Here is a 57,671-nt window from a genome sequence, read left to right as displayed (position 1 = left end):
GTTGGGCCCGGTCGGCGCCACGCGCGCGTAGCCGAGGCTTCCGAAGTTGACGGAGGGTGCGCCGGAGAGGCACCCGATCGAGCGAGCAGGACAGTCGTCAGCACGCCCCCTCCCGGGTTCCACCCGCACTCAGCCGATCATCCACACAAACCGGCAATTCGGACTACTCGTAGAAATTGCCCATATCGAGAACCGTTCCACGCGCCCCACAGAGGCAATCCGCACGAATGTGCGCGAGGCGACTCCCCCCCGAACCAGGAAAAAGGCGGATTCCACGCATCCCTCATGTCTGATTTGCCGTTATTGCGATTTCGTGAAGTAGGTCACGTGGGCCCGGGTGACGCAAGGGCTGTAAGGCAACCCTTCCTTTCCTTTCCCTGTGGGCCAGTTGAAGGTTGGCAGCCGCAAAGGATCAAGCGCCCCATACGACGCAGATCAAGTTCAATCGGCATGTTGTGTGAATCAGCCTCTTGTTCCGGACATGTGCTCTCGCATACGTTCCGGCTCGCCGGGCGGACGCCGAATCCTGCCGCCGCCCGTACTGACCCATCGACGAGTTCATTCGCACGGCAGGAGCGGGGGACCCAGGTAAGTCGCCGGACCGGGCGGCCGACGTCACAGAACAGACGTCGTTCCGGAACGGCTAGGGGTGAAGTCGCATCGCCTTCGGACGGTGCGGCCGGGCACTCCCCGGGCCCGAACCCGACAGCTCACCTCGCAGGCGACGGAGAGGAACTTCGCCATGCCTGCTGCCGCTCAGCACCGCCGTCCCCGCCGTAACAGCATCATCCGTACGCTCGTCGTCGCCGGCACCGGCGCCGCCGTCCTCGCCCTGCCGCTCATCGGGGCCGCGTCCGCCTCCGCCGCCACCTCCTCCAGCACGACGGCCTCGACGACTCTCGCCGGGTACCCGAACAACCTCGACGGCTGGATCCGGGAGTCGCTCGCCATCATGGCGGAGAAGCACATACCAGGCACCTACAACGGCATCTACCGCAACCTGATGCGGGAGTCCTCCGGCAACCCGCGGGCCATCAACCTCTGGGACTCCAACGCGGCCAAGGGCATCCCGTCCAAGGGCCTGCTCCAGGTGATCGACCCGACGTTCAAGGCCTACCACGTGGACGGCACGTCGTTCGACATCTACGACCCGGTCGCGAACATCACCGCCGCCTGCAACTACGCCGCCGCGCGGTACGGCTCGATCGACAACGTCCACGGGGCGTACTGACCGACGTCCCGGATCAGACGTCCCAGGTCAGACGTCCTGGATCAGTCGAAGAGTCTTTCGAGGACGACGGCGATGCCGTCGTCCTCGTTCGACGCGGTGATCTCGTCGGCCATCGCCTTGAGTTCAGGGTGGGCGTTGGCCATCGCCACCCCGTAGGCCGCCCACTCGAACATCGGGATGTCGTTGGGCATGTCGCCGAAGGCGATGGCCTGTCCGGGGCTGAGCCCCAGACGGTCGGCGGCCAGCGCGAGCCCGGTCGCCTTGGTCACCCCGCACGGCTGCAGTTCGACAGTCCCCGGCCCCGACATCGTGACCGTCGCCAGCGATCCGACCACCGAGCGGGCGGTCGTCGCCAGTTCGTCGTCGGACAGGGTGTGGTGGCGCAGCAGCACCTTGCTGATGGGCGCGCACCACAGGTCGTCGCGCCGGGCGACGCGCAGCGCGGGCAGCGTGGGATGGGGCATCAGATAGCCGGGCTCGATGAGCGTGAGCCCGTCCACGCCGTCCTGGTCGACCGCCGCGTACACCTGGCCGACCTCGGCCTCGATCTTGCCGAGTGCGGTCTCCGCCAGTTCCCGGTCCAGGGTGACCGACCACAGCAGCCGGTCCGCGCCGGCGTCGTACACCTGCGCGCCCTGACCGCAGACCGCGAGTCCCGTGCAGCCGAGGTCGTCGAGGAGTGGGCGCACTCTCGGAGCCGGACGGCCGGTCACCACGAGGTGCCGGGCACCGGCCCGGCCGGCCCGCGTGAGCGCGGCGAGCGACCGTTCCGAGAGCGTGTCGTCGCCGCGCAGCAGCGTGCCGTCCAGGTCGGTGGCGATCAGTGAGTACGGGGAGGGTGCGACCATGATCAGAGAATACGGACAGCACGGCCCTGGGACTCACTGTGCGTTTCGGCCTCAAGTGGCTTTCGCCGCCTCCGTGATGGGGCCGTTGTCAGTGGCGGGCGTTACGTTTTACGAGATGCTCGGCACCTGCCCCGAGAGCCCGGCCGGCGATGCGCTGTACGTCGAGGAGGGCCGGCGGCTCGGACTCTGGTTCGACGGGGACGGCGATGCGGCCGAACTGGACGCCGCGCACCGGTGGTTGGGGCTGGACTTCGCCGACCCGGGCATCCGGCAGGCCCGGGATCCGCACGACGGCGGCCAGATCGAGAAGATCCTCGGGCGGCCGCTGCCGGTGGTGGTCTTCGGCATGTACTACCCCTACCCGGGCCGGGAGGCCCAGGGCGAGGCTGCGGGGGGGAGCGGCCAGGCCGCCCGGGTCGGTCGAGGAGTTCCTGGCCCGGCTGCGGGCAGCCGAGGAGGAGGTGTGGCCCTCGGGGGCCGGGTGACGGTCGGGCCCCGGGGTGTCAGGCGTGGGCCGCTGCCAGGTGGCCGGCGAGGCGCGGTGAGGCGAACGCCGTACCGCACACGAACCGCATCACCGGGCCGTACGACGCCGCCGCCGGGAGGCCCGTGAAGTACAGGCCGGGTACGGAGGAGACGTATCCGGCGCCGAGTCTCGGGGCGCCGCGCGTGACGGCGACCCGGGTGCGCAGCTCGGCGCCCAGGAAGTCCATCGCGGCGGTGTCCACGCGGTAGCCGGTGGCGGCTATGACGTGGTCGGCGGTGAGGCGGTCGATGCCGCCGTCGTGGGTGCGGACGGTGAGGACCGGAGCACCGCCGGAGGTGTCGGCGCCGGTCACAGCGGCGACCTCGCGGACCTGGACCTTGCCTTCGAAACGGTCGCGCAGCCACCAGGCGCCGAGCGGGCCGAGCACCCGGCGGACCAGGTAGTGGCGGGTCTGCGCCGGGAGGTAGCGGTAGGGGTGCGGGTAGTAGCTGAGTGCCCACAGGGACCAGGCCCGGCCGAACGGCGACTCAGGGCGCAGCTTCGGCTGGTCCCAGGGCGGGGCGCCGAAGGCGACCTTGCCACGCCCTCGCGAGACCACCCGCACCTGGGCGCCGGCCTCGGCGGCGAGGGCCGCCGTCTCCAGCGCGGACTGCCCGGCGCCGACGACGATCAGCTCCTTGCCGGAGAAACGGGTCAGGTCGTGGTGCTGGGAGCTGTGCGAGACCGGTCCCGCGGGTCCGTCGGCGCCCGCCCGGGCGAGCTCGGCGGGGAGGCGGGCGAGCCCGGACAGGCCGGTGGCGACGACGACCGCACGAGCCGTGAACGACTCCCCCGAGTCCAGCTTCAGTTCAAAACCCGCCGAGCCTCGCGCCTTGTACCGGTCCGCCTTACGCCGGTCTGCTTTGTACCGGTCCGCCTCGTGCGGGTCCGCCTCGTGCGGGTCGCCCATGCGCCGGTCCACGGAGACCACTCGCGCCCGCTCCAGTTCGGGCACCAGTTTCTGCTGGAACCACTCGCCGTAGCCGATGAAGGTCTCCACCGGGATGATGTCCTCGTCGGTCACCAGCCGGCGGGTGCCCACGGCGTCGCAGTAGTCGGCGAGGGTGTGCCCGCGCTGAGGGCAGTCCAGGTCGGAGGCGGCGGGGGTGGACTTCAGGATCATCCCGGCCGGCATGTGGTCGCGCCAGCTGACCATGGGGTCGCCGAAGACCCGGACGGGCACACCGCGCGCCCGCAGGTGGGCGGCGGTGGACAGGCCGAAGGGCCCGGCACCGATGACTGCTACCGGTTCGATCACGAAGTCCCTCCCCCAGGAACGTGGTGCCTACTTCGTGGCGGCACTGGAGCCGCGGCGGTTGGTGCGCCACAGCTGGTAGAGGTGCTTCGCGCCCGGACGCACGAAGCGGGCGAGCATGGTGACGAACGGCAGCGGGTCGTCGCCCGCCAGCCAGGCCAGCTCGGTCCCGCTCGGCCGCCTCGGTGCGTGCGGCGTCGTGTAGCCGCTGCGGCGGTAGGCGAGGAGCGCGGGCAGGTCGATGTTCTCCACCACGTAACGGTGGCCGGCGCGCTGTTCCCCCTCCGGAACGCGGCGCCCGGTCAGGTCCAGATGCATGGCACGGACGACGTCCACCCCCGACTCGCTCTCGAAGAGCCGGAACTGGGCGCCCATGCGCGGATTGAAGTCGAGCAGCTTGTACTGCCCGTCCCGCCGGTCGAAGCGCAGGTCGAGATCGATGATGCCGGTGAAGCCGATCTGCTTGATGAAACGCGCGGCGAGGTCGGCGAGTTCCGGGTTGTCGACGACGTACGCGTTCGCGGTCATGCCGGCGTGCGGCGGCCAGGAGCGGACCTTGACTCCTGTGAACAGGGCGCGCGGATCGGAGTCGGCATCGAAGTAGGCGTGCACGATCCAGTCCTCGGCCTCCTCCCTCGGGAGGTACTCCTGGAGGATGACACCCGGATGGGTGCCCCAGTCACGGGCGAGGGTGAGCAGTCCCTCCCGGGTGGCGATCCGTGTCGTTCCGTTGACGGCGGGCTGCTTGCGCCGGACGAACGCCTCTCGGTTCTTGGCGACGATCGGGAAGCGGGCCTTCTCCGCGAAGTCGGCGATCTCGTCGTACGAGTCGGGGAAGACGGCCGCCGGGCTCGGGATGCCGTGCTCCACGCACAGTTCGTGCAGGCCCTGCTTGCTCGCCAGACGGCGGGGCAGTTCCGGGTCCACGCGCGGGAAGAGGAAGCGGTCGCCGAGCGCGTCCTGGTGCTCGGCGATCAGGACGGCGGCCTCCTCGTCGGTGGGGATCAGCACCGTCGGACGGCCGATGCGGCGGCCGATGCGCAGCAGTCCCTCGACGAGACGGTCCGGTTCCTCGGCGCCCGTTGTCGGCCATACGAACGCCCGTTTGAGATAACGGGACGAAGCCGCCGGCGTGTACGCGTCCTCTGTTATCGCGTACATGGGAACGCCCAGGCGGCCCAAGCTGCGAATCGCGCCGACCCCGCCGTGGTGCAGCGGATAGTCGCCGAACTTGACGATCAGGCCCGGCACGTCACGGTCCGCCTCGAACGGCACGCTGACGGCATTCCTGGCCACGGGTCCCCCCACGTGTCCCCCTCTACGGACCGGACCCACCCCGTCCGTGTCCCCCAAAGGACGCTAAGCCGGAATTGCCCCCTCCGACAAGGGCTATTAGGACATTGCGAACTCTTTAGACACTGTCACGACAGCCAACTCACCCGTAACGTGTGGCGCGACCACATGGAATGCCGCGCAACGCCATAGCGACGTCGCCACATGGCCGGCCACTGCGCGGCACGGATGAGAGCGAGGCAGTCACCCCATGCCCCCCTTGCCCCCCTTCGAGGTCCCCGAGGGTGACCCCTTCGGCCCGAACAACCTTCCGTATGGCGTGTTCTCGACCTCCGAGAGCACGGAACGGAGGGTCGGCGTCCGCCTCGGCGACCACGTCCTCGACGCCGGCGCCGCGGCCCTCGCCCTCGGCTCCCCGTACGCCTCCCTGCTCGCCCGACCGACCCTCAACCCGCTGCTGGCCGCCGGCCGCACCGCCTGGTCGGACGTACGGCGCGCCCTGACCGCCTGGGTGACCGTGCCCGCGCACCGCGAGACGCTCGCCCCCCTCCTGCACCCGCTGCCCGAGGTGACCCTGCATCTCCCCTTCGAGGTCGCCGACTACGTCGACTTCTACGCCTCCGAGAACCACGCCCGGAACGCCGGCCGCATCTTCCGCCCCGACGCCGCCGATCCGCTCACCCCCAACTGGAAGCACCTGCCGATCGGTTACCACGGCCGCGCGGGCACGGTCGTGGTGTCCGGGACGGACGTCGTACGGCCCTCGGGACAGCGGAAGGCGCCCGCGGACCCGGCACCGGTGTTCGGCCCGTCGGTACGGCTGGACATCGAGGCCGAGGTCGGCTTCGTCGTCGGCACGCCGTCGCGGCAGGGCAGGCCGGTGGCGCTGGGCGACTTCAGGGAGCACGTGTTCGGTCTCTGCCTGCTGAACGACTGGTCGGCGCGGGACATCCAGGCCTGGGAGTACGTCCCGCTCGGCCCGTTCCTCGGCAAGTCGTTCGCCACCTCGGTCTCGGCGTGGATCACCCCGCTGGACGCACTGGAGGAGGCACGGATCACTCCGCCGAGGCGGACGCATCCGCTGCTGCCGTACCTCGACGACGCCACGGAGGAGCCCGCCGGCTACGACCTGCGGATCTCGATCGCCATCAACGGGGAAGTGGTGTCCGAGCCGCCGTTCTCCACCATGTACTGGACCGCCGCGCAGCAGCTCGCCCACATGACCGTCAACGGCGCCTCACTGCGCACCGGCGACCTGTACGGCTCCGGCACGGTGAGCGGCGCGGAACCCGGGCAACGCGGGTCACTGCTGGAGCTGACCTGGAACGGACGCGATCCGCTCGAACTCCCGGACGGGAAGCGGACGTACCTGGAGGACGGCGACGTGGTGACGATGTCGGGGTGGGCTCCGGGGCCGGGCGGCAGCCGGCTGGGGCTCGGGGAGGTCAGCGGGCGGGTCGTCGCAGGGTGAGGGGACGCCGGGGCGACCCGGCTCGCCGAGGGGTCACCGGGGACTTCGTGGCGCTGGCGCGGCCGGCGGATCCACCGGCGAGGAGGTGCCGGGGGCGGCACGGGAGCAAGGACCACGCGCGAGCCGGCGGACCGGGGAACGGGGCGCCCGGATCGTCGTCGACACCTGACTCGGGGCACCCGGCACCGTCATACTGACGGGACACGCACCATGCGATGCGCCCGCACGCGCACCGTGCGACGCGTCGGCGCACGCAGCACGTGACGCGCCGGCGCGCGCACCATGTCACGCAACGGCGTATCACCCCGCACCACCGATCACCCGCGCACATCTCCGATCAGGAAACGGAGCCCCGGCATGACCGTCTGCCTGCTCCTGCTGACCGTCGTCGCCCTGACGGCCGCGGTACCTGCGCCGCGTGCCCTGGTGCGGTCCCTGTGGCCGGAGCGGGAACCGGTGGTCGCGCTGTGGGTGTGGCAGTGCCTGGTCGCCACCGTGCTGATGTGCTGCCTGGCCGCGCTGACCCTGGGTGCGGCGGCCGTCTTCCACACCGTGCGCGACCGGGTGTTCGCGCCGGCGCCACCGGCGGTCACCGCCGCGTACGACCTCTCCGTCGCGCCCCTCTGGGCGGTCGCCCTCACGGTGCTGCTGGCGTCCGGGGCCGCGTGGACGACGGCGATGCTCGCCCGCGAACTGGTCGAGGCCCGGCGCCGCCGCGACCGGACCCGCGCGCACCTGCGCGAGCGGGCACCCGAACTGCCGGCGGGACTGCCCGCGGCACGCGGACCGATGCTGGTGCTGGAGGACGAGTACCCGGACGCCTGGTGGATGCCGGGCCACCCACCACAGCTGGTCGTCACGACGGGGGCCCTGCACCGCCTCACCGACCACCAGCTCGACGCCGTACTCACCCACGAACGGGGCCACGCCCGCGCCCATCACGACTGGCTGCTCCACCTGTCCAGCGCCCTGGCCACGGGTTTCCCGCGCGTGCCGCTCTTCTCCCACTTCTGCGACCAGACCCACCGGCTCGTCGAACTCGCCGCGGACGACACGGCGTCCCGCCGCTGCGGCCACCTCACCACCGCACTGGCCCTGATCGAACTGAACCAGCACCGCGGTGTCCTGTCCTGCGCGTCGAGCCACCGGTTGCTGGGCGAGCGGGTCGACCGCCTGCTGGAACCGCCACCACGGCTGCTGCGCCGCCAGCGGGCCCTGACGACGACGGTGGCCGCCCTGGTCCCCCTGCTGCCGCTCCTGATCGCGTTCGCACCGGGGCTGACGGCACTCGGCTAGAGCAACCGCCGCCGGCCCGCGGACGGTAGGGCTGGAGAGCCGCCCTCACAATTGTTCGACTCCTTGCAGGGGCGCGGAGATAGCCTCGGCACTGTCGTCGTCCGACGGGGAAGAGCAGGGGGCTGCGGATGCAAGGGCAGGACTGGGTCGTGCAGGCGGGAGAGCTTTACGAAGCGGCCATGTTCGGCGGGGACACGTCCGCGCTGGACCGGTCCGACGACGTACTGGACGCGGTCGAGGCGCGGCTTTCCATGGCACGGGGCAAGGTACTGCACGTGCGCTTCCTCAACGGCCGCGAAGAGAACAGCCAGGAAGTGGCGTTCTTCGAGTGCGCGGCAGAGTTGTACCGGCGGCTGGAGGACGCGTCGGGTGAGGCGGACGCGTTGTTCTGGATCGGCTGCTGGCACCAGGTGGTGAAGCGCGACGGCACCACCGGCAGACCGTACTTCGAACAGTCTTATGCGCTGGCGAAGTCCGTCGACGACCGGATGACGATGTCCTACGCGATACGCCATCTCGGCTTCGCCGACAAGGACGCCGGTCGCCTGGACCTGGCCCGTGAGCGGCTGACCGAGTCGGTGTCGCTGCGCCGGGAGATCGGCTTCAGGCCCGGCGAGGCGGCCGGCCTGGTGGCCCTGGCCTACCTCGCGGCCGAAACCGGCAACCGACCGGTGGCACTCCAGTACCTCGACGAGGCGCAGGCGGTCGCCCAGAGCTGCGGCGCCAAGGCGGTTTCGGGGTGGGTCGAACAAGCCCGCACGTCCATGCGCGCGTAGCCGTCCGCGGGCAGGACGCCGGTTGCAGCCGTCGGTTGGCACACCGCAGGTGCGTGGGTGAACCGGCCGGCGCCCTGGTGGCAGATCTTCCCCACGCCGCCACAAAGACCCAGATCAGCGCCGCGCCGGTCAGAGCCTCAAGTGGCGCAACATTTCCGCAACACCCCCTTCCCTACCTCATCGGTATGGTTCCAGCCATGCCACCCACCGACCGCATCCGAGACCACTCCGGTCAGGGCGCCGCGACCACGGTCGCCGCTCACCGGACGCGTCGCCGGCTGCGTGCGGACCAGGCCCGGCAGCTCGCCGACCTCCTGCGCCACCAGATCCTCACCGGCGCCTTCCCGGACGGCACCCTCCCGCACGAGTCCACCGTCGCCGACCACTACCGCGCCACCCGCAACACCGTCCGCCAGGCCCTGGACCTGCTTCGGGCGGAGGGGTTGGTCGACCGGCTGCCCGGCGTGGGCACCGTCGTCGTGGCCCGCAAGTACCCACACGGGCTGGACCGCCTGATGGGCCTCGCGGAAACCCTCCACGAACACGGCCAGGTCACCAACGAGGTCCGCACCGTGGGACCCTCCGCGGCACCCACGCCCGTCGCCGAACGCCTCCGCGTCCCGCCCGGCGCCGACGTCCTCTACATCGAACGCCTGCGCCGCCTGAACGGGCTCCCCCTCTCACTCGACCTCACCTACATCCCCCTCGACATCGGCACCGCCCTCCTCGGCGCCGACCTGGAGAACAACGACGTCTTCAGGCTTCTGGAGTCGATCACCGGACAGCCCCTGGGCCACGCCGAGATCACCCTGGAGGCGGTGAACGCGGACGCCCACTCCGCCGCCGTACTCGAGGCCCCGCGCGGCGCGGCCGTCCTGATGCTGGAACGGCTCACACACCTCGCCGACGGCCGCCCCGTCGACCTGGAGTTCATCCGCTTCCGCGGCGACCGCATCACCATGAGCGGCCTCCTGCACCGCTCCCTCTGACCACCCCCGCCTGACCCGTTTCCCGGAGACAGCCATGCCCTTGGCACCCCAGCGGGCCGACGTGCCCGTGACCATCGACGAGTCGAAGTGCATCGACGGCTGCACCCTCTGTGTGGACATGTGCCCGCTGGACTCCCTCGCCATCGACGAGAGCAACGGCAAGGCCTACATGCACGTCGACGAGTGCTGGTACTGCGGCCCGTGCGCGGCCCGCTGTCCCACCGGAGCCGTCACGGTCAACATGCCCTATCTGCTCCGGTGAGAGGCCCAGAACTCCCATGAAACGCACAGCGACCGCCGCATCCGCAGCCCTCCTTCTACTGCCGCTCTCCGCCTGCGGCGGCAGCGCCCAGGCCGGAGACGGCAACACAGTCACCGTCACCGTCGGCTACCAGTCCAAGACCATCAACACGGTCACGGCGGGCACCCTGCTGCGTTCCCTCGGCTACTTCGAGCAGCAGCTCAACGCCCTCCACGACGGCCGCACCTACAAGGTCGACTGGCAGGACTACGCCACGGGCGCCCCGATCACCGCGCAGATGACGGCCGGAAAGATCGACATCGGTTCGATGGGCGACTTTCCGCTGCTGCTCAACGCGGCCCGCGGCAAACAACTCGGCCAGCCCACCCGCCTGGTCTCCGTCACCGGCTACAACCTCCGCGGCGGCCTCAACACCGTGGTCACCGCACCCGACTCCAAGCTCACGTCCCTGACGGACCTGAAGGGCAAGAAGGTCTCGACGAGCATCGGCTCCGCTGCCGACGGCACCCTCGTCCGCGCCCTGCAGCGCGCCGGCATCGACCCGGACAAGGGCATCTCCAAGCTCAACCAGCAGCCTGCGGTGGGCGCTTCGGCGCTGTCGGCGGGCAGCGTGGACGCACTGTCCCAGTTCGTGGCCTGGCCGGGCCTGCTCTCCTACCAGGGCAAGGCGAAGGCGCTCTACGACGGCGCGCAGCTGAACCTTCCCACCTTCCACGGCGTCACCGCCCGCGAGGACTTCGCCCAACAGCGGCCCGCCGTCCTGGAGGCCTTCCTCAAGGCCCAGGCGGAGGCCACCGACTACCTCGACGCCCATCCCGTGACAGCTGCCGAGAAAGTCGCCGAGGCCACCGGCCTGCCCGCGGAGGTCGTCTACCTCTACAACGGCGCCCACGGCATCGCCACCTTCGACCCCGCCGTCAAGCCCGCGCTGGTCTCCGCGCTGAAGCAGGACGTCTCGGTGCTGAAGGCCGCAAAGCTGACCGGTGACGTCGATGTGGACTCGTTCGTCGACGACCGGTACGTGAAGAAGGCCCTGGGCAGCGCCGACTACGCCAAGCGGCTCGCCGCCGCACCGCCGGCGTCCGCGAGCGAGGTGTGGGCGAAGGGGAGCGAGAAGACGACCAGCTTCACCTCCCCCAAGGAGCTGCTGGCCTACGTCGCCAAGCACAGCGGCGGCATCCGCGCCGCGTACGTCCCCGACGCCACGACCCGTACCCTCTGGTTCGCCGACAAGGCGGTGTGGGTGGCCGACGGTGAGCAGTTGCTGCCGTTCGTGACGCAGGCGACGGCGCAGGCGTATGTCGGCGCGCACGACGGCGCGCAGGTCGTCAGTTATACCGACGCGCTGCGGCGGGCGTCGTGAGCCGGTATGTCCTGCGGGTGGCGTCGCTGGCCGCCGCCCTGGGGCTGTGGCAGTTGCTGACCAGCCTGAAGGTCGACCTGTGGCTGCGCTTCTCGCAGTTCCCGACGGTCACGGACGTCGCCCGTGCCTTCGCCGACCGGGTCTCCGGCGGCGACTACTGGACGGATCTCACCGACAGCCTCACCCGCATCCTGACCGGTTTCGCGCTGGCGGCCGTACTGGGTGTGGCGACGGGTGTGCTCGTGGCCCGCTCGCGTCTCGCCGAGGATCTGCTCGGCCCCGTCCTTGAGGTGCTCCGTCCGATCCCGGCGATCGCTCTCGTGCCCGTGGCGATCCTGCTGTTCCCCTCCAATGAGCAGGGCATCGTCTTCATCACCTGCACCGCCGCCTTCTTCCCGGTGATGGTCTCCACCCGGCACGCGGTGCGTGCCCTCACTCCGGTGTGGGAGGAGGCGGTGCGCACGATGGGGGGCGGTAGGTGGCGGATCCTGGGTTCGGTCGTGCTGCCGGGTGCGCTGCCGGGCATCTTCGGTGGGCTGTCGGTCGGTATCGGTGTGTCGTGGATCTGTGTGATCTCCGCGGAGATGATCTCCGGTCAGTACGGGGTCGGTTACCGCACCTGGCAGGACTACACGGTCGTCAACTACCCGGATGTGTTCGTCGGGATGGTCACGATCGGTGTGCTCGGCTGGGTCACCTCGACGGCCGTGGAACTCCTCGGCCGGTGGCTGACCCGCTGGCTGCCCCGCACGTCGTACGTCCCCGGCGGCCGGCCGCGCGTTGCGGTGCCCGCCGTTGTCGCCGCTCCGGTCGCAGTGCGTGCCGACGGCGAGTCCCAGAAGCAGTCCGATGCCCAGCAGCAGGGCCGCGGCGACACCGGCCAGGAGGCGCGCGATGAGCACTTCGTCTGAGGTGGCCGCGCCGGCGGTCGCTCCGGCGCCGGAGGCCGCACGTGGGGCCCGGCTCACGCTGGGTGCGGCCGTGCTCGGCCGTCCGGACGCCCCGGTACTGCACGATGTGGCGCTGGACGTCCGGCCTGGGGAGATCCTCACGTGGTCGGGCCTTCGGGGTGCGGGAAGTCGACGTTGCTGCGGACGTTCGCGGGGCTGTTGTCCCCACTGGCCGGGACGGTGTCGCAGGACGGCACGGTGTTGACGGGGCCGTCGGCCGACCGGGCGCTGGTCTTCCAGGAGGATGCGCTGCTGCCCTGGCGCACGTTGCGCGGCAATGTCGAACTTCCGCTCGCCATCAAGGGGGTCGCGCGTTCCGAGCGTCGTGTCCAGGCGGAGTCGTGGCTGGACCGGGTCGGGCTGGCCGCGCAGTCGGGGCAGTTGCCGCACCGGGTGTCCGGTGGGCAGCGCCAGCGGGCGCAGTTGGCGCGTGCGCTGGCCGGTGCGCCGCGTGCCGTGCTGATGGACGAGCCGTTCGGGGCGCTGGACGCCCAGACCCGTTCCGGCATGCAGGACCTGCTGGTGGAGGTGCTCGGCGGTACGGGTGCGACCGTTGTCTTCGTCACCCATGACGTGGACGAGGCGCTGTTCCTCGGTGACCGGGTGGCCCTGCTCGCGGCCGGCCGGGTGGCCTCTGTGCGTGACGTTCCGCGTCCGCGTGAGCGCGGCGCCCTCGACGACCCGGCCCGTGTGGCCCTGCGCCGTACCGTCCTCTCCTCGCTCGGCATCTGAAAGGCATCCCGGTGACCACCCCCGCGAACGCCCCCGTTCCCGCCCCTCTGGAGATTCCCGCCGTCTGCGACGCCGAGGAACTGACCTGTGACGTCCTCGTCGTCGGCGGCGGCACCGCCGGCACCATGGCCGCCCTGACCGCCGCCGAGCACGGTGCGAACGTGCTGCTCCTGGAGAAGGCTCATGTCCGTCACTCCGGGGCGCTCGCCATGGGCATGGACGGCGTCAACAACGCGGTCGTCCCGGGCCGTGCCGAGCCCGACGACTACGTCGCCGAGATCACCCGTGCCAACGACGGGATCGTCGACCAGTCCACGGTCCGGCAGACGGCGACGCGCGGTTTTGCCATGGTCCAGCGCCTGGAGTCGTACGGGGTCAAGTTCGAGAAGGACGAGCATGGCGCGTACGCGGTCCGCCAGGTGCATCGCTCCGGTTCGTACGTACTGCCGATGCCGGAAGGCAAGGATGTCAAGAAGGTCCTGTACCGGCAGTTGCGGCGTCGTGAGATGCGGGAGCGGATCCGGATCGAGAACCGGGTGATGCCGGTTCGGGTGCTGACGGTGGACGGGCGGGCGGTGGGCGCGGCGGGGTTCAACACCCGTACGGGGGCGTTTGTCACCGTCCGCGCGGGTGCGGTGGTTCTGGCGACCGGTGCGGCCGGGCGGCTGGGGCTGCCCGCCTCCGGGTACCTGTACGGGACGTACGAGAATCCGACCAACGCCGGTGACGGTTACGCCATGGCCTACCACGCGGGCGCGGAGCTGACGGGGATCGAGTGCTTCCAGATCAATCCCCTGATCAAGGACTACAACGGGCCTGCCTGCGCGTACGTCGCGAACCCGTTCGGGGGTTACCAGGTCAACCGGCACGGTGAGCGGTTCGTCGACTCCGACTACTGGTCGGGGCAGATGATGGCGGAGTTCGCCGCCGAGGTGGCCTCGGACCGCGGCCCGGTCTACCTGAAGCTGAGCCACCTTCCCGAGGAGTCGGTCTCCGCTCTGGAGTCCATCCTGCACTCCACCGAGCGGCCCACCCGTGGCACGTTCCATTCCGGGCGGGGGCACGACTACCGGACCCATGACGTCGAGATGCACATCTCGGAGATCGGTCTGTGCGGCGGGCATTCCGCTTCCGGGGTCCGGGTCGACGACCATGCCCGTACGACCGTTCCCCGCCTGTACGCGGCCGGTGACCTGGCCTGTGTCCCGCACAACTACATGATCGGCGCGTTCGTCTTCGGTGATCTCGCGGGTGCGGACGCCGCCCAGTACGCGGCGTACGAGGGGGAGTTGCCGGCAGGCCAGGTGCGTGAGGCGCACGAGTTGATCTACCGTCCGTTGCGTCATCCGGACGGCCCGCCGCAGCCCCAGGTCGAGTACAAGCTGCGCCGTTTCGTGAACGACTACGTGGCGCCGCCGAAGTCCGGGGCGCGGCTCTCCCTCGCTCTGGAGTCCTTCGAGCGGATGCGGGAGGACATCGCCGCCATGGGTGCCCGTACTCCGCACGAACTGATGCGCTGTGCCGAGGTGAGTTTCATCCGCGACTGTGCGGAGATGGCCGCGCGTGCCTCCCTGGCCCGTACCGAGTCCCGTTGGGGTCTCTACCACGACCGGCTCGATCACCCCGAGCGTGACGACGCCTCCTGGTTCCATCATCTCGATCTGCACAAGTCCCCCTCTGGTGCGATGGAGTTCACGGCTCGTCCCGTGGCTCCGTATCTGGTGCCGGTCGAGGAGTTCACCCCGGTCGGCGGTCCGTCCCGGCACATCGGCGAGGTGCGTCCGCTGGACGTGGCCACGGCGGGTGCCCGGGACGTGCCGCCGGTGGCCGCGGGGCCGGTGGCGGCCGCCGCCGTGCGGCCTGTGGAGCCGGACCGGGCCGAGCCGGTCTCACCCCGTCTCCTGGGGCTCCTCGCCCTCGCCGAGGAGGAGCCCGAACTCGCTGCTCTTGAGCCGTACTTGACCGACCTCGATGCCTCGGTGCGCCGTGCGGCCGTGTCGGTGCTCACGGAGACGGCTCCGGCGGGGGTCGGGCTGGCGTTGGCCGGTGCGCTGGCGGATCCCGATGCCGGGGTCCGTTCGGTGGCCGCGGCCTCGCTGCGCGAGCTGGTCGAGACGCTTGCGTCCGAACCGGCGCTGGGTGATGCCCTCGTCGACGCGCTCGGTGTGACCGATTCCCTGGTCCGGGCGGCCGCGCTCGACGTGCTGCGGGCGCTGCGCCTGGGTGGCGCCGGTCTGTTCGCCGGTTTCCTGGCCGACTCCGATCCGGTGGTGCGGATCGAGGCGGTGCGGGCGCTGGTCTCGGTGGACGCCGCCGACGCCCTGGCGGGTGCCGTCGGCGACCCGTCCCGTGAGGTGCGGGTGACGGTGGCGAAGGCCCTCGGGACGGTGGGCGCCGCCGCTGCGGAGGGCGGCGTGCTGGAGGCCCTGACCACGCTCGTCGGCGATGCCGATGTGCTGGTCCGGGGTGCGGCTTACGAGGCCCTGGCGGGCGTCGGCTGTCCGCCGCCCCTGGCCGAGGCCGCCGTGGCCGCGCTGGCCGACCCGGCCTGGCAGGTGCGTGTGGGTGCCGCCAGGGCGCTGGGCGGCGCCGACGGTGCCGTGGCGGTGCCGGCCCTCGCCAAGTCCCTCGCCGACCGGAACGCCGACGTCCGCAAGGCTGCCGTTCTCGCCCTGACCCGGCATGCCGGTGCCGAGGAGGCCCGCGCGGCTCTGGCCACGGCGACGGCCGACCCGGACGCGGATGTCAGGGCGTATGCGGCGAGGGGGCTGTAGGCGGCGCTCCCACCGGGCGGATTCCGCACCGCCGCCGTGGGGCCTATATCCAGTCCTCCGGTTCCGGTTCCGGCTCCGTCTCGGGCCAGTGGTCCTCGTCCCCGGTCCCCGTCGCCGCGGGGGCCGGGGCGACGGCCGGTGTCTTCAGGGCGGCCAGCGCGCCGAGGACGCCCTCTCCGTACGTCATGAGTTTCTTCTCGCCGACGCCGCCGATGGTGGCGAGTTCGGCGACGGACTCGGGCCACCGGCTGACGATCTCCCGCAGGGTGGCGTCGTGGAAGATCACGTAGGCGGGTACGCCCTGTTCGCGGGCCTGCTCGGCGCGCCAGGCGCGCAGGGCCTCGAAGGCGGGGAGCAGTTCCTCGGGCAGCTCTGCCGCGGCTGCTTTCGCCTTGCCCCTGCCGGAGGACCCGGAGCTTCCGGTCGCTCGCGAGACCGCCGGCTTCTTCGGCTCCTTGCGCAGCGGGACCTCGCGTTCCCGCCGCAGTACCGTCCCGCTGGCCTCGGTGAGCACCAGGGTGCCGTACTCGCCTTCGACCGCGAGCAGCCCCTGGGCGAGCAGCTGCCGGACGACGCCCCGCCATTCGCCTTCTTCGAGGTCGGTGCCGATGCCGAAGACGGACAGCTGGTCGTGGTCGAACTGGATGACCTTGGCGGTGCGCTTGCCGAGCAGGATGTCGACGATCTGGACGGCGCCGAACTTCTGCCCGCGTTCGCGCTGGAGTCGTACGACGGTGGAGAGGACCTTCTGGGCGGCGATGGTGCCGTCCCAGGTCTCGGGCGGGGTGAGGCAGGTGTCGCAGTTGCCGCAGCCCGCGGGATCGGGGTCCTGGCCGAAGTAGTTCAGGAGTTGCCCGCGGCGGCACTGGGCGGTCTCGCACAGGGCGAGCATGGAGTCGAGGTGGGCCTGGGCGCGGCGGCGGAAGGCCTCGTCGCCCTCGCCGGACTGGATGAGTTTGCGTTGTTGTATGACGTCGTTGAGGCCGTAGGCCATCCAGGCGGTGGAGGGCAGGCTGTCGCGGCCGGCGCGGCCGGTCTCCTGGTAGTAGCCCTCGACGGATTTGGGCAGGTCGAGGTGGGCGACGAAGCGGACGTCGGGTTTGTCGATGCCCATGCCGAAGGCGATGGTGGCGACGACGACCAGGCCGTCCTCGCGCAGGAAGCGGGACTGGTGTGCGGCGCGGGTGCTCGCGTCGAGGCCGGCGTGGTAGGGCACGGCGTCGATGCCGTTGCGGGTCAGGAATTCGGCCGTGGTTTCGACGGACTTGCGGGAGAGGCAGTAGACGATGCCCGCGTCCCCTTCGTGTTCCTGACGGAGGAAGGTGAGGAGCTGTTTCTTGGGGTCGGCCTTGGGGACGATCCGGTACTGGATGTTGGGCCGGTCGAAGCTGGCCACGAAGTGCCGGGCCGTCGGCATGTGCAGCCGCTGGGTGATCTCCTGGTGGGTGGCGTGGGTGGCGGTGGCCGTGAGCGCGATGCGCGGGACGTCGGGCCAGCGCTCGCCGAGGAGGGAGAGGGCGAGGTAGTCGGGGCGGAAGTCGTGGCCCCACTGGGAGACGCAGTGTGCCTCGTCGACGGCGAAGACGGCGATCTTGCCGCGGGCGAGCAGGTCGAGTGTGGAGTCCAGGCGGAGCCGCTCGGGGGCGAGGTAGAGCAGGTCGAGCTCGCCCGCGAGGAACTGGGCTTCGACGACGCGCCGCTCGTCGAAGTCCTGGGTGGAGTTGATGAACCCTGCGTTGACACCGAGGGCGCGCAGGGCGTCGACCTGGTCCTGCATGAGGGCGATGAGCGGTGAGACCACGATGCCCGTACCGGGTCTGACCAGGGCGGGGATCTGATAGCAGAGTGATTTTCCGCCGCCGGTGGGCATGAGGACGACGGCGTCGCCGCCCGCCACCACATGCTCGATGATCGCTTCCTGCTCGCCTCGGAAGGCGTCGTACCCGAAGACCCGGTGCAGCGTGGCCAGTGCCTCGCTGTCCGCCGGGCCGTGCGCCTGTGGCGCCCCCGGCGTCTCGGTCGTCCCTGGCATCTCGTCGGTCCCGCCCGTCCCGCCCATCGTCGTGTCCCCCGTACGTCGTCCTTCGACCACTGCCACCACGATAGGGGTCCGGACCGACAGCGCCGGAGTTATCCACAGGCTGGCCGCCCGGGAGAGGGGTGCAGGTGCGGGGTTCCCCCGTCCGGCGGTGTCCTCAGCCCTTTGGCGGTCTTCGCGTGGCGGCCGGGAAGAGGCCGGGGCGATGCTGCACGGGCGGGACCGGGGAGGCCCGCGTTGTACGGAGGCGCCGCGCTCGCGTGCCTCTTCCGCCCCAAGGAGCATCAGGATGTCTCTCAGGTCCCGCACCGCCGGCGCCGCTCTGGCGCTGGCCGTGCCGTTCGCTCTGGCCGCGGTTCCCGCCGACGCGGCTCCCGTCCCCGATCCCGACCCGTTCGTGTGGACGGATCTGACCCCGACGTACACGGCGACGGCGGACTACCAGTACGAGCCGTTCGCGGTCACGGACGGGTACGCCCGGACCGACACCTGCGACCGGACCGCTCAGGGAGGCGCGGGCCACCACTACGTCAAGGCCGCCGGCGTCGGCAGTCTGGACCCCGCCGAGCCCGCTGGTCTCCTCTACGAGACCGACGCCGACGGCAACCGTGCCCTGGTCGCGGTGGAGTGGATCGTGCGGGCGGGCAGCGGGACCACCGCGCCGACGTTGTTCGGACAGCAGTTCCAGCCGCCGACGACGGTTCCCGGTGTCACGGGGCCGGTGTACACGTTGCGCGCGTGGATCTGGAAGGACAATCCGAGCGGTCTGTTCGCGCCGTGGAACCCGACGGTGACGTGCGCTTAGTCCCCTGGGTCGGCAGTCCTGGGTCGCACGCGCGCGTGGGCCCCGGCTCCTGTGCGGGAACCGGGGCCCGGGGTTGTGCGGGGTGTTTCAGCGCACGAATACTCCGGCCTGGCTCGCCAGGTTCAGGAAGTACTGCGGTGCGACACCGAGTACCAGGGTGACCGCGACGCCGAGGCCGATGGCCGCCATGGTGAGCGGTGACGGCACGGCGACCGTGGGCCCCTCGGGCCTCGGCTCGCTGAAGAACATCAGGACGATCACACGGATGTAGAAGAACGCGGCGATCGCGGACGAGATCACACCGATCACGACGAGCGGGACCGCTCCGCCCTCGGCGGCCGCCTTGAACACGGCGAACTTTCCGGCGAAGCCGGAGGTCAGCGGGATGCCCGCGAAGGCCAGCAGGAAGACGGCGAAGACGGCTGCCACGAGTGGTGAGCGGCGGCCGAGGCCTGCCCACTTGGACAGGTGGGTGGCCTCGCCGCCCGCGTCGCGCACCAGGGTGACCACGGCGAACGCTCCGATGGTCACGAAGGAGTAGGCGGCCAGGTAGAAGAGGACGGACGACACGCCGTCCTTCGAGGTCGCGATGACACCGGCGAGGATGAATCCGGCGTGCGCGATCGACGAGTAGGCGAGGAGCCGCTTGATGTCGGTCTGGGTGATCGCGACGATCGCGCCGCCCAGCATGGTGATGATCGCGACGCCCCACATGACCGGCCGCCAGTCCCAGCGCATGCCGGGGAGGACGACGTACAGGAGGCGCAGCAGTGCGCCGAAGGCGGCGACCTTGGTGGCGGCGGCCATGAAGCCGGTGACCGGGGTGGGCGCGCCCTGGTAGACGTCGGGTGTCCACATGTGGAAGGGGACGGCGCCGACCTTGAAGAGCAGGCCCATGACGACCATGGCGGCGCCGATGAGGAGCAGCGCGTCGTTGCCCATGGTGTTGGCGAGGGCCGGGTCGACGTTGGTGACGGTGCCGTCGACGACCTGGGCGATGGTGGCGTACGACACCGAGCCGGCGTAGCCGTAGAGCATGGCGATGCCGAACAGGGTGAACGCGGAGGCGAAGGCGCCGAGCAGGAAGTACTTGACGGCGGCTTCCTGTGACATGAGGCGCTTGCGGCGGGCCAGGGCGCACATCAGGTAGAGCGGGAGGGAGAAGACCTCCAGGGCCACGAAGAGCGTCAGCAGGTCGTTGGCCGAGGGGAAGACCAGCATGCCGGCGACGGCGAAGAGCAGGAGCGGGAAGACCTCGGTGGTGGTGAAGCCGGCCTTCACCGCGGCCTGTTCGCTGTCGCTGCCGGGCACGGAGGCGGCCTGGGCGGCGAAGGAGTCGACGCGGTTGCCGTGGGCCTCGGGGTCGAGGCGGCGTTCGGCGAAGGTGAACAGGCCGACGAGTCCGGCGAGCAGGATCGTGCCCTGGAGGAACAGGGCGGGCCCGTCGACGGCGATGGCGCCCATGGCGGCGATGTGCGCCTTGGTGGTGCCGTATCCGTCGGCGGCCAGGGCGACGACGGCCGCGAAGGCGGCGCACAGGGCCACGGCGGAGACGAACACCTGGGCGTAGTAGCGGGACTTGCGCGGGACGAACGCCTCGACCAGCACCCCGACGATCGCCGCGCCGACGACGATCAGGGTGGGCGACAGCTGCCCGTATTCGATCTTCGGGGCCGGGATCTTCGAGATCGGCTCGGCTGCGGTTGTCCACAGGCTGTGGACGGCTGCTGCGCTCACTTGGCCGCCTCCACTGCGGGCTTGGGGTCGGTCTTGTGTACGTCCGACATGGTCTGTTTGACCGCCGGGTTGACGATGTCCGTGACGGGCTTCGGATAGACGCCCAGGAAGATCAGCAGGACGATCAGCGGGGCGACCACGAGGAGTTCGCGTGCCTTCAGGTCGGGCATCGCTGAGACCGCCGGTTTCACCGGGCCCGTCATCGTCCGCTGGTAGAGAACGAGGGTGTAGAGCGCGGCGAGGACGATGCCGAAGGTGGCGATGATCCCGATGGCCGGGTAGCGCGTGAACGTGCCGACCAGGACGAGGAATTCGCTGACGAAGGGCGCGAGGCCGGGCAGGGACAGGGTGGCCAGGCCGCCGATCAGGAAGGTGCCGGCGAGGACCGGGGCGACCTTCTGCACGCCGCCGTAGTCGGCGATGAGCCGGGAGCCGCGGCGGGAGATCAGGAAGCCGGCGACCAGCATCAGGGCGGCGGTGGAGATGCCGTGGTTGACCATGTAGAGGGTGGCGCCGGACTGGCCCTGGCTGGTCATCGCGAAGATGCCCAGGATGATGAACCCGAAGTGGGAGATGGACGCGTAGGCGACCAGCCGCTTGATGTCGCGCTGTCCGACGGCGAGCAGTGCGCCGTAGATGATGCTGATCAGGGCGAGGACCAGGATGGTGGGTGTCGCCCACTTCGACGCCTCCGGGAAGAGCTGGAGGCAGAAGCGGAGCATCGCGAACGTGCCCACCTTGTCGACGACCGCGGTGATGAGGACGGCGACGGGGGCGGTGGACTCCTGCATGGCGTTGGGCAGCCAGGTGTGCAGCGGCCACAGCGGCGCCTTCACGGCGAAGGCGAAGAAGAAGCCGAGGAACAGCCAGCGCTCGGTGCTGGTGGCCATGTGCAGGGTGCCGTTGGCGCGGGCCTGCGCGATCTCGGTGAGGGAGAAGTTCCCGGAGACCGTGTACAGGCCGATCACCGCGGCCAGCATGATCAGGCCGCCGACCAGGTTGTAGAGGAGGAACTTCACGGCGGCGTACGACCGTTGCGTGGACGCCGCTTCCTCGCCCTGTGCGTGGGCGCGGTCCCCGAAGCCGCCGATGAGGAAGTACATCGGGATGAGCATGGCTTCGAAGAAGATGTAGAAGAGGAAGACGTCGGTGGCCTCGAAGGAGATGATCACCATCGCCTCGACGGCCAGGATCAGGGCGAAGAAGCCCTGGGTGGGCCGCCACCGCTTGCTGCCGGTCTCCAGCGGGTCGGCGTCGTTCCAGCCGGCCAGGATGATGAACGGCATCAGCAGGGCGGTCAGGGCGAGCAGGGCGACCGCGATGCCGTCGACGCCCAGTTCGTAGCGGACGCCGAAGTCACTGATCCAGGCGTGGGATTCGGTGAGCTGGTAGCGGGCGCCGCCGGGGTCGAAGCGGACCATGACGATGATCGCCAGGACGAGCGTGGCGAGCGAGACCAGCAGCGCGAGCCATTTGGCGGCGGTGCGCCGGGCGGCCGGTACGGCGGCCGTGGCGACCGCGCCGACGGCCGGGAGGACCGCCGTCGCTGTCAGCAGAGGAAAGGACATCGGTATCAGACCGCCCTCATCAGCAGGGTCGCGGCAACCAGGAGGGCAGCGCCGCCGAACATCGAGACCGCGTACGAGCGCGCGTAGCCGTTCTGCAGTTTGCGCAGCCGGCCGGAGAGCCCGCCGAAGCCCGCCGCCGTGCCGTTGACGACGCCGTCAACCAGGGTGTGGTCGACATATACAAGGGAGCGGGTGAGGTGTTCGCCGCCGCGGACCAGGACGACGTGGTTGAAGTCGTCCTGGAGGAGGTCGCGGCGGGCCGCGCGGGTGAGCAGTGAACCGCGCGGGGCGACGGCGGGGACGGGGCGGCGGCCGTACTGGAGGTAGGCGATGCCGACGCCGATGATCAGGCAGACCATGGTGGCGCCGGTGACGACGCCCGCGCTGATCGGGGAGTCGCCCTCGCTGTGGCCGGTGATCGGCTCCAGCCAGTGCAGGAAGCGGTCGCCGATGCTGAAGAAGCCGCCGGCGAAGACCGAGCCGATCGCCAGGACGATCATCGGGATCGTCATGACCTTCGGGGACTCGTGCGGGTGCGGCTCGTGGCCGTGCTCGTCGGGCTGCCAGCGCTTCTCGCCGAAGAACGTCATCAGCATCACGCGCGTCATGTAGAAGGCGGTGATGGCCGCGCCGACCAGGGCGCAGGTGCCGAGGATCCAGCCCTCGGTGCCGCCCTTGGCGAACGCCGCCTCGATGATCTTGTCCTTGGAGAAGAAGCCGGACAGGCCGGGGAAGCCGATGATGGCGAGGTAGCCGAGGCCGAAGGTGATGAAGGTGACCGGCATGTACGTGCGCAGGCCGCCGTACTTGCGCATGTCGACCTCGTCGTTCATGCCGTGCATGACGGAGCCGGCGCCGAGGAAGAGCCCGGCCTTGAAGAAGCCGTGCGTCACCAGGTGCATGATCGCGAAGACGTAGCCGATCGGGCCGAGGCCGGCGGCGAGGACCATGTAGCCGATCTGCGACATGGTCGAGCCGGCGAGGGCCTTCTTGATGTCGTCCTTGGCGCAACCGACGATCGCACCGAAGAGGAGGGTGACGGCGCCGACGACGGTGACGACCAGCTGGGCGTCGGGGGCCGCGTTGAAGATCGCTCCCGAGCGGACGATCAGGTACACGCCCGCGGTCACCATGGTCGCCGCGTGGATGAGGGCGGAGACCGGGGTCGGGCCTTCCATGGCGTCGCCGAGCCAGGACTGCAGCGGCACCTGGGCGGACTTGCCGCAGGCGGCGAGCAGCAGCATCAGGCCGATCGCGGTGAGCCTGCCCTCGGAGGCGTCGGTGGCGTGGCTGAGGACCGGGCCGAAGGCGAAGGTGCCGAACGTCGTGAACATCAGCATGATCGCGATCGACAGGCCCATGTCGCCGACCCGGTTGACGATGAAGGCCTTCTTGGCCGCCGTCGCCGCGCTGGGCTTGTGCTGCCAGAAACCGATCAGCAGGTACGAGGCGAGGCCGACGCCCTCCCAGCCGACGTACAGCAGCAGGTAGTTGTCGGCGAGGACGAGCAGCAGCATCGCCGCGAGGAACAGGTTGAGGTAGCCGAAGAAGCGGCGGCGGCGCTCGTCGTGCTCCATGTACCCGACCGAGTACAGGTGGATGAGCGAGCCGACGCCGGTGATCAGCAGGACGAACGTCATCGACAGCTGGTCGAGGCGGAAGGTGACGTCCGCCTGGAATCCGGCCACCGGGACCCAGGTGAACAGGTGCTGCATCAAGGTGCGGTGTTCGGGGTTCTTGCCGAGCAGGTCGGCGAAGAGGATGACGCCGAACACGAAGGACGTCGTCGACAGGATGGTGCCGATCCAGTGTCCTACGGCGTCCAGGCGGCGGCCGCCGACGAGCAGGACGGCCGCTCCGAGCAGGGGCGCCGCGATCAGCAGCGCAATCAGGTTCTCCACGATTCAGCGACCCCTTACAGCTTCATCAGGCTGGCGTCGTCGACCGAGGCCGAGTGGCGGGTACGGAACAGCGACACGATGATCGCGAGCCCGACCACGACCTCCGCGGCGGCGACGACCATCGTGAAGAAGGCGATGATCTGGCCGTCGAGATTGCCGTGCATGCGGGAGAAGACGACGAACGCGAGGTTGCAGGCGTTCAGCATGAGCTCGATGCACATGAAGACGACGATCGCGTTCCGTCTGATCAGCACACCGGTGGCGCCGATCGTGAACAACAGGGCGGCGAGGTAGAGGTAGTAGACGGGGTTCACTTCGACGCCTCCTCGCTGCGCTTGAAGGGCGCGGGCTCGACCGGGGTCCGCTCCAGCCGTTCCTCGGAGCGCTGTTCCAGGGCCCGCAGGTCGCCGAGCGCCTCGGCGGACACGTCACGGATCTGGCCGCGGTCGCGGAGCGTCTTGCTGACGGTGAGGTCGGACGGGGTGCCGTCGGGGAGCAGGCCGGCGATGTCCACGGCGTTGTGCCGGGCGTAGACGCCGGGGGCGGGCAGCGGCGGCAGGTGCTTGCCGTCGCGGACGCGCTGCTCGGACTGCTCGCGCTGGGTCTTGGCGCGTTCGGTGCGCTCGCGGTGGGTGAGCACCATGGCGCCGATGGCGGCGGTGATGAGCAGGGCGCCGGTGATTTCGAAGGCGAAGACGTACTTGGTGAAGATGAGGGCGGCGAGGCCCTCCACGTTGCCGTTGGCGTTGGCCTGGCCGGTGCCCGCGAAGTCCTTCAGGGAGGCGTTGGCGATGCCCGCGAGGAGCAGGACGCCGAAGCCGACCCCGCACAGAAGGGCCAGCCAGCGCTGGCCCTTGATGGTCTCCTTCAGGGAGTCGGCGGCGGTCACGCCAACCAGCATCACCACGAAGAGGAACAGCATCATGATCGCGCCGGTGTAGACGACGATCTGCACGATGCCGAGGAAGTAGGCGCCGTTGGCGAGGTAGAACACCGCCAGGACGATCATGGTTCCGGCGAGCGACAGCGCGCTGTGCACGGCCCGCTTCATGAAGACGGTGGACAGGGCGCCGATCACCGCGACGGTGCCGAGGACCCAGAACTGGAAGGCCTCGCCGGTGGAGGTGGTGTAGGCGGCGAGCTGCGCGCTCATGCGCCCACCCCCTGGTCCTGCTCCTCGGGCTTTTCGCCCTTGGAGACGGCCACCTGGCGTACGGTCCCGGGCGCGGCCTCGGTGACCAGGCCCCGGTAGTAGTCCTGTTCGTCGGTCCCCGGGAAGATCGAGTGCGGGGTGTCGACCATGCCCTCTTCCAGACCGGCGAGCAGCTGCTCCTTGGTGTAGATGAGGTTGGCGCGGCTGCTGTCGGCCAGTTCGAACTCGTTGGTCATCGTGAGCGCGCGCGTGGGGCACGCCTCGATGCACAGGCCGCACAGGATGCAGCGGGCGTAGTTGATCTGGTAGACGCGGCCGTAGCGCTCGCCCGGCGAGTAGCGCTCCTCGTCGGTGTTGTCGGCGCCTTCCACGTAGATGGCGTCGGCGGGGCAGGCCCAGGCGCACAGCTCGCAGCCGACGCACTTCTCCAGGCCGTCCGGATGGCGGTTGAGCTGGTGCCGTCCGTGGAACCGCGGGGCCGTGGTCTTCGCCTGCTCCGGGTACTGCTCGGTCAGCCGCTTCTTGAACATGGCCTTGAAGGTCACGCCGAAGCCGGCCACGGGGTTCTGGAAACCGGGCTTGGTCTCCTTGGGCTCCTCAGCCATCGGACGCCTCCTTTCCATCCGTAGATCCGTCACTGACAGTGTCCGATCCGCCACTGACAATCAGCTCCCGCTCCCGGCGCGGGGTGCGCCGGGGCACCGGCGGCAGTTCCTGTCCGGGCAGCGGCGGTACGGGGAAGCCGCCCGCCATCGGGTCGAACGCGACGGGTTCGGCGGCCGGTTGCCCGGCCTCCTGGCCCTTGTCGCGGAACATGTCGACGACGAAGGACAGGACCAGCAGTGTGAGGACTCCACCGCCGACGTAGAGGGCGATGTCGGCGAAGTCGTAGTTCTGGTTGCGCAGGGTCCGGACGGTCGCGACGAGCATCAGCCAGACGACGGAGACCGGGATGAGGACCTTCCAGCCGAGCTTCATCAGCTGGTCGTAGCGCACACGCGGGAGCGTGCCGCGTACCCAGACGAAGCCGAACAGCAGCAGAACGACCTTGGCGACGAACCAGAGCATCGGCCACCAGCCGTGGTTGGCGCCCGCCCAGACGGTGCTGATCGGCCAGGGGGCCCGCCAGCCGCCGAGGAACAGGGTGGTCGACACAGCCGAGACGGTCACCATGTTGACGTACTCGGCGAGCATGAACATCGCGAACTTGATCGACGAGTACTCGGTGTTGAAGCCGCCGACGAGGTCGCCCTCGGACTCGGGCATGTCGAAGGGGGCGCGGTTGGTCTCGCCGATCATGGTGACGACGTAGAGGATGAACGAGACCGGCAGCAGCAGGATGTACCAGCGGCCCTGCTGCTGGTCGACGATCGTGGACGTCGACATCGACCCGGAGTACAGGAACACGGAGGCGAACGCGGCACCCATGGCGATCTCGTAGGAGATCATCTGGGCGCAGGAGCGCAGGCCGCCGAGGAGCGGGTAGGTGGAGCCGGAGCTCCAGCCGGCGAGGACGATGCCGTAGATGCCGACGGAGGCGACCGCGAGGATGTAGAGCATCGCGATCGGCAGGTCGGTGAGCTGCATCGTGGTGCGGTGGCCGAAGATGGAGATCTCGTTGTCGGCCGGTCCGAACGGGATGACCGCGATGGCCATGAACGCCGGGACGGCCGCGACGATCGGCGCGAGGACGTAGACGGCCTTGTCGGCGCGTTTGACGACGACGTCTTCCTTGAGCATCAGTTTGATGCCGTCGGCGAGCGACTGGAGCATGCCCCAGGGGCCGTGCCGGTTGGGGCCGATGCGCAGCTGCATCCAGGCGACGACCTTGCGCTCCATGACGATGGAGATCAGCACGGTCACCATCAGGAAGGCGAAGCAGAAGACCGCCTTGATGACGACCAGCCACCAGGGGTCGCGGCCGAACATGGAGAGGTCTTCAGCGGCGAGGTACGGGTTCATGCCTCCACCTCCTTGGGTGCCTCGCCGGCGGTGGCCGCCGGGCCGATGCGGACGAGGGAGCCGGGCTGCGCCCCGGTGTCGGAGGCGACGCCGCCGCCGGCCGAGTTCAGCGGGAGCCAGACCACGCGGTCGGGCATCTCGGTGATCTTGAGCGGGAGTTCGACGGTGCCGGAGCCTGCGGTGACGGCGAGGAGGCCGCCGTTGTCGACGCCCGCCTCGGCGGCGGTCGCCGCGGACACGCGCGCGTGGGCGGCGTGCCGGGTGCCTGCCAGTGCGTCGTCGCCGTCCTGGAGGACGCCCTGGTCGAGGAGGAGCCGGTGCCCGGCGAGCACGGCCTCCCCGGCGGCGGGCCTGGGCAGCGAGGCTGCCGTCTCCAGCGGTTCGGAGGCCTTCGGGCCGTCCCAGGCGCCGAGCCGGTCCAGTTCCGCCCGCGCGGTGCGCAGGTCGGGCAGGCCGAGGTGGACGTCCATGGCGTCGGCGAGCATCTGCAGCACGCGCGCGTCGGTGGGCGGGAGCCGCCGGGTCATCTGCTCGGGCTTGAGGGCGGCCTCGAAGAGACGCGCCCGGCCTTCCCAGTTGAGGAAGGTGCCGGCCTTCTCGGCGACCGCGGCGACCGGCAGGACGACGTCGGCGTGTTCGGTGACCTCGCTGGGCCGCAGTTCCAGGGAGACCAGGAAGCCGACGGCTTCGAGTGCCGTACGCGCGCGTGCCGGGTCGGGCAGGTCGGCGACCTCGACGCCGGCGACCAGCAGGGCGGAGAGTTCGCCGCGGGCGGCGGCCTCGACGATCTGGCCGGTGTCGCGGCCGTAGCGGAGCGGGAGTTCGGAGACGCCCCAGGCGGCGGCGACCTCCTCACGCGCGCGTGGGTCGGTGGCCGGGCGGCCGCCCGGCAGCAGCGACGGCAGCGCACCCGCCTCGATCGCGCCGCGCTCACCGGCCCGGCGCGGGATCCACACCAGCTGGGCGCCGGTGGCGGTGGCGGCCCGTACGGCGGCGGTGAGGCCGCCGGCGACCGACGCCAGCCGCTCTCCTACGACGATCACCGCGCCGTCGGAGCGCAGCGCCTCGGCGGCGCGGGCACCGGACTCCTCCAGGCCGACGCCGCCGGCGAGGGCGTCCAGCCACTCGGTCTCGGTGCCGGGAGCGGCCGGCAGCAGCGTGCCGCCGGTTTTCTCCAGTCCGCGCGTGGCGTACGTGGCGAGGGAGAACACCTGCTGCTTGTGCTTGCGCCAGGCCTTGCGCAGCCGCAGGAAGACGCCGGGCGCCTCCTCCTCCGACTCGAACCCGACCAGCAGGACGGCGGGCGCCTTCTCCACGGAGGTGTAGGTGACGCCTGTACCGTCCAGGTCGCGGCCTCGTCCCGCCACTCGCGCGGCCAGGAAGTCGGCTTCCTCGCTGCTGTGCACGCGCGCGCGGAAGTCGATGTCGTTGGTGTCGAGGGCCACGCGCGCGAACTTGCTGTACGCGTAGGCGTCCTCGATGGTGAGCCGGCCGCCGGTGAGGACGCCGGCCCGGGAGCGGGCGGCGGCGAGTCCCTGGGCGGCGGCTTCGAGGGCCTCCGGCCAGGAGGCGGGTTCGAGGACGCCCTGGGCGTTGCGGACCAGCGGGGTCTCCAGGCGGTCCTTCTGCTGCGTGTACCGGAACGCGAAGCGTCCCTTGTCGCAGATCCACTCCTCGTTGACCTCGGGGTCGTTGGCGGCGAGCCGCCGCATGACCTTGCCGCGCCGGTGGTCGGTGCGGGTGGCGCAGCCGCCCGAGCAGTGCTCGCACACCGACGGCGAGGAGATCAGGTCGAAGGGGCGGGAGCGGAAGCGATACGCCGCCGAGGTCAGCGCGCCGACCGGGCAGATCTGGATGGTGTTACCGGAGAAGTACGACTCGAACGGGTCACCCTCGCCGGTGCCGACCTGCTGCAGCGCGCCGCGCTCCAGGAGTTCGATCATCGGGTCGCCGGCGACCTGGTTGGAGAACCGGGTGCAGCGGGCGCACAGCACGCACCGTTCACGGTCGAGGAGCACCTGGGTGGAGATCGGGACGGGCTTCTCGTAGGTGCGTTTGCGGCCGTCGAAGCGGGACTCGGCGTTGCCGTGCGACATCGCCTGGTTCTGCAGCGGGCACTCGCCGCCCTTGTCGCAGACCGGGCAGTCCAGCGGGTGGTTGATGAGCAGCAGCTCCATCACGCCGTGCTGGGCCTTCTCGGCGACGGGCGACGTGAGGTGAGTCTTCACCACCATGCCGTCCGTACAGGTGATCGTGCAGGAGGCCATGGGCTTGCGCTGGCCCTCGACCTCGACGATGCACTGGCGGCAGGCGCCGGCCGGGTCCAGCAGGGGGTGGTCGCAGAAGCGGGGGATCTCGATGCCGAGCTGTTCGGCGGCGCGGATGACCAGGGTGCCCTTGGGCACGCTGATCTCGATGCCGTCGATCGTCAGCGTGACGAGGTCCTCCGGCGGGACCGCCGCCGTTCCCCCCGAGGAGGGGGAACTCGTGGTCACGGTCATGCGTTCACCTCCGGGCGGTCCGCCCAGGCCGTCGACTTGGCCGGGTCGAAGGGGCAGCCCCGGCCCGTGATGTGCTGTTCGTACTCCTCGCGGAAGTACTTCAGCGAGGAGAAGATCGGGGACGCTGCGCCGTCGCCGAGGGCGCAGAAGGACTTGCCGTTGATGTTGTCGGCGATGTCGTTGAGCTTGTCGAGGTCGGACATCACGCCCTTGCCGTCCTCGATGTCGCGCAGCAACTGCACGAGCCAGTAGGTGCCTTCGCGGCAGGGGGTGCACTTGCCGCAGGACTCGTGGGCGTAGAACTCGGTCCACCGGGTGACGGCGCGGACGACGCAGGTGGTCTCGTCGAAGCACTGGAGTGCTTTCGTGCCGAGCATGGAACCGGCGGCGCCCACTCCTTCGTAGTCGAGAGGGACGTCGAGGTGCTCGTCGGTGAACATCGGCGTCGAGGAGCCGCCCGGGGTCCAGAACTTCAGGCGGTGGCCGGGCCGCATCCCGCCGCTCATGTCGAGGAGCTGGCGCAGGGTGATGCCGAGCGGTGCCTCGTACTGGCCGGGGCTCGCGACGTGGCCGCTGAGGGAGTAGAGCGTGAAGCCGGGCGACTTCTCGCTCCCCATCGACCTGAACCATTCCTTGCCCTTGTGCAGGATGGCGGGAACCGAGGCGATGGACTCGACGTTGTTCACAACAGTCGGGCAGGCGTAGAGCCCTTCGACAGCCGGGAAGGGGGGACGGAGCCGCGGTTGACCACGACGGCCTTCGAGCGAGTCGAGCAGTGCGGTCTCCTCACCGCAGATGTACGCGCCGGCGCCGGCGTGCACGGTGAGCTGCAGGTCGAGTCCGCTGCCGAGGACGTTCTCGCCGAGGTAGCCGGCCGCGTAGGCCTCGCGTACGGCCTCGTGCAACCGCCGCAGGACGGGGACGACTTCACCACGCAGATAGATGAAGGCATGCGACGACCGGATGGCGTAGCACGCGATCACGATGCCCTCGATGAGGCTGTGCGGGTTGGCGAACAGGAGCGGGATGTCCTTGCAGGTCCCGGGCTCCGACTCGTCGGCGTTGACAACCAGATAGTGCGGTTTGCCGTCTCCCTGTGGAATGAACTGCCACTTCATCCCGGTGGGGAACCCCGCGCCGCCGCGGCCGCGCAGTCCGGACTCCTTGACATAGGCGATCAGGTCGTCCGGCGACATGGCGAGCGCCTTGCGGAGCCCCTCGTATCCTTCGTGCCTTCGGTAGACGTCGAGCGTCCAGGACCGGTCCTCGTCCCAGAAGGCCGACAGCACGGGTGCGAGCAGCTTCTCGGGACTGGTGTCCTTCAGGTCGGGTGCCACCGTCATCACTCCCCCTCCTCTGCGGACGGTGCTTCCTGGGATCCCTGGGCGCGCGGATGGACCACGCGTGCGGTCTCGCCCTTGGCCAGACGCAGGCCCACCAGTGAGGCGGGTCCGGCGCTGCCGCTCTCCTCGACGGCCCCGGGCCGTTCGTCGGGGAAGCCGGCCAGGATCCGTGCGGTCTCCTTGAAGGTGCACAGCCGGGCGCCGCGGGTGGGCTCCACGTCCCGGCCCGCGCGCAGGTCGTCGACGAGGCGGGTGGCGCTGGCCGGGGTCTGGTTGTCGAAGAACTCCCAGTTGACCATCACGACCGGCGCGAAGTCGCAGGCCGCGTTGCACTCGATGTGCTCCAGGGTGACCTTGCCGTCGCCGGTGGTCTCGCCGTTGCCGACGCCCAGGTGCTCCTGGAGGGTCTCGAAGATCGCGTCGCCGCCCATGACCGCGCACAGCGTGTTGGTGCAGACGCCCACCTGGTAGTCGCCGGAGGGCTTGCGCCGGTACATGGTGTAGAAGGTGGCGACAGCGGTGACCTCGGCCGTGGTCAGCTCCAGGACGTCCGCGCAGAACTGCATCCCGGTGCGCGTGACATGGCCCTCCTCCGCCTGCACGAGGTGCAGCAACGGCAGCAGGGCGGACCGGGAGTCGGGGTAGCGGGCGACGATGTCGCGCGCGTCCGCCTCCAGGCGGGCCCGGACGTCGTCCGGGTAGGCGGGCGCGGGCAGCTCGGGCATGCCCAGGCTGACACCGCGCTCCGAGGAAGAGGTGGTCACCGGTCGACGCCTCCCATCACGGGGTCGATGGATGCCACGGCGACGATGACGTCGGCGACCTGGCCGCCCTCGCACATCGCCGCCATGGCCTGCAGGTTGGTGAAGGACGGGTCGCGGAAGTGGACCCGGTAGGGGCGGGTGCCGCCGTCGGACACGGCGTGCACGCCGAGCTCGCCCTTGGGTGACTCGACGGCCACGTAGGCCTGCCCGGGCGGGACCCGGAAGCCCTCGGTGACCAGCTTGAAGTGGTGGATCAGGGCCTCCATGGAGGTGCCCATGATCTTCTTGATGTGGTCGAGGGAGTTGCCGAGTCCGTCCGGCCCGAGGGCGAGCTGGGCGGGCCAGGCGATCTTCTTGTCGGCGACCATGACCGGTCCGGGCTGGAGCCGGTCCAGGCACTGCTCGACGATCCCGAGCGACTGGCGCATCTCCTCCAGGCGGACCAGGAAGCGGCCGTAGGCGTCGCAGGTGTCGGCGGTCGGGATCTCGAAGTCGTACGTCTCGTAGCCGCAGTACGGCTGTGCCTTGCGCAGGTCGTGCGGCAGGCCGGCGGCGCGCAGGATCGGGCCGGTGGCGCCGAGGGCCATGCAGCCCGCCAGGTCGAGGTAGCCGATGTCCTGCATGCGGGCCTTGAAGATGGGGTTCCCGGTGGCGAGCTTGTCGTACTCCGGGAGGTTCTTCCGCATCTTCTTCACGAACTCGCGGATCTGGTCGACCGCGCCGGGCGGCAGGTCCTGGGCGAGGCCGCCGGGGCGGATGTACGCGTGGTTCATCCGCAGGCCGGTGATGAGCTCGTAGAGATCGAGAATCATTTCACGATCGCGGAAGCCGTAGATCATGATCGTGGTCGCGCCGAGTTCCATGCCGCCCGTGGCGATGCACACCAGGTGGGAGGAGAGCCGGTTCAGCTCCATGAGGAGCACCCGGATGATCTCGGCGCGCTCGCTGATCTGGTCCTCGATGCCGAGGAGCTTCTCGACGGCGAGGCAGTAGGCGGTCTCGTTGAAGAAGGACGTCAGGTAGTCCATGCGCGTCACGAACGTGGTGCCCTGCGTCCACGTGCGGAACTCGAGGTTCTTCTCGATACCGGTGTGGAGGTAGCCGATGCCGCAGCGGGCCTCGGTGACCGTCTCGCCGTCGATCTCCAGGATGAGGCGGAGCACTCCATGGGTGGACGGATGCTGGGGACCCATGTTGACGACGATGCGTTCGTCGTCGGCGCGGGCCGCGGACTGGACGATCTCGTCCCAGTCGCCGCCGGTGACCGTATATACGGTGCCCTCGGTGGTCTCCCGCGGAGTTGCGTGCTGCGTGCTCATGAGTACGACCTCCGCTGGTCCGGAGCCGGGATCTGGGCGCCCTTGTATTCGACGGGGATGCCGCCGAGGGGGTAGTCCTTGCGCTGCGGATGGCCCTGCCAGTCGTCCGGCATCATGATCCGCGTCAGGGCCGGGTGACCGTCGAAGACGATCCCGAAGAAGTCGTAGGTCTCGCGCTCGTGCCAGTCGTTGGTCGGATAGACGGAGACCAGGGACGGGATGTGCGGATCGGCGTCCGGGGCGCTGACCTCCAGGCGGATCAGCCGGTTGTGGGTGATCGAGCGCAGGTGGTAGACGGCGTGCAGCTCGCGGCCCTTGTCGTGGAGGTAGTGGACGCCGCTGACGCCGGTGCACAGCTCGAAGCGCAGGGCCGGGTCGTCGCGCAGGGTGCGGGCGACGCGCGGCAGGTGCTCGCGTTCGACGTGGAAGGTGAGCTCGCCGCGGTCGACGACCGTCTTCTCGATGGCGTTCTCGGGGAGGAGACCTTGTTCCTCCAGGGCGCCCTCCAGTTCGTCGGCGACCTCGTCGAACCAGCCGCCGTAGGGGCGGGCCGCCGGTCCCGGGAGCCGGACCGAGCGGACCAGGCCGCCGTAGCCGGAGGTGTCGCCGCCGTTGTTGGCGCCGAACATGCCGCGCTGGACGCGGATCTCCTCACCTCCCTGGCCGCGCTGGCCGGGGAGGTTGTCGGTGCCGAGGTCCTTCTCCGGGGTGACCCCGTTGTGGCCGTTCGCGTCGCTCACCGCAGCAGCCCCTTCATCTCGATCGTGGGCAGGGCCTTGAGCGCCGCCTCCTCCGCCTCCCGGGCCGCTTCCTGCGCGTTGACGCCGAGCTTGGAGGTCTGGATCTTCTGGTGGAGCTTGAGGATCGCGTCCATCAGCATCTCGGGGCGCGGCGGGCAGCCCGGCAGGTAGATGTCGACGGGGACGATGTGGTCGACGCCCTGGACGATCGCGTAGTTGTTGAACATGCCGCCCGAGGAGGCACAGACGCCCATGGAGATCACCCACTTCGGGTTGGGCATCTGGTCGTAGACCTGCCTGAGCACCGGCGCCATCTTCTGGCTGACCCGGCCGGCGACGATCATGAGGTCGGCCTGGCGGGGTGAGCCGCGGAAGACCTCCATGCCGAAGCGGGCCAGGTCGTAGCGGCCGGCGCCGGTGGTCATCATCTCGATGGCGCAGCAGGCGAGGCCGAAGGTGGCGGGGAAGACGGACGCCTTGCGCACCCAGCCCGCGGCCTGCTCGACGGTGGTCAGCAGGAATCCGCTCGGCAGCTTTTCTTCGAGTCCCATGTCTAAAGGCCCCTCAGTCCCATTCCAGGCCGCCGCGCCGCCAGACGTACGCGTAGGCGACGAAGACGGTGAGCACGAAGAGCAGCATCTCCACGAGCCCGAAAACACCCAGGGCGTCGAAGGTGACGGCCCACGGGTAGAGGAAGACGATCTCGATGTCGAAGACGATGAAGAGCATCGCCGTCAGGTAGTACTTGATCGGGAAACGCCCGCCGCCGGCCGGCGTGGGGGTCGGCTCGATACCGCACTCGTAGGCTTCGAGCTTGGCGCGGTTGTACCGCTTCGGACCGATCAGCGTGGCCATGACCACGGAGAAGATCGCAAAGCCTGCCCCGAGGGCTCCCAGTACGAGGATGGGCGCATAGGCGTTCACCGCTCCTCGCTCCTCTCAGTCGGCACTGACTGGTGGCGGTTCGGATCGGGCTCCCCACCTGCCTCATCCGTCCCGCGAACCCCGCGCGTCCCGGGCGAAGATCGCGAACATGTGAAGCAGGTCACAAGCCCAACTGCCTCGCATCTTATGCCCGCCGCTCTGTGATCTGCGACACGGGGTATTACACAAGCTTTGTGATCTCCACCACCTGACGATCGATCATGAAGTCGGATGAGTAGTGATCTTCATACGCGAAGCGTTCAGCTGATCACCAGAAGTGACAATCTCGACTGTTGACGCAGACGGGAGGGGGTCTCGGGCGAGCGTCTCCATATCAAGAGAGTTCCCCTGCATGCAAATTCGCGATGGACGGGGCGCCTTGATAGAGGGCCGCATTCACACATCGGAGGGAGGCGCGGGTCCCGATGTGGACGCGTGCACGCGTTCACGAACCCGGGCGGACCGTGGCCGCCGACCGACGCACACCCGACGCCCACCCGACGCCCGACGCGATCCCACGCGAGACGCACCCCTCCCGGTAACCGTTCCGTGACCTCCGCCACATCGATGAGAGGCGTCTGAGAACGGGGCTTGGCCAACCATCCCGACCGATGGTAAGCGGGGGGCAATCCGGACGTAACAGCGAAAGAACGTGATCACGGGCTTGATCACAGGCGTCCGCAATGTCCGTTACGGCGTCAATAAAGAAAGACACGCGAGGGATTCGCCGTCTCGATTGAGCAACTGTGGCGCAGCACACGTTTCTTGTAGATATGAAGGAGCCCCTGATACCGGTTGTTCCCATGTCCCACACCGCTCACATACGCAGCCACCGGAAACCCCGCCGCAGCGCGACGACAGGCATCGCCGTGCGCGCCGGAGTTGCCAGTGGCGTCCTCGGCATGGCAGCGGCGGGCGCGGCCTCGGCGAGTGCCGCCGAACCCGTGACGCAGACGCTCGAACTGCCCACTCTGACGGCCGATCTGGCCACCCAGGTGGCCCAGTCCGCCGACGCCACGCAGCAGGCCGCGGCGAACTACACCCTCCAGGCCGAGCGCGACGCGGCGGCCGCAAATGCCGCGAAGCAGGCCAAGGCGGACCTCGCCGAGGCGAAGCAGAAGGCCGAAGCCAAGAAGAAGAAGGCCGAGGAGGCCCGTAAGGCCGCCGCGGAGCGCGCCGCCTCGCGGAGCGCCGAGCGGACCACCCTCAGCGCCTCCACGGGCTCCAGCGCCTCCACGAGCACGTCCACGAGCACGTCCACGGCGACCGGTTCGGCCGCCGCGGTGGTCGCCTTCGTGAAGGCTCAGATCGGCGACGCCTACGTCTCCGGCGGCACGGGCCCCAACTCGTGGGACTGCTCGGGTCTCGTCCAGGCCGCCTTCAAGTCGGTCGGCGTCAGCCTGCCGCGCGTCTCCCAGGACCAGTCGACGCAGGGCACCCAGGTCTCACTGAGCAACCTCCAGCCCGGCGACATCCTCTACTGGGGCAGCGCCGGCAGCGCGTACCACGTGGCGGTGTACGTGGGTGACGGCATGTTCGTGGGCGCACAGAACCCCTCCAGCGGCGTCGGCGAGCACCCGCTGTCGTACGACCCGCCGACCGGCGCGGTGCGGGTGCTCTGACAACCCGGGCAACAAAGACAACTCGGGCATCACGCAAGCACGGTAGGGCCGCAGCCGCTCGGGGGCAGCGGCCCTTCCGGCGTGCCCGCCCGCCCGAGGCCCGCCGCCTCGCCGGCTCCTCCCCCGCGGATCACCCTTCCGCGGGCCGCCCCTCTCCCGGTTGTCCACAGCCCGCAGGCCGCCACGAGAGTTGTCCACAGGCACGCCCGTGATCCGGTGACTCCTGGGATGCTCGGTGCAGGCCGCTCGCACGGAGCGGCGGCCCCGAGATCCGAGAAGGAGACACCGCGATGCCACGCGTCTTCGTCCAGGGAAACCCCACGGACTACTACCCCCGGCACGCCCCCGAGGCCCGGCGCGGTTCGGTGCGCCGCATCACCGAGACCGGCGAGGACGTCCTGCACAAGCCGTGCCGGGACGTCACCGAGTTCGGTCCCGACCTCGCCGCGCTCATCGACGACATGTTCCTCACCATGTACATCGCCGAGGGAGCCGGCCTCGCGGCGAACCAAGTCGGGGTCGATCTGCGGCTGTTCGTGTACGACTGCCCCGACGACGACGGTGTCCGACATGTCGGGCACATCGTCAACCCCGTACTGGTGGCACCGGACCCGGCCGGGCGGCGGCTGCTCGACGACAGCGAGGGGTGTCTGTCGGTGCCGGGCGCCGTGATGGACGTACCGCGGCCGGACCGGGCGGTCATGCACGGACAGGACAAGGACGGCAATCCGCTCACCGTCGAGGGAACAGGGTATTTCGCCCGCTGCCTGGCGCACGAGACCGACCATGTGAACGGGCGTGTGTATCTCGACCGGCTCTCCAAGCGGGAGCGGAAGGAAGCGCTGCGGCAGATGGCGGACCGGCGGGAGGACGTCTACGCCCGCCGGGCCGCCAACATCGAGGCGATCGGCTCCTAGGAGCGGTCAGGCCTTCGGGGCCACCTTGCTCAGGCCGTTGATGATGCGGTCCATCGCGTCACCGCCGGTCGGGTCGGTGAGGTTCGCCAGGAGCTTCAGGGTGAACTTCATCAGCAGCGGGTGGGTCAGGCCGCGCTGGGCGGCGATCTGCATGACCTTCGGGTTGCCGATGAGCTTCACGAAGGCGCGGCCCAGCGTGTAGTAGCCGCCGTAGGTGTCCTTGAGAACGCGCGGGTAGCGCTGCAGAGCCATCTCGCGCCCACTGGGCGTGGCCCGCGCGTGGGCCTGCACGATGACGTCGGCGGCGATCTGGCCGGACTCCATGGCGTAGGCGATGCCCTCGCCGTTGAAGGGGTTCACCAGGCCGCCGGCGTCGCCGACGAGGAGCAGGCCGCGGGTGTAGTGGGGCTGCCGGTTGAAGGCCATGGGGAGGGCGGCGCCGCGGATCGGGCCGGTCATGTTCTCGGGGGTGTAGCCCCAGTCCTCGGGCATGGAGGCGCACCAGGCCTTGAGGACCTCGCGCCAGTCCAGTTCCTTGAAGGAGTCGGAGGTGTTCAGGACGCCGAGACCCACGTTGGAGGTGCCGTCGCCCATGCCGAAGATCCAGCCGTAGCCGGGCAGCAGGCGGTCCTGGGGGCCGCGGCGGTCCCAGAGTTCCAGCCAGGACTCCAGGTAGTCGTCCTCGTGCCGGGGGGAGGTGAAGTAGGTCCGGACGGCCACACCCATCGGGCGGTCCTCGCGGCGGTGCAGGCCCATCGCGAGGGAGAGCCGGGTGGAGTTGCCGTCGGCGGCCACGACGAGCGGCGCGTGGAAGGTGACCTCGCGCTTCTCCTCGCCGAGCTTGGCGTGCACGCCGGTGATCCGGCCGGTGCGGTCGTCGACGATCGGAGCGCCGACGTTGCAGCGCTCGAAGAGGCGGGCGCCCGCCTTCTGCGCCTGCCGGGCGAGCTGTTCGTCGAAGTCGTCGCGCTTGCGGACGAGGCCGTAGTCGGGGAAGGAGGCGAGATCCGGCCAGTCCAGCTGCAGGCGGGTGCCGCCACCGACGATGCGCAGGCCCTTGTTGCGCAGCCAGCCGGCCTCCTCGGAGATGTCGACGCCCATGGCGACCAGCTGTTTCACCGCACGCGGGGTGAGGCCGTCGCCGCACACCTTCTCGCGCGGGAACTCGGTCTTCTCCAGCAGCAGCACGTCAAGGCCGGACTTGGCGAGGTGATATGCCGTCGTGGAGCCGGCTGGCCCCGCGCCGACGACGATGACATCGGCGGTGTTTTCGGAGAGGGGCTCGGTCACGGCAGGGTCTCCCCAAGGCTCGAAATCTGCGTGCCGACCGGCACTGGACATGGGCAGTCTATTCAGCGGTACCGATCACCCTGCTGAAGGGCTGTCCCTGTGAACCGAGCTCTCCCCGCGGTACGGCTGCGCGTGCCCACGCATGAGGACGCGTTCGCCTGGCACCGGGTCTTCGACGACCCGGAGGTCATGGAGTTCCACGGCGGCAGGTCCGCCGAGCTGTCCGTCTACGAGGAGCTCACCGCCCGCCAGCGCCGGCACGACGCCGAGCTCGGCTTCTGCCTGTGGACGATGACCGACGAGGCCGGGCAGGTCATCGGATTCACCGGCGCCCAGCCGTGGCCGCAGGAGTGGGGTCCCAGGGGGGAGATCGAGATCGGCTGGCGGCTCGGGCGGGACCACTGGGGCAAGGGGTACGCGACCGCGGCGGCGCGGATGACGGTGGAGCGGCTGCGGGCGGCCGGCGTGCCGGAGGTGGTGGCGATGGTGCGGCCGGGGAACGAGCGGTCGGTCGCGGTGACCCGACGCCTCGGCATGGATCTGGCGCAGACGTTCCCGCACCCGCGGCTCCCGGAGGAGGCGCTCTGCTTCCGGCTCGACCTGCGGGACGACGGCACACTCGACTACAGAGAGTGACGATCTGTTACAGAAAGACACTTGTCGCTTCCGGCCGCCATATGCCGCGGGTTACCCTTCCAGTACCGCTGGGGGTGACATCTGTGCATATAACACCCAAAACACCCGAAGTGCGTGTGCCACGGCTGGTCGGACTGATGGCCGTGGACGCGCGCGAGACCGCCCGGTCGCGGGGTCTGTTTCTGAACGCGCCGGACCGGCCGGACTTCCATCTCACGGTCGTCGACTACGTCGTGCGCCAGTTCCCGCAGCCCGGTGCCGAGGTGCCGCGGGACTCCATGGTGTACGTGTGGTTCGACTTCGGTGAGGGGGAGGGCGGCGGGGGCGTGCGCGAGCCGCGCATCCCACGGCCGCCCAGGGGCGGGCTGCAACGGGAGCTGGACCAGCCCGGGGACAACACCTTCGAGGTGAGCAGCCTGTGAGTCCCCGGTCGGGGCTCAGGCCTCCTTGAAGCCCCGGTGCAGGGCGACGATCCCACCGGTGAGGTTGCGCCAGGCCACCTTCGACCAGCCCGCCGCGCGCAGCCGCCCGGCCAGCGCGGGCTGGTCGGGCCAGGCGCGGATGGACTCGGCGAGGTAGACGTAGGCGTCCGGGTTGGAGGAGACCGCGCGGGCGACCGGCGGCAGGGCCCGCATCAGGTACTCGGTGTAGACGGTCCGGAAGGGCGCCCAGGTCGGGTGCGAGAACTCGCAGATCACGACCCGCCCGCCGGGCCGTGTCACCCGGTACATCTCGCGCAGGGCCGCGTCGGTGTCCTGGACGTTGCGCAGCCCGAAGGAGATCGTCACGGCGTCGAAGGTGTCGTCCCCGAACGGCAGCCGGGTGGCGTCCCCGGCGGTGAAGGGCATCCAGGCGTTGCGCCGCTTGCCGACCTGGAGCATGCCCAGGGAGAAGTCGCAGGGCACGACGTAGGCGCCGGCCCGGACGAACGGCTGGGAGGAGGTGCCCGTGCCGGCCGCCAGGTCCAGGATCTTCTGCGCGGGGCGCGCGTCGACCGCCTTGGCGACCTCCTTCCGCCACTGCCGGTCCTGGCCGAGCGACAGCACGTCGTTGGTCAGGTCGTACCGTTCCGCCACGTCGTCGAACATCGAGGCGACTTCGTGCGGCTGCTTGTTCAGGGAGGCGCGGGTCACGCTCGCCATTCTTGCAGCACGCCCTCAGGGGAGGAGCTTCGGCTTCTTCTTCGCGGCCACGTCCTCCACCCAGCCGCACGCCACGACGAACACCGCGATCAGGATCCAGCCGACGCCGAACATGAACCACTGGCTGTCCAGCGGGAGCCACTTCTCGAACGCGGGCACGTTCCACATCTGGTCGATCAGCGGGACCGCGAGGACCAGGGCGATCTCGTGCCAGAGGTAGATGGTCACCGCGCGGGCGTTGAAGATCGTGACCGTCCGGTCGAGCTTCTTGTAGCGGGTCAGCCAGGCGAAGTCGATCTTGAAGTAGGCCTTCGCCCACATCAGCAGCATCACGAACCCGGCCGACCAGAAGGCCTGCGCGAGGGGGTTCTCGTCCAGGTCGTAGGTGCCGAAGTCGGCCTGGTGCGAGAAGGCGTACCAGCCGCCGTAGCCGACGGCGGCGAGCGAGCCGACGACGACCAGGGCCGGCTTCATCCGCCGGAGCACCCCGTCGCGGTGGGCGAAGCCGAGGATCCAGCAGAAGAGGTACGTCGACAGGTCCCACAGGGCGCTGCCGAAGCGGTTGTCCGGGCCGGACCAGACGAAGTTCAGGACCAGGATCGGGGCCAGCGACCCCAGGAGTACCGGGATCGGGGCCTTGCGGAAGATCCACAGCAGGGCCGGGGAGAGGAGGACGAACCAGAGGTAGGTGCGCAGGTACCAGAGGATCTCCCAGGCCTGCTCGCCCCACGCGTTGCCCGGCGGGTCGCCGAGCGGCACGATCCAGTAGACGATCTGCCAGCCCGGCATCCAGTCGTGGATCAGCATCGCCAGGACGACGAAGAAGCCCCAGAACCAGAACGGGGGCAGCAGGCGGCGGAGGCGGCTCTTGACCACCTTCAGTGCCGGGCGCTCCAGGGACTTCGCCATGAGGGTGCCGGCGAGGCCGAACATGATGCCCATGGAGGGGAACACCATGCCGCACCAGGCCCAGCCGAAGGTGTGGTAGGTGACGACGCGGATGAGGGCGACGGCTCGGAGCGTGTCGAAGTAGCGGTCCCTTGCGGGGGGCTTGGGCCGGGGGTCGGACTCCTGGGCGTCGGCAGCTTCGGTGCCCACAGCGGTCGCATCCGGCTGCGGTGCCGGTTCCGGTTCAGGTTCCACCAGGGGCAGAGGGGCCGTCTGGTCTGGCGCCGGGCTGTAGGTGTACTCGGTGTACTGCTGTTGTTGCGGGTACGGCTGCTGCGCGTACTGCGGCTGGCCGCCGTAGGGGCCGTGGTCGTAGCCGTTGTAGCCCTGCTGGTACGGGTTCTGCTGGTACGGGTTCTGCTGGTCCCAGGTCATCAGCCGCTCACCCCCGCCGGGGTGCCGACCTCGCCCGTGCGCTTGAGTTTCTGCCAGCGCAGGCGGCCGCCGGTGAGGGCGGTGATGCAGGAGTGGATGAGGACGAGGTACATCATCTGGCGGTAGGCCAGTTGTTGCAGCGGCATCATCGCGAGGTAGCGGTACTTCTCCTTGTCCAGGCGGAACGCGTAGGCGGCGCAGGCCAGTTGGATGCCGAGGACGGCGAGCCAGGCCAGCAGGGCCGCCTCGAAGTCGACGAAGATCATGGAGTAGACCGTGAAGACGTCGATGAGGGGGGCGAAGACCGGGGTGACGATCTGGAAGAGGACGACCAGGGGCATGCCGACGCGGCCGAAGCGGCCCGACGGGCCCTTGTCCGTCAGGGACTTGCGGTGCTTCCAGAGGGCCTGCATGGTGCCGTAGGACCAGCGGTAGCGCTGGGACCACAGCTGCTTGAGCGAACCGGGCGCCTCCGTCCAGGCCTTGGCGTGCTCCTGGTAGACGACCCGCCAGCCGGCGCGGTGCATGGCGATGGTGATGTCGGTGTCCTCGGCGAGGGTGTCCTCGCTCATGCCGCCGACCCCCAGGACCGCGTCGCGGCGGAAGGCGCCGATCGCACCGGGGATGGTCGGCATGCAGCGCAGCAGGTCGTACATGCGCCGGTCGAGGTTGAAGCCCATCACGTACTCGATGTGCTGCCAGGCGCCGATGATCGTGTTGCGGTTGCCGACCTTCGCGTTCCCGGCGACCGCGCCGACCTCGGGGTCGGAGAAGGGCTGCACGAGGTGCCGTACCGTCTCCGGCTCGAAGACCGTGTCGCCGTCCATCATCACGACGATGTCGTAACTGGCGTTGCGCACGCCGTTGTTGAGGGCGGCCGGCTTGCCGGCGTTCTCCTGGCGGATGACGCGGACGTTGTGCATGCCGAGCTTGTCGGCGGCGGCGCGGGCGATCTCCGAGGTGCCGTCCGTGGAACCGTCGTCGACGACGATGACCTCGATCGGGTGGGTGCTCTGCGCCAGCGACTCCAGGGTGTTGGCGATGCACTCCTTCTCGTTGTACGCCGGGACGATCACGCTCACCGGCCGGGTGACCGTCGGACCCCAGCTGAACCGGCGCTTGTTGCGCTGTCTGTAGTGGCGGCGGGCGATGAGCAGCATCATCCCGAAGCGTCCCATCACCGCGACGCCCACGACGAACAGCAGGCCGGAGAGGACGGGGAGGGCCCACTCGGCCATCGCGACCGCCACGATGAGGGCCTTGCCCTCGTAGAGGGTCATGCCGGTGGCCGTGCGGTGGGCGGCCTGGAGGCGGGAGACGGTGGTGGCGCGGGTGCCGGTACCGGTACCGGTACCACCCTCACCGCTGGGGGCGGTGCCGTTCGGGGCGGTGCCGCCGCCGGGCTGGGAGCCAGTAGCCGTGCCGCTGCCGGTGCCCGTGCCGGTTCCGGTCACGCCGGCCTCGGTGAGGCCGGTGGTGGTCTGGCCGTTCGTCGTGGTGGTGCTCGCGGAGGCGGCCTGCCGGTCGGTGGTGCTCCGCTTCTGGATGACACCGCTGACGGTGGTGAAGGTGTAGCCCTTCGCCTTCATCTTCTCGATGTACTGCGGCAGCGCCTTGATCGTCTGCGAGCGCTCGCCACCGGCGTCGTGGAAGAGGACCGCCGCGCCCTTGGTGCCGCTCGGCGTGGCCCACTTGACGATCTTCGAGACGCCCGGCTTCTTCCAGTCGTCGCTGTCGGTGTCGACGAAGACGCTGGTGTAGCCCTCGTCGCCGAGCTTCTTGTAGACCGGCCAGCTGTAGTTGTCGATGGCGTCCGTCTCCGAGGAGTACGGCGCGCGGAAGAGGGTCGTGGTGATGCCGGCCGCGCCCGCCAGCGCGAGCTGGGTCTGCTGCATCTCGCGGTTGATCCGGGCATCGCTCTGGTACGACAGGTCGACGTGCGTGAACGTGTGGATGCCGACCTCGTTGCCCTGCTGGACCATCGTCTTCACGATGCTCGGGTAGCGCGACACCATCGAGCCGACCAGGAAGAACGTGGCGGGCACGTCGTACTGCTGCAGGATCTTGAGGACCTGCGGGGTGTAGGTCGGGTTCGGGCCGTCGTCGAAGGTGAGGGCGATGGTCTTGGAGGGGACCGAGACCGTGGTCGCCTGACCGCCCCGGAAGGTGAGGATCGGGCCGCCGTCGAGGACCTTGTCGGGGACCTTGCTGGAGCTGGCGCCGGTACGCACCCGCTGGTCGCCGCCGACCTCTGCGCGCAGATAGCCGTCGAGCAGCATCACGCAGGTCAGCGCCAGCAGGAGCAGCAGGGCGAGGATGACACGTGGTTTCTGCAGCGCCGCGGCCCTGCCCGCCGCCCGCTCGATGCGGGAGGGGGCGCGCCTGCGGCCGCGTGCGGACGTCGGAGTAGTCATGGGGAGAGGCCTGCGTTCCCGGTCAGTCGGCGGTGGCGGATGCGGAGGCGGACGGGGTGGCGGTGGCCGAGGGCGGCGCCGACGGGCGGCCGCTGGGCAGGCCGGCCTGACGGCCGATGCCGCCCTGCGGGCGCTCGCCGCCGGGGGCGTTGCCGGCGCGCGCGAAGTCGGGGATCAGCGAGTCCGGGGTGAGCGAGGTTCCCCAGCCCATGAAGGCGGCGCCGAGCACTCCCGTGTAGGCGAGGCAGACGACGCCGAGGAGGAGGCCGACGCGCCGCAGCACCTTGGAACGGCGCCCGGAGGAGTCGACGAATACGGGCCCCTCGGCAGACCCGTTGCCTTGTTTGCGGCGGCGACCACGCCCCGCGGCGCGGCTTTCGATGGCAGGCTCGGATTGCATTCCACGGATATTAGGGAGTCTTTATGTGATCGCCTTCGGAGTTCTTGTGAGGTGCCCATGAGAAACCCCTTAACCTGTCTTTTCACTGAGAGATTCTGTGAACACCTGCGGTGGCGGCCAGGGGTAGGAAACCACCTGAACATCCCTTTCGTGCTGCACCTTTCACCCCCTTCACGCCTTTCATTCCATGAGGTTTCTATGTATTGATCGAACCGTTGAACACCATGGCCATGTGAGACGTTTTCCTTTTGAATCAGGCTTTGTTTCGAGCCTGAGACACAAATCACGAGAGCGGGTGCATCTTAATGCGGAGTTTCCTCAGGCCGGCTGCTGGGCTTACCTGCCTGTTTGCCATGGCAGTCACGGGGTGCTCCTCGGGCTCCGACGGCACGTCGGACGCGGCACCCGCGCCGTCGGAGAAGGCGTCGGCGTCCGCGTCGGCGTCCGCGAGCGGGGCCGACGGCTCGGAGGGGTCCGGCACGTCGTACGCGCCCTACGTCAGCGCGACGGAGGCCGCCGACACGGACGACGCCGGGTCGCCCTCGACGTACAACCTGGCCTTCGTGATCGCCGACGGCAGCAGCTGCACGCCGGCGTGGAACGGGGCGGACGCCATCGGCGGTTCGGCCGTGAAGTCGCGGATCTCCAAGCTGAAGGAGGACGGTGCGACGGTCCGGGTGTCCTTCGGCGGGGCCTCCGGGAAGGAGCTGGCGACGACGTGCTCCAGCGTGACGAACCTCGCCGCCGCGTACGGCGCCGCGCTGGACGCCGCGGGCTCCACGCAGGCCGACTTCGACATCGAGGGCGACACGCTGACCGACTCCGGCTCGGTCGCCCTGCGGTCGGAGGCGATCGCGCTGCTCCAGAAGGAACGGCCGGACCTGGAGGTGTCCTTCACGCTCCCCGTGATGCCGTCGGGGCTCGACTCCGACGGCCTCGCGCTGCTGGAGTCAGCGAACAAGTACGACGTGCAGGTCTCGACGGTGAACATCATGACCATGAACTACGGCGAGTCGTACGACGGCGACATGGGCGGCTACGCGGTCACCTCGGCGAAGGCCACGCACACGCAGCTGAAGAAGGTGTTCGGGCTGTCGGACGCGGGAGCGTGGGGCGGGATGGCGCTGACCTCGATGATCGGGGTGAACGACGTCGACGGGGAGACGTTCTCGCTGTCCGACGCGAAGGATGTGCGGGCGTTCGCGGAGGAGGAGGGGGTCGCGTGGGTGTCGATGTGGTCGACGTTCCGGGATGTGCAGTGTGAGAGCGGGGCTGCTTCGCAGGATGACGCGGCGACCGATTGCAGTGGGGTGACTCAGAGTTCGGGGGCGTTCGGGGAGGCGTTTGCCGGCTGAGTGCGCAACTGCGGGTAGTACGTGGCTGGTCGCGCCCACGCGGCGGAGCCGCATATTGATACAGCCCCGCGCCCCTGTCGGGGCGCTCCTACCTACGCCTGTGGACAAGGCGCCCCGCGCACACCGTGGCGATGCACTCCCCCGCCTCGTCGAACACCGCGAGGTCGGCCCGGGCGGTCTGCACGATGGCCGGCTGTGACGGCGTGCCCGAAAGGACCACCACGTCGTTGCGCTCCGCCGCCGCCCGCAGTTCGGGCGAGTCCGCGTACCGCTCCAGGACCGCGACCGCCCCCTGCTTCAGCACCGCGTGCACGCGCTCCCGTGGGCTGGGGGCGTCCGGAAGGGGGCCGTCGTGGACGCGGGCCGGGCCCAGGGCGCCGCCCGGCCAGGTGCGGACCCGTGCCCGCGGGAAGCGCTCACGCAGGTCCTCGTACGGTCCCACGGCGGCGATCCGGTCCTGCACGACGGCCACCGCGCCGTTCTCGACCGGCTCGGCGTCCCACGTGACGAAGACCCGGTCCGCCGTGTGAATCGTCTCCACGAATACGAATACGGATACGTCGGGCGTCAGTTGGAGGCGAGGAGCTTCAGCTCGGGGTGTGCGGTGCCGCCCTCGATCGCCGTCGAGGAGATGTGGGACATCACCCGCTCGTCGACCGGGTCGTTCGCCGGGTCGTCGTGGACCACGAGGTGCTCGTAGGTCGTGGCGCGCTGCGCCGGGACGCGGCCCGCCTTGCGGATCAGGTCGATGATCTCCAGGCGGTTGGAGCGGTGCTTGGCGCCGGCGGAGGAGACGACGTTCTCCTCCAGCATGATCGAGCCGAGGTCGTCCGCGCCGTAGTGGAGCGAGAGCTGGCCGACCTCCTTGCCGGTCGTCAGCCAGGAGCCCTGGATGTGGGCGACGTTGTCCATGAAGAGGCGGGCGATGGCGATCATCCGCAGGTACTCGAAGAGCGTGGCCTGCGTGCGGCCCTTCAGGTGGTTGTTCTCGGGCTGGTAGGTGTACGGGATGAAGGCGCGGAAGCCGCCCGTGCGGTCCTGGACGTCCCGGATCATGCGCAGGTGCTCGATGCGCTCGGCGTTGGTCTCGCCGGTGCCCATGAGCATGGTCGAGGTGGACTCGACGCCGAGCCTGTGGGCGGTCTCCATGATCTCCAGCCAGCGCTCGCCGCTCTCCTTGAGGGGCGCGATGGCCTTGCGGGGGCGCGCGGGGAGGAGCTCCGCGCCGGCGCCCGCGAAGGAGTCCAGGCCGGCCTCGTGGATGCGGGTGATGGCCTCCTCGACGGAGACGCCGGAGATCCGGGCCATGTGCTCGACCTCGGAGGCGCCCAGGGAGTGGATGACCAGCTGCGGGAACGCGTCCTTGATCGCCTTGAAGTGCTTCTCGTAGTACTCGACGCCGAAGTCGGGGTGGTGGCCGCCCTGGAACATGATCTGGGTGCCGCCCAGCTCGACCGTCTCCGCGCAGCGGCGCAGGATGTCGTCGAGGTCGCGGGTCCAGCCCTTGGCGGTGTCCTTGGGGGCCGCGTAGAAGGCACAGAACTTGCACGCCGTGACACACACGTTCGTGTAGTTGATGTTCCGCTCGATGATGTACGTCGCGATGTGCTCGGTACCCGCGTACCGGCGGCGGCGCACGGCGTCGGCGGCGGCGCCCAGCGCGTGCAGCGGGGCGTCGCGGTAGAGGTCGAGCGCCTCCTCGGGCGTGATGCGTCCGCCCGCCGCGGCACGGTCGAGGACAGACTGGAGGTCGGCCTTCTCGGTCACCAGGGCTTTCCCTTCGGCAGGGGTCGTGGACGGACCCTGTCAGCCTACGCCAGCCTCTCCGGCAGGTCGGCCTCGGTCCGGCCGAGGACGATCTGGTCGAAGAGGGCGCCGCCGCCGTCCGTGCGCACGCCGAGCTGGGTGATCTTCTTCAGCCTGCCGGTGCTCGCCGCCCACAGGTCCACGCGGACGGTCCGCCAGCCGTCGGCCGGGAACTCGTCGGCCGGGACCGTCATCTGGGTCAGCACGGTGTCGGGGGACCCCCACTTCGAGATCCCGGCGTTCACACCGAAGTACTGATCGTCGCCGTCCGCCTCCGGGCTGCCGCCGGGCCCCAGCCGCAGGCCGATCCCGGTGGTGTCGACGCCGAGCGCCTTCCAGGCGAACTGGAGGTACCGGTACTGGGCCGGGGCGCTCGGGTGCTCCACGATCTCGAAGTTCCAGTCGTGCATCGTGTCCATGAAGAAGAGGCCGTGCCGGATGGGGTACTGGGCGCCCGGCAGCGCCACGGGCACCCGCAGGCACCTGTGACCGGCGTACGCGCCGCCCTCCTGGATGTCGACGACGTGCGGGCCGTCGAGCAGGAGGTCCTCCACGTCGTCCACGCGGTCGTCGAAGAGGACGGCGAGAGCGTTGTTCTCCACCACGTCCCGGTGGGAGGGACCAAGGACCTTGCCGTGGAAGACCAGTTCACCGAGCCGGAGATTGCCCGCCGGCCAGGTGGAGCCGCCGGTCGTGACGAACCGGAAGCGTCCGGAGTGCAGCGGCGGCTCGATGGCGTGGCTGTGCAGGGCCTGGTCGGAGAGGAGCATCGGACCGTCCCGCCAGGCGCCGGCCCGGGCGTCCCACCACTGGAGCAGGACGTCCCGCATCCAGGACTCGGGGTGCGCGGGGTCCTCGGCGATCGTGACGCCGGTCAGCTCCAGCTGGTAGCGGAAGGTGTCCACCGTGAAGAGGAAGCGGTGGTCCGAGCCGGTGGCTCCCATGCCGTTCAGGAGCGTCCGGTTCAGCCACGGTCCGGCGGGCGGATCGGCGCTGCCGTCGGTGAGGAGGCCGAAGACCTCGTCCGGGTCCTGGGTCATGCCACGATCCGGATCGACCGTCCTCATGCCGAGATAGGCGTACGTCTGAACCAGGAGGTTGGGCGTCAGCGGGTAGGCCTCGGGCCGCGCGTTGCCCCAGTCCGCCCGCACCACCGGCACCGGGTCCGGGGCCCGCAGCTTCGACCGGATGTCCTTCTCCTCGGGGATCAGCCGGGTCCGCCAGCGCTCGTCGAGGTCGGTGCCGTAGCGGATCACCGTGCCCATCCAGGTGGCCACCAGCAGATCGCCGTCCGGCAGCCAGGCCGGCACCGGGAGGGCGCGCAGGTCGGTCGCGGTCAGCAGGACCCCGTCGCGGTCGAGTACGGACAGGGTGCCCAGCTCGCTGCCCACGGCGACCCGGGTGCCGTCGGGCGAGATGCGCGGGCGGCGCAGGAAGTCGTCCCCGGTGTACGTCCACAGCAGCCCGCCCCCGGTGTCGAAGGCACGGAGCTGGTTGCCCGTGGTGGCCACGAGGAAGGAGCCGTCGGCGGAGAGGGACAGCTCGCTCGCCGCGGTGGGGAGGGTGTGGGCCAGGACGCCGTCACGGATCACGAACACCCGGCCGCCGTCGGCCTCGGACGCGATCATCGCCGTACGCCGATCACCACTGACGGTCGCGGCGCCGAAGGCCCCGCCGAGGCTCCCGCTCTCGGTGGTGGCGAAGGTCCACAGGGTGCTGCCGTCCGTCGCCGAGAGGCCGGTGACGGTGTCGTCGGCAAAGGTGATCAGGGTGTCGTCGTCGAGGGCGAGGAGGCGCAGCGGGGTCCGGCGGTGCTGCGCCCACCAGGGGTGCGACCACTTCTCGTGCCCCTCCTCGTCCCACACCGCGAGGCCCAGGTCACCGCAGGAGGCGGTCCACGAACCGCCGGGCGCCACCGCGAAGTTGTTCAGCCCGTAGTCGTAACCCCACTCGCTCTTCGACCAGTCGGTGGCCTTCTTGGGCAGGCCGAACAGGGCGTACCGGCGCTGTGCCCGTCCGGTGGAGTCCAGCTGGTAGAGGTGGTAGCCCTCGGCGGAGCCGAGGTCGAAGCCCTGGGCGGCGAAGCCGCCGGGGCGGGCGACGGGGGCGTAGGCGAAGTGGTGGCCGACCCGCTGCCGCCAGCGGGTGCGGCCGGTGGCGAGGTCGAGGCCGTAGAGGTTGTGGTCCCAGTTGAAGGTGTTGAGGGCGGCGGTGCGGCCGTCCGCGGAGACCGCGATGTCCCGGACGTGCGGGCCGAATCCGTCCTCGGAGGCGGTCGGCAGCGGGTCGTGCAGCAGCGGGACGATCGCGTAGAGCCGGGCCGGTACGGTCCGCAGGTCCGCCGTGAAGACGCCGTCGAGCAGCGAGACCGGTCTGCCGGTGAGCACGTCGACGACCTGGTGCAGCGCGGGCAGCCGTACCTTCAACCGGGCTTGGACAGGCAGCCGTTGGGCACAGAGCAGGCCCACCCGCCAGGCGGTCTCCGGCTCCCAGTCGGGCATGGTGTTGTTGACGGCCCAGAGGTACGTGATGTCCCCGGCCGTCCGTTCGCTGAGCAGCACCTCGGGGTTGTCGCACTCGGCGACCGGCGGGACGGCGGCCAGCGCCTCGGCGACGGCGGCGCCCTGGGCCAGGAAGGCGCGGCGCAGGCGGTAGTAGGAGGTGTCGTCGCCCTGCCAGGCCGGTTCCCGCTTGAGGTCGACCTGGTCGAACCCGAAGCCGAGCGGGCGGAAGGCGGTGCGGTACTCGGGGTGGCAGGTGTCGTCGGCGTACACGTTCGCGTGCACCGCCCGCAGCGCCGCGTCCAGTTGCGGATCCAGGTCGACCTTCTGGCCCACGAGCAGTACGGCCTGGTAGCCGCGCAGTACGTCGGCGGTGACGTCCTCGGTGAAGACGAAGGACGCGGGGCGGTGGGCGTGGAGGCAGGCGTTGTAGGCGTCGTAGAGGCGGGCGAAGTAGAGGCTGGCGAACCAGCCGCCTTCGTTGGTCTCCAGGCGCAGCATCCGGGTGGAGACGACGATCGCGATCCGGTCGGCGGAGCGGGCGCCCGCGACGGTCGGGGCGAGGCGGGCGATCAGGTCGAACGCGGCGCGCTGGACGGAGGTCTTGCCCGCTCCTCCGGAGCGCGGCTCGCCGCGTTTCCAGCCGCTGCCGCCGGTGCGTTCCGCGTAGGCGGCGACCGGTTCGACCTGGCGGACACCCTCGTCGGGGACCAGGCCGGTGCCGTTCGGGCCGCGCAGCACCTGCTGGAACAGCGTCGGCAGGATCATGCCGCCGGTGCCGTCGTCGTTGGACAACTCCGGGTGACCCCAGGCCGGTTTGCCCGGCCGTCGGTAGAAGTCGACCATGTGGGCGGTGGCCAGCATCACCTGGATCTGCTCGCCCTGGTAGTGCAGGTCGACCTCGTCGGCCTGGGCGAACAGCAGCGGGGGCACGGTCTGGGGCTGCCGGTAGGGCGGGGTCAGGGCGGTGGTCAGGCCGGGGGCCACGTCGTCGAGCGCCTTGCGGAACTCCTCCGCCGCGGTCGGCTTCAGCTTGATCGAGCGGTCGGTCACGGTGTCGAGCACGGGCGCCCAGGTGGGATCGCCGTCGGCGATGTCCTTCAGGCGGGCGTTGTACTCCCCCCGCTCCGACTCGCTCTCCGCGGCGACCACGCCCACCGGGCCGTTCCACCAGTTGGCGCCCCAGGTCCAGCCGCGGAAGGCGGCGTACGCGGCGAGCCGGCCGGTGGTCGTCGTGAGGTCGTTCACCAGGGCGGGCAGGTCGCGGGCCTCGTAGTTCTTCGGCCAGTTCAACGGCAGGAAGGCGTCGTTGTAGAGGAGCACCGCCTGCTCCTCGATGCCGTACGCGCCGTAGCCCGCGATGGTCCGGCGGCCCACGTCCTCGAAGACGGCCTTCTGCCAGTGGACCGCGGCCGGTGACTTCTTCAGCCTGGCGACGATCTCCCCGTCGGCGTCGTAGTCGGCGGTGAACGTGCGACCCCAGTTCACGCCGAGCCGGTCGACGGCGAGGTTGAGACCGAGCGCCCGCACCCTGGCCAGGTGGGCCTGGACCAGGTCCGGCAGGTCCGCGAGGCTCGGCAGCCTGGCGGTGGCCGGATCCTTGGCGGCCTCGCGGGGGTCGATGGGGAAGCAGGCGTGGTTGGGGGCGTAGATGTCGGAGTACAGGGTGAGATGGAAGTCCGGCCTGGTCGCCAGTCCCGGCCCGATCTCCAGGTACTGCGGGGCGACGGTGAAGCCGGCCGGCGCGTCGGCGTCGACGGCGTACCGTCCGGGCTCCAGGTCCGCGGTGGTCTCGGGGCCGATGTCCAGCCGGCCGACACCCTGGGCGTCCAGGTGGACGCCGTCCCACTCCCGGACCTCGGACCCCGCTCGCGTCAGCACGACCCGTACGGCGGCCGGCAGCGGCACCCCCGAGGCCGCCCGGGCCGCGATCGCGACGGTGACGGCCTCGCCGCGGCCGTAGTGGAGGCGGTTGAGGTCGACCCGCTTGTCCGCGCCATTGGCGTCCTGGTCGATACGGCAGCTCATCAGGGACAGCGAGCCCTGCCCGGCGCCTTCCGGGCGGATCTCGACGATGCCGTCCAGGACGTACTCGGACACGCGTCCGCCGACGTCCGGCGACACCCGCACCTGGTACAGCCCGCGGGCGTCGGCGGGCGGGGTCACCGCGCCGCCGGACAGCGGGAGTTCGGTGAACTCCGGCAGGCCGAGCGGGCGCAGCCAGACCCTGAAGCGCGGCCGGTCGGCCCACCTTCCCGGGGTGTGGGTGACGGTCAGGGGCACGGGCCGGCCGGCGGTCCACACGTCGGTGTCGTACTGCAGGCTCAACCGCTCCACGTCGGCGAGCACCTGGTCGAGCGCGGTGCCCTGCGCGGCGTCGTACACCTCGACCAGGCAGAGGGGGTCGTTCCGCTTGACGTGGTACTTCTTGTCGCGGAGCCGCAGGTGCTGCACCTCGTAACCGTCGTCGGGCAGCGCGATGGTGCCCGCCGCCCACTCCTTCTGCCCCTTGCTCCCGGGCTGGTAGATCCGCAGCTCCTGCCTGCCCCGGCCCTCGACGATCACATGGAGTTCGCCGTCCCCGTCCGCGTCGAAGCCGCCGTAGAGCCCGCCCGAGACCTTGACCTCGTCGTACCAGAGGAGCCGCCCCTGGAGATCGGTGGCGCAGAGGATGCCGGACGCGCCGTTCCCCGCCTTGGACCACGCGGTGTAGATGCGGTCGGCGTTCTCCGCCACGCGCAGGCCGACCGCCGCCTTGTTCGAGACGGCGTCGGCCGGCAGTCCGGTGAGGGGGATCTCCTGGCTCAGGGTGGCGTCGGGGTTCAGCTTGAGCACGCGTCGCCGGTGCTGGTCGAGGGCGTAGAAGGCGCCGGACTCGGCCGCCTCCAGGCCCGAGGGCGAGGTGTAGCCGAGGGTGTCGTCGGCGGCGAAGTCGTCGTAGTGGCCGAGTTCGGCGAAGTCGGCGTCGTAGAAGACGATCCGGTGCTGGAAGTGGTGCTCCACGATGGCGATCACCCCGGCCGCGTTGGCCGTGACGGAGAGCGCCGCGGCGCCGACCCGGACGAAGCGCCGGGTACCGTCCGGTCCCAGCCGCAGCAGCCGGCCGTCGGGGGCACCGCCGGTGACCAGATAGCGGTTCTTGTCGCGGCCGTAACCCAGTTTCAGGTTCGGCACGTCGAAGACGGGGTGGTACCGGGATACGACCTGCTCGATCTTCCTTGCGCCCACTGCGGCTCTCCCCCGCTCGCGCCGATCGCGGCTCACCCGCGGTTCATGGTCGGCGCGGGCATGCCTCAGCATCGCCACGTCCACCGGAACGGCACAATCACCGCACCGGGCGAGCGGTCGAACTCCCGTGCGGGATACCGGAGTTCTACGCCGTGTACGCCCCCACCAGCAGTCCCGCGAAGGCCCCCGCGATCAGGAACGGCCCGAACGCGATCGCCGTCTTGCGGCCCGCCCGCCGTACGACGACGAGCGCACCGCCGTACAGCGCGCCGAACAGGAACCCGGCGAAGGTGCCGAGCAGCACGGTGGGCCAGCCGTACCAGCCGAGGACGGCGCCCGTGCCGAGGGCCAGCTTCACGTCGCCGAAGCCCATGCCGCCCGGGTTGATGAGGAAGAGCACGAAGTAGGCGCCGCCGAGGGCGAGGGCGGCGTAGAGGGAGGTGAACCAGTCACCGGCGTGCTCGGGGAGCAGGGCGGCCACCCCGAGGAGGGCGAGGGCGGCGGCCGCGAGGGGGAGCGTGAGGGGGTCGGGCAGGCGCTGCACCCGGAAGTCGACCACCGCGAGCAGCACGCCGACGGGGGCCAGGAGCAGCCAGACGGCGAGTTCGGGGCGGGTGCCGGTGGCCAGGGCGAGGGCTGCGCAGACGAGGGCGGTGGCGAGGGCGAGGGGGGTGGTGCGGGGGGCGGGTGCGGGTTCGTCGTCGAGGGTGGCCGCGCAGTCGCCGCACTGCGCACTCCCCAGCCAGCCCCTGACGGGGTGGCCCGCGGGGCACGTCTTGCGCCACTCCTCCCCCGCCGGTACCGAGAAGCGGTACGCGGCGCGGGGCAGCAGGGACCCGGCCGCCGCACCCCAGAGGGCGGCGGCGGCCGGGAGGGCGAGGTCCAGGGCGGTCGTCATCCGGTCGCGGCGGCGCCGTCGCGCCAGGTCGGCAGGAGTTCGTCGAGGAGGGCCTCGGTGCGCGGGGGCAGACCGCGCGCGCCGCTGCGGGCGATCAGGTCGGCGGCGAGGGCGCGCAGCCGGTCCGGGTCGCCGGTGGCGTGCGTGGCGCGCAGCAGCTCGTTCCAGAGGCGCTCGTCCGCCGGGGCGGTCCGCAGCGCCGCGCTGAGCGCCTCGATCGCCTTCTCCGCGCGGTCCTTCTCCAGGTGGAACGCGGACAGCGCGAGGCCGATGTCGGCGACGAGGAGCGGGAGCTGGGCGTCGATGATCTCGTGGGTGAGCCAGCGGTAGCGGCCCTCCGCGCGGTCGGCGAGCAGCGGGCCGCGCACCAGGACGAGGGCGTCGGTGAGCAGCCGGCCGCGGACCGCACGGCTGTCGACGCCCTTGCCCTGGGTGGCCTCGTAATAGAGGGAGCGCAGCACGTCGAGGTCGGAGACGACGGACTTGGCGAGCGTGAGGCGGCCGGCCGCGTCCGCGCGCAGCCGGGGGCTGCCGTCGGGGTCGGTGCCGAGCCAGCCGCGCAGCCGCTCCAGGAGGGCGTCGCGGACGTCCTCCGTCACGCCCCGCGGCCACAGCGCGGACGACAGCACGCGCGGGTGCACGCCCTCGCGGTGCAGGAGGAGCAGGGCAAGGGCCTCGTGGAGGAGGGGGCTGCGCTCGCCGTCGGGGGTGTCCAGGCCGATGATCTCGTACGGTCCGACGAGCCGCGCGTACACCGCGGGACGGCCCTGCTCGCTGATGTCGACGAGGAACGGCGGGGTGGTGGTGGGTCCGTCGGGGTCGCGCTCGGGGTCGGCCTCCACGAAGAGTTCGACGACCGCGCGCTGCTGGACCGCGGGCAGCAGCTGGGCCTGGAGTTCGAGGCCGAGCAGCGGGGCGAGGAGCCTGCCGTCCGGGGTGATCTCCATCGCCCAGGCGGCGCCGGGCAGGTCGTCGCGCTCGCTGCCGACCAGGTAGCCGATGCCGAGCCGGGCGGCGTCGGCGGCGAGTTCGGCGAGGCGCACGGCGTCCTCGGCGGACGGCTGGGTGGCGAGCAGTACGAGGTTCGGCGCCCAGCGGGTGTGCTGGGCGGGGCCGGTCCGGCCGGTGAGGACCGAGTGGTGGTCGGCGGCGCCCAGCGCACCGCGCCGCTGCCGGGTCTCCGCCTCCATCGTCTCGAACAGCGCCTCCACGTCGTCGAGATGGCGCAGCCGGTTGGGGGCGAGCGGGGTGAGGTCCGCGCCGAAGCCCACGAGGGTGATGGTCATACGGTCCGACCAGCCGTTGGTGGCGAGTTCGGCGGCGACGGAGGCGAACACGGCGGCCCGGTCGGCCTCGCGGCCGCTCAGCGAGACGATGCCGGGCACCGCCTCCAGGTTGAGCAGCAGCCGCGAGTCGTCCATGGTGCCGAGGCTGACCAGACCGGGGTACGGCGCCGCGGCGTCGGTGTCCTCGTAGCGCTCGGCGTCCGCGCGGGACAGCGTCCAGAACGTCTGGTCCTGGCCGAGCTGCCAGGGCGCCGGGGGTTTGCCGGCCGGCTGGGCGAGCTGCAGATGCAGGTCGCCGTGGCTGAGCCAGGCCGCGTAGACGACGGGCAGGGAACGGGACTCGGCGGTGAGGGCGGCGGCGAGTCCGCGGAGCGACCGGTCGAGCTGTCGTACGCCCTCCGGGTCGGCGCCGACCAGCAGCGCGTCCTGCACGTCCTGGGCGTCGCCGGTCGGGATCGGCGGTTCCATGCCGCGGCTGCCGCCGACGGCACCGAGCGCCGACTGCCACAGGGCCTGCCGGCGCCGGCGGCCGAGGGCGGCGAGCAGGCCGGTGGCGAGGAGGGGGGCGCCGAGGAGGGCCTCGGAGAGGCCGAAGGAGTGGCCGGACGTCTCCTGGGCGTGCGGGGTGGCGGTGTCACCGGCCTGCCGCTGAGCGGGCACGGTGATCTGGGCGGTGGCTCCGTCCTCGCCCGCGTGCTGCCCGCCGCCCTGCTCCTGGTGCTGCTGGTGCTGGGCGTGGTCGCCGGTCTGCGCGTAGTCGCCGATCTGCTGCCGGACCTCCGGCGAGACGTGCGCGTCGGGGTTCTCGACGAGTTCGCCGCCGTGCGCGTCGCCGGGCATCTCCATGATCCAGCCGGGGCGGATGAGGCTGGCCTCGGAGAGCCGGGAGCCGTCGGGCTGGATGCGGTCCTTGTTGAGCTCGTAGATCTCCTTGTACCGGCGGCCGTCGCCGAGGTGGCGCTGCGCTATCTCCCACAGGGAGTCGTGGTGGCGGCCCTCGGGCGGCTGGATCCGGTAGTACTTCGTCGCCCCGTGCGTGGCGGTGGAGCCGCCCTGTTCGGCCTGGGCCGCGGCATGGCCGGCCTGCTCGGCGAGGGCGGCGGCGGTGCTCTTCGCCTGCTCCTGCTGCTGGGCGAGGATGCCGGGGGTCGCCTGGGCGGTGGCCACCGTGCCCTTCTGGTTGCCCTCCAGGCTGTGGCCGAGCTGGGAGAGGCCCGGGGTGAAGCTGGCGGCGGTGGCGCCGACCAGCAGCAGCGCGGCCACGAGCTGACGGGCGAGCAGCTGGCTGGGACCGGCGCCGGGGACCCGGCCGGGCAGGCCGACGCCGGAGACGGCGGCCTTGACCTCCACCAGCACGCAGGCCGTGAACTGGGCCCAGGCCAGCCAGACGACGACCGTCAGCGCGTTCAGGAACGTCTGTACGTCGATCGGCTGCGACAGCCAGTCCATGCTGGGCGCGCTGCGCGGCAGGGGCCAGCCGACCGTCACGGCGAGGGCGCCGGGGACGCCGACGACGAGGACCAGCAGCGCCACGAAGGCGAGGAACGCCCTGACGACGTCCCCGAAGGTACGCCGACGCAACCGCACCGGCTGCGGGGTCCGGTTCCGCGGACCCGACGGAGCGGTGCCCGTCGGCCTTCCCGTCGAGCTTGATGTGCTGCGTCGCGCCATGGCGGGTGTCCCGGGGTCGTGTGTGGAAGGAGTTGGCCGGGGGCGCATCGAGCCTGCCGAAGTCCCCTTGACGATCCTATTGACTGGCACCGACAGCGTCGAAGGGGTAGAACGACCAACCGGCGCCCGAATTCTCCGGTTTCACCAATCAGTTTCCCATTGGCCGGAGTTACCACCACCCGACCTGCACACGCCCCCTCCACACGCCCCACACAGCCCGTCAGTCGCCGACCCGCAGCGAGGACAGCAGGAAGCGGGTGAGGGCGGAGGTCGGGAAGCTGATCGCGGCCACACCCTCCTCCGCGCGGAGTTCGACGACCGTGCGCGAGTCACCGTACGGACGCACCTGCACGTTGCCGAGCACGGCCGGGCCCTCCAGCCCCTCCTCCAGCAAGGCCCGCGCGAAGGTCCAGGTGACCTCCTCACCGTCCAGGGAGATCCACGGCGGGAAGACGAAGTGCACGGCCTGCGGGTCGGCCGAGGTGTAGCGGAGCGTCGCGGGGACCGCCACCTCCTGCGCGTCGGCGGTGAGCAGGCGGGCGCCGGTGGGCTGTTCGAGCGTGATGGGCACGGGTTCGTCTCCGGGGATGCGGTGGTGGGCCGTCGTACAAGTGAGAGCGCTTGACCACGGGCTCATTACGCCGGAAACACAAGCGACTTG

44 protein-coding genes, 1 pseudogene and 1 riboswitch are annotated in these 57,671 nt (G+C 70.4%); of the genes and pseudogenes, 16 read left to right on the top strand and 29 right to left on the bottom strand.

The genetic code is table 11. The features are described 5' to 3' along the window. Positions 1-540: 540 nt before the first annotated feature. A riboswitch (cyclic di-AMP (ydaO/yuaA leader) is annotated at positions 541-739 on the top strand. Between the two features lie 3 nt (positions 740-742). Next, on the top strand, positions 743-1,231 hold the full coding sequence (locus ABT137_RS16665) for a transglycosylase SLT domain-containing protein (RefSeq protein WP_351708944.1): 489 nt from the start codon (positions 743-745) through the stop codon (positions 1,229-1,231). Between the two features lie 41 nt (positions 1,232-1,272). On the opposite strand, the gene ABT137_RS16660 is transcribed toward ABT137_RS16665, so the two are convergent. From ABT137_RS16660 to ABT137_RS16650, 3 genes are all read right to left on the bottom strand, one after another. Further along, positions 1,273-2,079, bottom strand: a complete 807-nt coding sequence (locus ABT137_RS16660; RefSeq protein ID WP_351708941.1) for an HAD family hydrolase — start codon at positions 2,077-2,079, stop codon at positions 1,273-1,275. A 503-nt stretch (positions 2,080-2,582) separates the two neighbouring features. Continuing rightward, entirely contained in the window at positions 2,583-3,863 is a 1,281-nt protein-coding gene (locus tag ABT137_RS16655) for an FAD-dependent oxidoreductase (protein WP_351708938.1), read from the bottom strand. Between the two features lie 27 nt (positions 3,864-3,890). Next, positions 3,891-5,135, bottom strand: a complete 1,245-nt coding sequence (locus ABT137_RS16650; protein WP_502984526.1) for a carboxylate--amine ligase — start codon at positions 5,133-5,135, stop codon at positions 3,891-3,893. Between the two features lie 277 nt (positions 5,136-5,412). Here ABT137_RS16650 and fahA point away from each other — a divergent pair, with 277 nt between their 5' ends. From fahA to ABT137_RS16605, 9 genes and pseudogenes are all read left to right on the top strand, one after another. Next, complete coding sequence (gene fahA, locus ABT137_RS16645; protein ID WP_351709234.1) at positions 5,413-6,624, top strand: fumarylacetoacetase; 1,212 nt, start codon at positions 5,413-5,415, stop codon at positions 6,622-6,624. A 357-nt stretch (positions 6,625-6,981) separates the two neighbouring features. After that, positions 6,982-7,920 (top strand): M56 family metallopeptidase, encoded by a 939-nt coding sequence (locus ABT137_RS16640; protein ID WP_351708932.1) that lies wholly within the window; start codon positions 6,982-6,984, stop codon positions 7,918-7,920. 179 nt (positions 7,921-8,099) lie between these two features. Then, complete coding sequence (locus ABT137_RS16635; RefSeq protein ID WP_351708929.1) at positions 8,100-8,696, top strand: tetratricopeptide repeat protein; 597 nt, start codon at positions 8,100-8,102, stop codon at positions 8,694-8,696. Between the two features lie 197 nt (positions 8,697-8,893). Beyond that, complete coding sequence (locus ABT137_RS16630; protein WP_351708926.1) at positions 8,894-9,685, top strand: GntR family transcriptional regulator; 792 nt, start codon at positions 8,894-8,896, stop codon at positions 9,683-9,685. A gap of 34 nt (positions 9,686-9,719) precedes the next feature. Then, positions 9,720-9,947, top strand: a complete 228-nt coding sequence (locus ABT137_RS16625) for a 4Fe-4S dicluster domain-containing protein (RefSeq protein ID WP_010986276.1) — start codon at positions 9,720-9,722, stop codon at positions 9,945-9,947. Positions 9,948-9,963: 16 nt separating this feature from the next. Next, complete coding sequence (locus ABT137_RS16620) at positions 9,964-11,310, top strand: ABC transporter substrate-binding protein (protein ID WP_351708923.1); 1,347 nt, start codon at positions 9,964-9,966, stop codon at positions 11,308-11,310. Then, positions 11,307-12,221 carry an ABC transporter permease gene (locus ABT137_RS16615; protein ID WP_351708920.1) on the top strand — a complete coding sequence of 305 codons (915 nt, stop codon included), beginning with the start codon at positions 11,307-11,309 and terminating at the stop codon, positions 12,219-12,221. Before ABT137_RS16620 ends, ABT137_RS16615 begins: the two co-directional genes overlap by 4 nt. Further along, positions 12,205-12,992, top strand: a pseudogene (locus ABT137_RS16610) (ABC transporter ATP-binding protein). Before ABT137_RS16615 ends, ABT137_RS16610 begins: the two are co-directional and overlap by 17 nt. A gap of 11 nt (positions 12,993-13,003) precedes the next feature. Then, positions 13,004-15,766, top strand: coding sequence for a fumarate reductase/succinate dehydrogenase flavoprotein subunit (locus ABT137_RS16605; protein WP_351708917.1), 2,763 nt, complete (start codon positions 13,004-13,006; stop codon positions 15,764-15,766). A 43-nt stretch (positions 15,767-15,809) separates the two neighbouring features. On the opposite strand, the gene recQ is transcribed toward ABT137_RS16605, so the two are convergent. Further along, positions 15,810-17,825, bottom strand: a complete 2,016-nt coding sequence (recQ, locus tag ABT137_RS16600; RefSeq protein WP_351709232.1) for a DNA helicase RecQ — start codon at positions 17,823-17,825, stop codon at positions 15,810-15,812. A 268-nt stretch (positions 17,826-18,093) separates the two neighbouring features. Between recQ and ABT137_RS16595 the strand changes: the two genes are divergently transcribed. After that, on the top strand, positions 18,094-18,609 hold the full coding sequence (locus tag ABT137_RS16595; RefSeq protein ID WP_351708914.1) for a hypothetical protein: 516 nt from the start codon (positions 18,094-18,096) through the stop codon (positions 18,607-18,609). 87 nt (positions 18,610-18,696) lie between these two features. On the opposite strand, the gene nuoN is transcribed toward ABT137_RS16595, so the two are convergent. From nuoN to ABT137_RS16525, 14 genes are read right to left on the bottom strand one after another with little or no spacing between them, the layout of a single operon-like run. Further along, the gene (nuoN, locus tag ABT137_RS16590; RefSeq protein ID WP_351708911.1) at positions 18,697-20,346 is read right to left on the bottom strand and encodes an NADH-quinone oxidoreductase subunit NuoN; all 1,650 of its coding nucleotides are present in this window, start codon (positions 20,344-20,346) and stop codon (positions 18,697-18,699) included. Continuing rightward, positions 20,343-21,914 carry an NADH-quinone oxidoreductase subunit M gene (locus ABT137_RS16585; protein WP_351708908.1) on the bottom strand — a complete coding sequence of 524 codons (1,572 nt, stop codon included), beginning with the start codon at positions 21,912-21,914 and terminating at the stop codon, positions 20,343-20,345. The genes nuoN and ABT137_RS16585 overlap by 4 nt, the downstream gene beginning before the upstream one ends. 5 nt (positions 21,915-21,919) lie before the next feature. Continuing rightward, positions 21,920-23,815 carry an NADH-quinone oxidoreductase subunit L gene (gene nuoL / locus ABT137_RS16580; protein WP_351708906.1) on the bottom strand — a complete coding sequence of 632 codons (1,896 nt, stop codon included), beginning with the start codon at positions 23,813-23,815 and terminating at the stop codon, positions 21,920-21,922. A gap of 14 nt (positions 23,816-23,829) precedes the next feature. Continuing rightward, entirely contained in the window at positions 23,830-24,129 is a 300-nt protein-coding gene (nuoK, locus tag ABT137_RS16575; protein ID WP_046726439.1) for an NADH-quinone oxidoreductase subunit NuoK, read from the bottom strand. Further along, complete coding sequence (locus tag ABT137_RS16570; RefSeq protein ID WP_351708903.1) at positions 24,126-24,968, bottom strand: NADH-quinone oxidoreductase subunit J; 843 nt, start codon at positions 24,966-24,968, stop codon at positions 24,126-24,128. The genes nuoK and ABT137_RS16570 overlap by 4 nt, the downstream gene beginning before the upstream one ends. After that, the gene (gene nuoI, locus ABT137_RS16565; RefSeq protein ID WP_351708900.1) at positions 24,965-25,573 is read right to left on the bottom strand and encodes an NADH-quinone oxidoreductase subunit NuoI; all 609 of its coding nucleotides are present in this window, start codon (positions 25,571-25,573) and stop codon (positions 24,965-24,967) included. The genes ABT137_RS16570 and nuoI overlap by 4 nt, the downstream gene beginning before the upstream one ends. Beyond that, complete coding sequence (gene nuoH / locus ABT137_RS16560; protein WP_351708897.1) at positions 25,566-26,930, bottom strand: NADH-quinone oxidoreductase subunit NuoH; 1,365 nt, start codon at positions 26,928-26,930, stop codon at positions 25,566-25,568. The genes nuoI and nuoH overlap by 8 nt, the downstream gene beginning before the upstream one ends. Next, the gene (locus ABT137_RS16555; protein WP_351708894.1) at positions 26,927-29,431 is read right to left on the bottom strand and encodes an NADH-quinone oxidoreductase subunit G; all 2,505 of its coding nucleotides are present in this window, start codon (positions 29,429-29,431) and stop codon (positions 26,927-26,929) included. Before ABT137_RS16555 ends, nuoH begins: the two co-directional genes overlap by 4 nt. Next, complete coding sequence (gene nuoF, locus ABT137_RS16550; protein ID WP_502984522.1) at positions 29,428-30,774, bottom strand: NADH-quinone oxidoreductase subunit NuoF; 1,347 nt, start codon at positions 30,772-30,774, stop codon at positions 29,428-29,430. Before nuoF ends, ABT137_RS16555 begins: the two co-directional genes overlap by 4 nt. After that, positions 30,774-31,538 carry an NADH-quinone oxidoreductase subunit NuoE gene (gene nuoE, locus ABT137_RS16545; protein WP_351708889.1) on the bottom strand — a complete coding sequence of 255 codons (765 nt, stop codon included), beginning with the start codon at positions 31,536-31,538 and terminating at the stop codon, positions 30,774-30,776. The genes nuoF and nuoE overlap by 1 nt, the downstream gene beginning before the upstream one ends. Then, positions 31,535-32,857: an NADH-quinone oxidoreductase subunit D gene (locus ABT137_RS16540; RefSeq protein WP_351708887.1), complete on the bottom strand. Its 1,323-nt coding sequence runs from the start codon at positions 32,855-32,857 to the stop codon at positions 31,535-31,537. The genes nuoE and ABT137_RS16540 overlap by 4 nt, the downstream gene beginning before the upstream one ends. After that, positions 32,854-33,597: an NADH-quinone oxidoreductase subunit C gene (locus ABT137_RS16535; protein WP_351708884.1), complete on the bottom strand. Its 744-nt coding sequence runs from the start codon at positions 33,595-33,597 to the stop codon at positions 32,854-32,856. The genes ABT137_RS16540 and ABT137_RS16535 overlap by 4 nt, the downstream gene beginning before the upstream one ends. After that, positions 33,594-34,148, bottom strand: a complete 555-nt coding sequence (locus tag ABT137_RS16530) for a NuoB/complex I 20 kDa subunit family protein (RefSeq protein WP_235456089.1) — start codon at positions 34,146-34,148, stop codon at positions 33,594-33,596. Before ABT137_RS16530 ends, ABT137_RS16535 begins: the two co-directional genes overlap by 4 nt. A 13-nt stretch (positions 34,149-34,161) precedes the next feature. Further along, complete coding sequence (locus tag ABT137_RS16525; protein WP_007383963.1) at positions 34,162-34,521, bottom strand: NADH-quinone oxidoreductase subunit A; 360 nt, start codon at positions 34,519-34,521, stop codon at positions 34,162-34,164. 803 nt (positions 34,522-35,324) lie between these two features. Between ABT137_RS16525 and ABT137_RS16520 the strand changes: the two genes are divergently transcribed. Further along, complete coding sequence (locus ABT137_RS16520; protein ID WP_351708880.1) at positions 35,325-36,143, top strand: C40 family peptidase; 819 nt, start codon at positions 35,325-35,327, stop codon at positions 36,141-36,143. Positions 36,144-36,433: 290 nt separating this feature from the next. Continuing rightward, entirely contained in the window at positions 36,434-37,060 is a 627-nt protein-coding gene (gene def / locus ABT137_RS16515; RefSeq protein WP_351708877.1) for a peptide deformylase, read from the top strand. A gap of 6 nt (positions 37,061-37,066) precedes the next feature. Here def and ABT137_RS16510 read toward each other — a convergent pair whose 3' ends face one another. Next, positions 37,067-38,401 (bottom strand): geranylgeranyl reductase family protein, encoded by a 1,335-nt coding sequence (locus ABT137_RS16510; protein ID WP_351708874.1) that lies wholly within the window; start codon positions 38,399-38,401, stop codon positions 37,067-37,069. Positions 38,402-38,449: 48 nt separating this feature from the next. Here ABT137_RS16510 and ABT137_RS16505 point away from each other — a divergent pair, with 48 nt between their 5' ends. After that, the gene (locus ABT137_RS16505; RefSeq protein ID WP_351708871.1) at positions 38,450-38,986 is read left to right on the top strand and encodes a GNAT family N-acetyltransferase; all 537 of its coding nucleotides are present in this window, start codon (positions 38,450-38,452) and stop codon (positions 38,984-38,986) included. A 110-nt stretch (positions 38,987-39,096) separates the two neighbouring features. Further along, positions 39,097-39,408, top strand: a complete 312-nt coding sequence (locus ABT137_RS16500; protein ID WP_351708868.1) for a PASTA domain-containing protein — start codon at positions 39,097-39,099, stop codon at positions 39,406-39,408. A gap of 15 nt (positions 39,409-39,423) precedes the next feature. Here the strand turns inward: ABT137_RS16500 and ABT137_RS16495 are convergent, their stop codons facing one another. The 4 genes from ABT137_RS16495 to ABT137_RS16480 are packed head-to-tail and all read right to left on the bottom strand — an operon-like array spanning position 39,424 to position 44,265. After that, a complete protein-coding gene (locus ABT137_RS16495) occupies positions 39,424-40,119 on the bottom strand; it encodes a demethylmenaquinone methyltransferase (protein ID WP_089099844.1) in 696 nt (231 codons plus the stop codon). A gap of 24 nt (positions 40,120-40,143) precedes the next feature. Further along, on the bottom strand, positions 40,144-41,451 hold the full coding sequence (locus tag ABT137_RS16490) for an acyltransferase family protein (protein WP_351708865.1): 1,308 nt from the start codon (positions 41,449-41,451) through the stop codon (positions 40,144-40,146). After that, the gene (locus ABT137_RS16485) at positions 41,451-43,865 is read right to left on the bottom strand and encodes a bifunctional polysaccharide deacetylase/glycosyltransferase family 2 protein (RefSeq protein ID WP_351708862.1); all 2,415 of its coding nucleotides are present in this window, start codon (positions 43,863-43,865) and stop codon (positions 41,451-41,453) included. Before ABT137_RS16485 ends, ABT137_RS16490 begins: the two co-directional genes overlap by 1 nt. A gap of 22 nt (positions 43,866-43,887) precedes the next feature. After that, positions 43,888-44,265 (bottom strand): hypothetical protein, encoded by a 378-nt coding sequence (locus ABT137_RS16480; protein ID WP_351708859.1) that lies wholly within the window; start codon positions 44,263-44,265, stop codon positions 43,888-43,890. A gap of 305 nt (positions 44,266-44,570) precedes the next feature. Here ABT137_RS16480 and ABT137_RS16475 point away from each other — a divergent pair, with 305 nt between their 5' ends. After that, positions 44,571-45,620, top strand: a complete 1,050-nt coding sequence (locus tag ABT137_RS16475) for a chitinase (RefSeq protein WP_351708856.1) — start codon at positions 44,571-44,573, stop codon at positions 45,618-45,620. A gap of 88 nt (positions 45,621-45,708) precedes the next feature. Here the strand turns inward: ABT137_RS16475 and ABT137_RS16470 are convergent, their stop codons facing one another. The 6 genes from ABT137_RS16470 to ABT137_RS16445 form a co-directional block, all read right to left on the bottom strand. Continuing rightward, a complete protein-coding gene (locus tag ABT137_RS16470) occupies positions 45,709-46,161 on the bottom strand; it encodes an imidazolonepropionase-like domain-containing protein (protein WP_351708853.1) in 453 nt (150 codons plus the stop codon). A 26-nt stretch (positions 46,162-46,187) separates the two neighbouring features. Continuing rightward, complete coding sequence (mqnC, locus tag ABT137_RS16465; protein WP_351708850.1) at positions 46,188-47,387, bottom strand: cyclic dehypoxanthinyl futalosine synthase; 1,200 nt, start codon at positions 47,385-47,387, stop codon at positions 46,188-46,190. Positions 47,388-47,431: 44 nt separating this feature from the next. Next, positions 47,432-53,155 carry a WD40 repeat domain-containing protein gene (locus ABT137_RS16460; RefSeq protein WP_351708847.1) on the bottom strand — a complete coding sequence of 1,908 codons (5,724 nt, stop codon included), beginning with the start codon at positions 53,153-53,155 and terminating at the stop codon, positions 47,432-47,434. 145 nt (positions 53,156-53,300) lie between these two features. Further along, complete coding sequence (locus ABT137_RS16455; RefSeq protein ID WP_351708845.1) at positions 53,301-54,053, bottom strand: prepilin peptidase; 753 nt, start codon at positions 54,051-54,053, stop codon at positions 53,301-53,303. Then, on the bottom strand, positions 54,050-57,010 hold the full coding sequence (locus tag ABT137_RS16450; RefSeq protein WP_351708842.1) for a BTAD domain-containing putative transcriptional regulator: 2,961 nt from the start codon (positions 57,008-57,010) through the stop codon (positions 54,050-54,052). Before ABT137_RS16450 ends, ABT137_RS16455 begins: the two co-directional genes overlap by 4 nt. Before the next feature lie 220 nt (positions 57,011-57,230). Beyond that, positions 57,231-57,581, bottom strand: a complete 351-nt coding sequence (locus ABT137_RS16445; RefSeq protein ID WP_351708839.1) for an SsgA family sporulation/cell division regulator — start codon at positions 57,579-57,581, stop codon at positions 57,231-57,233. Positions 57,582-57,671: the final 90 nt, after the last annotated feature.

The organism is Streptomyces sp. NPDC001980, assembly GCF_040296885.1.
Classification (GTDB): Bacteria; Actinomycetota; Actinomycetes; order Streptomycetales; family Streptomycetaceae; genus Streptomyces.
The sequence above is the reverse complement of the archived record's forward strand: the minus strand, read 5'-3'. Positions and strand labels throughout refer to the sequence as shown.

What these genes read in the sequence shown, in the direction of transcription:
- ABT137_RS16480 (WP_351708859.1), bottom strand. Translation starts at nt 44,265, where the DNA reads ATGCAATCCGAGCCTGCCATCGAAAGCCGCGCCGCGGGGCGTGGTCGC.
- ABT137_RS16625 (WP_010986276.1), top strand. Translation starts at nt 9,720, where the DNA reads ATGCCCTTGGCACCCCAGCGGGCCGACGTGCCCGTGACCATCGACGAG.
- ABT137_RS16570 (WP_351708903.1), bottom strand. Translation starts at nt 24,968, where the DNA reads ATGAGCGCGCAGCTCGCCGCCTACACCACCTCCACCGGCGAGGCCTTC.
- recQ (WP_351709232.1), bottom strand. Translation starts at nt 17,825, where the DNA reads ATGGGCGGGACGGGCGGGACCGACGAGATGCCAGGGACGACCGAGACG.
- ABT137_RS16665 (WP_351708944.1), top strand. Translation starts at nt 743, where the DNA reads ATGCCTGCTGCCGCTCAGCACCGCCGTCCCCGCCGTAACAGCATCATC.
- nuoF (WP_502984522.1), bottom strand. Translation starts at nt 30,774, where the DNA reads ATGACGGTGGCACCCGACCTGAAGGACACCAGTCCCGAGAAGCTGCTC.
- nuoH (WP_351708897.1), bottom strand. Translation starts at nt 26,930, where the DNA reads ATGAACCCGTACCTCGCCGCTGAAGACCTCTCCATGTTCGGCCGCGAC.
- def (WP_351708877.1), top strand. Translation starts at nt 36,434, where the DNA reads ATGCCACGCGTCTTCGTCCAGGGAAACCCCACGGACTACTACCCCCGG.
- ABT137_RS16630 (WP_351708926.1), top strand. Translation starts at nt 8,894, where the DNA reads ATGCCACCCACCGACCGCATCCGAGACCACTCCGGTCAGGGCGCCGCG.
- ABT137_RS16555 (WP_351708894.1), bottom strand. Translation starts at nt 29,431, where the DNA reads ATGACCGTGACCACGAGTTCCCCCTCCTCGGGGGGAACGGCGGCGGTC.
- ABT137_RS16520 (WP_351708880.1), top strand. Translation starts at nt 35,325, where the DNA reads ATGTCCCACACCGCTCACATACGCAGCCACCGGAAACCCCGCCGCAGC.
- nuoI (WP_351708900.1), bottom strand. Translation starts at nt 25,573, where the DNA reads ATGGCTGAGGAGCCCAAGGAGACCAAGCCCGGTTTCCAGAACCCCGTG.
- ABT137_RS16640 (WP_351708932.1), top strand. Translation starts at nt 6,982, where the DNA reads ATGACCGTCTGCCTGCTCCTGCTGACCGTCGTCGCCCTGACGGCCGCG.
- ABT137_RS16485 (WP_351708862.1), bottom strand. Translation starts at nt 43,865, where the DNA reads ATGACTACTCCGACGTCCGCACGCGGCCGCAGGCGCGCCCCCTCCCGC.
- ABT137_RS16455 (WP_351708845.1), bottom strand. Translation starts at nt 54,053, where the DNA reads ATGACGACCGCCCTGGACCTCGCCCTCCCGGCCGCCGCCGCCCTCTGG.
- ABT137_RS16585 (WP_351708908.1), bottom strand. Translation starts at nt 21,914, where the DNA reads ATGTCCTTTCCTCTGCTGACAGCGACGGCGGTCCTCCCGGCCGTCGGC.
- ABT137_RS16595 (WP_351708914.1), top strand. Translation starts at nt 18,094, where the DNA reads ATGTCTCTCAGGTCCCGCACCGCCGGCGCCGCTCTGGCGCTGGCCGTG.
- ABT137_RS16475 (WP_351708856.1), top strand. Translation starts at nt 44,571, where the DNA reads ATGCGGAGTTTCCTCAGGCCGGCTGCTGGGCTTACCTGCCTGTTTGCC.
- ABT137_RS16490 (WP_351708865.1), bottom strand. Translation starts at nt 41,451, where the DNA reads ATGACCTGGGACCAGCAGAACCCGTACCAGCAGAACCCGTACCAGCAG.
- ABT137_RS16620 (WP_351708923.1), top strand. Translation starts at nt 9,964, where the DNA reads ATGAAACGCACAGCGACCGCCGCATCCGCAGCCCTCCTTCTACTGCCG.
- ABT137_RS16450 (WP_351708842.1), bottom strand. Translation starts at nt 57,010, where the DNA reads ATGGCGCGACGCAGCACATCAAGCTCGACGGGAAGGCCGACGGGCACC.
- ABT137_RS16510 (WP_351708874.1), bottom strand. Translation starts at nt 38,401, where the DNA reads ATGTCCAGTGCCGGTCGGCACGCAGATTTCGAGCCTTGGGGAGACCCT.
- ABT137_RS16635 (WP_351708929.1), top strand. Translation starts at nt 8,100, where the DNA reads ATGTTCGGCGGGGACACGTCCGCGCTGGACCGGTCCGACGACGTACTG.
- ABT137_RS16540 (WP_351708887.1), bottom strand. Translation starts at nt 32,857, where the DNA reads ATGAGCACGCAGCACGCAACTCCGCGGGAGACCACCGAGGGCACCGTA.
- ABT137_RS16530 (WP_235456089.1), bottom strand. Translation starts at nt 34,148, where the DNA reads ATGGGACTCGAAGAAAAGCTGCCGAGCGGATTCCTGCTGACCACCGTC.
- ABT137_RS16660 (WP_351708941.1), bottom strand. Translation starts at nt 2,079, where the DNA reads ATGGTCGCACCCTCCCCGTACTCACTGATCGCCACCGACCTGGACGGC.